This is a genomic window from Kitasatospora sp. NPDC057015 (assembly GCF_042673745.1).
Taxonomy (GTDB): domain Bacteria; phylum Actinomycetota; class Actinomycetes; order Streptomycetales; family Streptomycetaceae; genus Kitasatospora.
Genome location: NZ_JBHUSG010000060.1, coordinates 1 through 56,101, shown reverse-complemented (window position 1 = coordinate 56,101; position 56,101 = coordinate 1). Strand labels below are relative to the sequence as shown.

The following is a 56,101-nucleotide window of genomic DNA, read 5'->3' as shown; positions in this document are numbered from 1 at the left end:
CACCACGTCCTCGCCGAGGATCGCGCGGGCCGCCGCCACCGGCAGGTCGTCCTGCCCGAGGTGCAGCACGTCGGGGCCGGCCGCGTGCGCGACGTCGGCCCGGTCGTTCACCGAGAGCAGCTTGCCGTGGCGGCGGCAGGCGTCGGCGAAGACCTCCAGGTACTCCAGCTCCTGCCGGGCCTCCAGGCCCTTGTCGCGGAGCTGGACGATGTCCACGCCGCCGCCCAGCGCGGCGTCCAGGAACTGCTCCAGGTCGCCCTGCTCGCGGCGGGCGTCGGTGCACAGGTAGAGGCGGGCGTCGGCCAGCTGCGCACGGGCGCCGGCCGCCGCCGTGGTGCCGGCCGCCATCAGATCAGCATCGCCTGGGCGCGGCGCTTCACCTCGGTGCCGCGGTTCTCCTGCAGCGCCTGGATGGGGCTGCCGGGCAGCGACGGGTCCTCGGTGAACAGCCATTCGAGGATCTCCGCGTCGTTGTACCCGCAGTCGCGGAGCACGGTCAGCGTGCCGGACAGGTGCTTGACCAGGCCGGGGCCGTCGATGAAGGCGGCCGGCACCTGCAGCGACTTGTTCGGGCCGCGGCGGACGGCGATCAGGCCGCCGTTCTTGACCAGGTCGCGCACCTCGGTGACGCGGACACCCCACTGCTCCGAGATGTCGGGCAGGTACATCCACTCGGGGACAAGGTCTTCAATCTTCGCTTCGATCTCGCTCACGTCACCAGACTGCCACCTCGCCGGGCCGCCGCGCACCACACGCTCCCGCGCCGGCCCGCCCGGTGACGGAACATGACCGGCCGTGACCTTCCGTGACGGCGCGTTCCTCAGGCGAGGGCGGACTTCAGCGGGACGGCCGGGTCGGCGGCCAGCGCCCGGTCCAGCACGGCGCCGCGTTCCAGCAGGCGCCGGCCCTGGGTGAGGTCCCGGGGGCGGTCGACCGCCAGCAGGGCGCGCAGCTCGCCGCCGCGCAACCAGAGCACCGCCCAGGTCGGGTCGCCCGGCGCCCCGCGCCACAGCAGCTCGTCGCCCTCGGCGTGCCGGCCGGCGTACTGCACCATCCGTCCGAACTGCTCGGACCAGAAGTACGGCACCGGGTCGTACGGGGTGTCCGCCCCCAGCAGCGAGGCGGCCGCGGCCGCACCGGACTGCAGCGCGTGGTCCCAGTGCTGCACGCTGAGCCGGCCGCCGGCCCGGGCCGAGGGGTACGAGACGCAGTCGCCGGCCGCCAGCACGCCCGGCACCGAGGTGCGCAGCCGCTCGTCCACCAGGACGGCGCCGGAGGCGTCCAGCTCCACCGCCGAACCGGCCAGCCAGCCGGTCGCCGGCCGGGCGCCGACCCCGACCACCACCTCGTCGGCGGCCAGCCGGGCGCCGTCCGCCAGCAGCACCTCGTGCGGGCCGACCGAGGCCACCACCGCGCCGCAGCGCAGGTCGACGCCGGCCGCCCGGTACCAGTCGGCCATCGCCCCGCCGACCGCCGCGGGCAGCGCGCCCGGCACCGGGGCGGGACCGGCCTCGACCACGGTGACCTCGCAGCCCAGCGCCCGGGCCACGGTGGCGGTCTCGGCACCGATCCAGCCGGCCCCGACCAGCACGATCCTGGCGCCGGGACGCAGCAGCGCGCGCAGCGCCAGCGCGTCGTCCACGGTGCGCAGCAGGTGCGCGCGGTCGGCACCGGGCAGCGCGGTCGGAGCCGCGCCGGTGGCGATCACCAGGCTCCCGTAGGGCAGTTCGCCCGCGTCGGTGTGCAGCACGCCCGGCTCCAGGCCGGTGGCCCGGCGGCCGGTGACCAGGTCGACGCCGAGCCGGGCGTAGTCGAGGTCGAGGGTGGTGGCGTCGGCCTTGCCGAGCAGTACGTCCTTGGAGAGCGGCGGCCGGTCGTAGGGCGCGTGCGGCTCCTCGCCGAGCAGGGTGACCGGGCCCCGCAGGCCGCCCGCGCGCAGCGCGTTCACGCACTGCGCGCCCGCCAGTCCCGCCCCGACAACGACCACCCGGTCCGTGCTCCGCAGCTCTGCCACGGCGCCACCCTACCGACCGCCCCCGCCGGGGCGTCCACCCTTCGCACGCGCCTTCGGTCCGGAGGGCGGCCGGAGTTATGGTGGGTGCACCTCGACCGGCCGGCGCTCCCGGCGCCGGACGGTCCGTACCACGGGAGCCCGGCGTACCGGGCTGAGAGGCGGGCTGGCACGGCCTGCGACCGTCCGAACCTGATCCGGGTCATTCCGGCGAAGGGAGAGCAGCGACTTTGACACGCTTCAAGAGCGGCGCGAGGACGGACGTCCTGATCGTCGGCGGCGGCATCATCGGCCTCGCGGTGGCCTGGCGGGCCGCCCAGCGCGGCCTGCGGGTGGTCGTGGTCGACCCCGCGCACGGCGGCGGCGCCGCCATGGTGGCGGCCGGCATGCTGGCGCCGGTCACCGAACTGCAGTACGGCGAGGAGCCGCTGCTGAGGCTGGGCATGGCCTCCAACGAGCGGTACGCGGCGTTCGCCGCCGAACTGGAGGAGGCCTCCGGGCTGCCGACCGGGTACCGCGCCTGCGGCACCCTGGCCGTCGCCCTGGACTCCGACGACCGCGAGGAGCTGCGCGAACTCCACGCCTTCCACCGGCGCCTGGGCCTGGACTCGACCTGGCTCACCGGCCGCGAGTGCCGCCGGCTCGAACCGATGCTGGCGCCGGGCGTGCGCGGCGGACTGCACGTCGCCGACGACCACCAGGTGGACGGCCGGCGGCTGGCCGCCGCCCTGGTCGCCGCCTGCGAGCGGGCCGGTGCGGTGCTGCACCGGGCCGAGGTCGCCGAACTGCTGGTCACCGCCGACCGCGCCACCGGCGCCCGGCTGAGCACCGGCGAACGGCTGGACGCCGAGCGGGTGGTGCTCGCCGCCGGCCCGCACAGCCACCTGCTGCCCGGCCTGCCGGCGGGCGTGCTGCCCCCCGTCCGCCCGGTGAAGGGCCAGATCCTGCGGCTGCGGGTGCCCGCGGCCTACCGGCCGTTCCTGTCCCGCAACGTCCGTGCGGTGGTGCGCGGCCAGCACCTGTACCTGGTGCCCCGCGAGGACGGCGAGCTGGTGATCGGCGCGACCAGCGAGGAGCAGGGGTACGACACCACCGTGACCGCCGGCGGCGTGTACGAGCTGCTGCGCGACGCCCACGACCTGGTCCCCGGGATCACCGAGCTCCCCCTGGTGGAGACCTCCGCCGGGCTGCGGCCCGGCTCCCCCGACAACGCGCCGCTGCTCGGCCCGACCGCGCTGCCCGGCCTGGTCGCGGCGACCGGCCACTACCGCAACGGCGTCCTGCTCACGCCGGTGACGGCGGACCTGCTCGCCGACTACCTGGCCACCGGCGTGCTGCCGGACCTGGCCGCGCCGTTCTCCCCCGGCCGGTTCTCCACCGGCCCCACCTCCTTCGAACCCTCCCCTCCCGCAAAGGCCCTGGCATGACCGACATCTCACTCTCCGTCAACGGCGAGCCCCGGCGGGTGCCCGCCGGGAGCACCCTCGCCGAGGTGGTGGCCGGCGTGAGCGGCGCGCCGTCCGGCGTCGCCGCCGCGGTCAACGAGGCCGTGGTGCCCCGCGGCGCCTGGGCCGGGACGGCGCTCGCCGCCGGCGACCGGGTCGAGATCCTCACCGCCGTCCAGGGCGGCTGAGCGCCATGGCCGACCTGCGCCCCGACGAGGAAAAAGACGTCCTGACCATCGCCGGCACCGCCTTCGCCTCCCGCCTGATCATGGGCACCGGCGGGGCGCCGAGCCTGGAGGTCCTGGAGCAGGCGCTGCGGGTCTCGGGCACCGAGCTGACCACGGTGGCGATGCGCCGGGTCAGCACCTCCACCCAGGGCTCGGTGCTGGACGTGCTGACCCGCAACGGCATCCGGGTCCTGCCCAACACCGCGGGCTGCTTCACCGCGGGCGAGGCCGTCCTGACGGCCCGCCTGGCCCGCGAGGCGCTCGGCATCGACTGGGTCAAGCTGGAGGTCATCGCGGACGAGCGGACCCTGCTGCCCGACCCGATCGAACTGCTGGACGCGGCCGAAACCCTGGTCGACGACGGCTTCACCGTGCTGCCGTACACCAACGACGACCCGGTGCTGGCCCGCAAGCTGGAGGACGTGGGCTGCGCGGCGATCATGCCGCTGGGTTCGCCGATCGGCTCCGGACTCGGCATCCGCAACCCGCACAACTTCCAGCTGATCGTGGAGAGCGCGAACGTCCCGGTGATCCTGGACGCCGGCGCGGGCACTGCCTCGGACGTGGCCCTGGCGATGGAACTCGGCTGCGCCGCGGTGATGCTGGCCTCCGCCGTGACCCGCGCCCAGGACCCGGTGCTGATGGCCGAGGCGATGCGGCACGCCGCGGAGGCCGGTCGGCTCGCCCACCGCGCCGGGCGCATCCCCCGCCGCTTCCACGCCGAGGCCTCCTCCGCGATGGCCGGCCGGGCCGACCTCGACCACCGGGAGCGGCCGGCGTTCTGAGCGCCCCGGGCGGCCGGCGCTCCGAGCGGCGGGAGCGGCGGGAGCGGCAGGAGCGGCCGGCCGCGGAGCGCGACGGCGCGGGCGTGATCCGGTGCCGCCCGGCGCGGCCGCCCCGGTGACGGAACTGTCCCAAGCTCGGCACAAGCCGCCCCGGGCGCGGTGTCCGCCCGGGGCCGCCGGCGTGGGCGCCCCTACACTTCCCTGGTGGACATGGCACTGCACGACCCCCTGATCGGTACCCTGCTGGACGGCCGGTACCGGGTCGAGCAGCGCATCGCGACCGGCGGGATGGCCACCGTCTACCGCGGGACGGACACCCGGCTGGACCGGGTGCTGGCGCTCAAGGTGATGCACCCCTCGCTCGCCGGGGACGCCGACTTCACCGGGCGCTTCATCCGCGAGGCGAAGGCCGTGGCCAGGCTCTCGCACCCCAACGTGGTCAACGTCTTCGACCAGGGCGCCGACGGCGGGACGGTCTTCCTCGCCATGGAGTACGTCCCCGGCCGGACCCTGCGCGACGTCCTGCGCGACCGGGGCGCGCTGTCCATCCGGGCCGCCCTGGACATCCTGGAGCCGGTCCTGGCGGCGCTCGGCTCCGCGCACCGGGCCGGGCTCGTGCACCGGGACGTCAAGCCGGAGAACGTGCTGATCACCGACGACGGGCTGGTCAAGGTCGCCGACTTCGGCCTGGTCCGGCTGCTGAACGGCACCGACGGCGCGGTCACCGCCACCACCACGCCGACGGCCGGCGTGCTCGGCACGGTCGCCTACCTGGCGCCCGAGCAGATCCGGCCGGGCACGCCCACCGACCAGCGGGTGGACGTCTACGCGGCGGGCATCGTGCTCTACGAGATGCTCACCGGCGCCCGCCCGTACACCGGCGAGAACCCCGTCCAGGTGATCTACCGGCACCTGCACGAGGACGTCCCCGCGCCCTCCCTGGCCGTCCCCGGCGTCGGGCCCGGGCTGGACGCCATAGTGGCCGCGGCCGCGGCCCGCGATCCCGGCGCACGCCCGTTCGACGCGGTGGAGCTGCTCGCCGCGCTGCAGCGGGTGCGCCGCACCCTGACGCCGGCCGAACTGGACGCCGAGCCGCCCGCCTCCACCCGGCCGACGCCGGCGTACCCGACCACCGAGTCGACCTCGGTCATCCAGCCGGCCGTGCTGCACACCAGCGTGCTGGAGGTGCCCGCGGAGCTGATGGACGAACTGCTGGCCGCGCCGCGCCCGTACGACGAACCGGCCCCCGCCGGCGGGCGGGCGGACCGGCGGACCGGCGGCCCGCGCCGCCGTCGCGGGCCCCGCCTGCCCCGCCGCTCGCGGGCCGCGCTGGTCTGGGGCGCCGTGCTGGTCGTGGTGCTGCTGCTGGTCGGCGGGGCGACGTACGCACTGTCCGGCGCGGTGTACACGACGGTGCCCGGCGTGCTGGGCAAGAGCCGGGCGGAGGCGGTCTCCGTGCTGGACGGGGCCGGGCTCCGCGGCAGTTTCACCGAGGTGTACAGCGAGACCGTCCCGGCCGGCACGGTGGTCGACACCGACCCGGGGGTCGGGCGGCGCACCCGCAAGAGCGACCCGGTGGCGGTGACCGTCTCGCGCGGGCCCAAGCGGATCGCCGTACCCGAGCTCGCCGGCAGGACCCTGGACCAGGCGCGGCAGGCACTGGTCTCCGCGCAGCTGGCACCCGGCACCAGCAGCGAGCGGTACGACGACGCCGTCCCGCAGGGCTCGGTGATCAGCAGCTCGCCGGCGGCCGGCGAGCGGCTGCCGGAGAACACTCCGGTGTCGCTGGTGGTCAGCAAGGGCATGGTGCCCGTCCCCGACGTGGGCGGCATGACCAAGGACGAGGCGACGAAGGCGCTGACCGACGCCGGTTTCCAGGTGCAGAGCAACGGCCTGAACCTGTTCGGCACCGGCAAGGTCTCGGGCCAGAACCCGGCCGCGGGCCAGCGCCGCCCGCAGGGCAGCACGGTGGTCATCAGCTTCCCGCTGATCTGAGTGGCCCGGCGGCGTCCCGCGCCGCACGTACCGGCGGCGCGGCGCCGCGGCCCGGGTTGAGCCTTCACCCGAACGGCGTAGCGTGAATGGAGGGCCCCGGACGGGGCTTCGCACAGGCCGGTACCCCCGAGGAGTGGTCACCATGGCCGGGATCACCATCGACGACTTAAGAGAACGTACCCGGGGTGCCGTGATCACCCCCGGCGACAGCGACTACGACGAGGCCCGCAAGGTCTACAACGCCACGGCCGACCGACGGCCCGCAGCCGTCGTCCGGTGCGCCAACGCCGGCGACGTGATGGCCGTGGTCAACCACGCGCGGGAGAGCGGGCTGGAGCTCGCCGTCCGCGGCGGCGGGCACAGCGCGCCGGGCTTCGGCACCTGTGACGACGGCCTGGTGGCCGACCTCTCCGGCCTGCGCGGGGTGCGGGTCGACCCGGCGAACCTGACGGCCCGCGCCGACCCGGGGGCGACCTGGGGGGACTTCAACGCCGCGACCCACGCCTTCGGCCTGGCGACCACCGGCGGGATCATCTCCACCACCGGCATCGCCGGGCTGACGCTCGGCGGCGGCTTCGGGTACCTGTGCCGGTCCATGGGCATGACCTGCGACAACCTGCTGTCCGCCGACGTGGTGACCGCCGACGGCCGGTTCCTGACCACCGACGCGCAGCAGCACCCGGACCTGTTCTGGGCCCTGCGCGGGGGCGGGGGCAACTTCGGGGTGGTGACCTCCTTCGAGTACCGGCTCGCCCCGGTCGACACGGTGGTGGCCGGCCCGATGCTGTTCGAGCTCGACCAGATGGAGGGCATCCTGCGGTTCTACCGGGAGTTCGCCGAGGACGCTCCCGAGCAGCTCTTCCTGTTCCCCGGGTTCCAGACCGCGCCGCCGCTGCCGTTCATCCCCGAGGACCGGCACGGCGACGTCCTCGGCATCGTCGTGGTCTGCTGGTCCGGGCCGGCCGAGCAGGCCGACGCGGTGCTCCGGCCGCTGCGCGACCTGGCCCCCCGGGTCGCCGAGGCGGTCGGCCCGATGCCGTACCCGGCGATCAACGCCGCCTTCGACGCGCTGCTGCCGCCGGGCCTGCGGGAGTACTGGAAGGGCAGCTTCGCGACCGAGCTCACCGACGGGGTGATCGCGGCGCACCTGGAGCACGGGCCCAAGGTGCCCTCGCTCAGCTCCACCGTGCACATCTACCCGGTCACCGGCGCGCCGCAGCGGGTGGCGCCGGACGCGACCGCCTACGCGTACCGGGAGGCGTCGTTCTCGACCGTCATCCTGGGCGTGTGCGACGACCCCTCCGACGACGCGGCCAGCACCGCGTGGGTCCGGGACTACTACGCGGCCGTGTCGCCGCACTCCGAGCCCGGCGGGTACGTCAACTTCATGAGTGCCGACGACGGGGACCGCGTCGAGGTCAACTACCGGGGCAACTACGACCGGCTGGCCGCGGTGAAGCGCACCTACGACCCGGACAACCTGTTCCACCTCAACCAGAACATCCGGCCCGCGGCGGCCTGACCCGCCGGGCCGGCCACCGCCGGGGGCACGGGCTAGCGCAGCGGCCCGTCGCCGGGCTCCTCCTGGTAGGAGAACCGCTTCTCCTGCCAGGGGTCGGCGCGGTTGTGGTAGCCGCGCTCCTCCCAGAAGCCCCGGCGGTCGGCGCGCATGTACTCCACCGCGCGCACCCACTTGGGCCCCTTCCAGGCGTACAGCCCGGGCACCACCAGCCGGACCGGGAAGCCGTGCTCCACGGTCAGCGGCTCGCTGTTGTGGTGGGTGGCGAAGACCGTGCGGGCGTCGGCGAAGTCCTCCAGCCGGAGGTTGGCGCTGTAGCCGTACTCGGCCCAGACCATCACATGGGTGACGCCGGGCGCGGGGGGCACCTGTTCGAGGACGGTGGCGGCCGGCACGCCGGTCCATTCGTTGTCCAGCATCGAGAACCGGGTCACGCAGTGGAAGTCGGCGTGCACGGTGATCCGGGGCAGGGCGTTGAAGCCGGCGAAGTCCCAGCTGTGCTTCTCGGCCGAGGCGGTCGCCCCGAACACCTGGAAGTCCCAGGTCAGCGGCTTGAAACGGGGTACGGGTCCGTAGTGCAGCACGGGCCAGCCCCGTTGCGTGCGCTGGCCCGGGGGGAGTCTCGGGTCAGACGGCGGAAGTGGTTCTTGTTCGGACTGACCCATGACTCCATGGTGACAGACGGCGCGCTATGCCAGACGCACGCCCCCATCGGGCGCCCTACGCCGCTCGCACGGCGCAATGGTCGGCAAATCAGACAATCCGACACATGTCCGAGTGAGTGTGAACTTACTGGAAATACCGCCCACCGCGGTGCCAGGATGCGAGCAGCCGTGGTTCCCGGATGTACAGCAGGAAGGCAGCGCCATGAAGGGTGACCCCGAGGTCATCGAGTTCCTCAACGAGCAGCTCACCGCCGAACTGACCGCGATCAACCAGTACTTCCTGCACGCCAAGATGCAGGAGAACTTCGGCTGGACGAAGCTCGCCAAGTACACGCGGCACGAGTCCTTCGACGAGATGAAGCACGCCGAGACCCTCACCGACCGGATCCTCTTCCTGGACGGGCTGCCGAACTACCAGCGGCTGTTCCACGTCCGGGTCGGCCAGACGGTCAAGGAGATGTTCGAGGCGGACCGGCAGGTCGAGGTGGAGGCGATCGACCGCCTGCGGCGCGGAATCGTGGTGATGCGCGCCAAGAACGACGTCACCTCGGCGAACATCTTCGAGTCGATCCTCGCCGACGAGGAGCACCACATCGACTACCTGGACACCCAGCTGGAGCTGCTGGAGCGACTCGGCGAGCCGCTCTACCTGGCCCAGCTGATCGAGCAGCCGGAGTCCTAGACCCCGCCGCCGGAGGACCCGGCCGCCGAAGGACCCCACCGCAGGAGCCGGGAACCGCAGGCCACCGCAGACGCGGACCGGGGACGGAAAGCCGCAGGCCGAGGAGGCCCGGCCCGACGGGTCAGGCCGCGCGCAGCGGGGCCGGCTCCAGGGCGCGGACGGTCGACAACGGCGCCGGCCCGACCGGAACCGGCGCGGCGGACGGCTGCCCGGCTGCGCCGTCGGCCTCCGAGAGGCCGAGCTTGGCGGCCAGCCGCGCCGTCGGGCACGGCCGGGCGCCGTGCTCGCCGAGCAGGGCCTGGATGCGGCGCACGCACGAGCCGCAGTCGGTGCCGGCCTTGCAGCCCCGGGCTATCTGGCGGGGGCTGTTCGCGCCGGCGTCGATGGCCTTCTTCACCTGGTCCTCGGTGACCGCATGGCACATGCACACGTACATCGCGGTCGCTCCCAGATGGTTCGGGTCGGATCTCGGAACGAGTCCCGGATCGGGGCCCGTAAACGATCAACCAAGGCTTGCCTTAGCTCACTAAGCCTTACCTTACCCGCGGATCGGGGAAGGAAAAAGCCCCTCCGGGCTCGGGAATCCCGAATCCGGAGGGGCCTTCGTCACATCAGGGGCGCGCACCGCGGGTGCCGCGTCTCGCGGCGGCACCGTCACCGGCGCCGACGGGGGACGGGTCCACGGTCAGTGGCCGCCCCGGTACATCTCCGCCACCAGGAAGGCGAGGTCCAGCGACTGGCTGCGGTTGAGCCGCGGGTCGCAGGCCGTCTCGTAGCGCTGGTGCAGGTCGTCGACCAGCACCTCGTCGCCGCCGCCCACGCACTCGGTGACGTCGTCGCCGGTCAGCTCCACGTGGATGCCGCCCGGGTGGGTGCCGAGCGCGCGGTGCACCTCGAAGAAGCCCTTGACCTCGTCGAGCACGTCGTCGAAGCGCCGGGTCTTGTGGCCGCTGGAGGCCTCGAAGGTGTTGCCGTGCATCGGGTCGCAGATCCACACCGGCTGGGCGCCGGAGGCGGTGACCTTCTCCACCAGGGTGGGCAGGTGATCGCGGACCTTGCCCGCGCCCATCCGGGTGATGAACGTGAGCCGGCCGGGCTCGCGCTCGGGGTCGAGCCGCTCGATCAGGGTGAGCGCCTCCTCGACCGTGGTGGTCGGGCCGAGCTTGACGCCGATCGGGTTGCGGATCTTCGAGGCGAACTCGATGTGCGCCCCGTCCAGCTGCCGGGTCCGCTCGCCGATCCAGACCATGTGGCCGGACACGTCGTAGAGGTCACCGGTACGCGAGTCCACGCGGGTCAGCGCGGTCTCGTAGTCGAGCACCAGCGCCTCGTGCGAGGAGTAGAACTCGACGGTCTTGAACTCCTCGGGAGCGACCCCGCAGGCCTGCATGAAGGCCAGCGCGTTGTCGATCTCCTTGGCCAGCTTCTCGTACCGCTGGCCGGACGGGGAGTTGCGCACGAAGTCCTGGTTCCAGGCGTGCACCTGGCGCAGGTCCGCGTAGCCACCGGTGGTGAAGGCGCGGACCAGGTTGAGCGTCGCGGCGGACGCGTTGTACATCCGCTTGAGGCGCTCGGGGTCGGGGATGCGGGATTCGGGGGTGAACTCGAAGCCGTTCACCGAGTCACCCCGGTAGACGGGCAGGGTCACGCCGTCGCGGGTCTCGGTCGACTTGGAGCGGGGCTTGGAGTACTGGCCAGCGATCCGGCCGACCTTGACCACCGGCACGGAGGCGGCGTACGTCAGCACGGCGGCCATCTGCAGCAGGGTCTTGAGCTTGTTGCGGATCTGCTCGGCCGACACGCCGTCGAAGGCCTCGGCGCAGTCGCCGCCCTGCAGCAGGAACGCCTCACCACGCGCGACGGCACCGAGCCGGGCGCGCAGCTGGTCGCACTCGCCTGCGAAGACGAGCGGCGGATACGAGGCGAGGTCCGCAAGAGACTTGCGCAGCGCCTCAGGATCCGGCCATTCAGGCTGCTGCGCCGCGGGCAGGGACTGCCAGGTGTGGAGATTTGTCACGGTCACGTTGCCCAGGCTACGGGGTGTGACAACAGAATTGTGCGCGCTGCCCGATGGATGAGACGCGTCGTGGACATCGGCGTGACCGGCCTCACGTCCGCGGCGCATCCGCTACGCTCTGCACCATGAACGCGCCGCACACCTTCTCCTGGTGGTGGACCATCCCCGAGGTGGCCCACCGATAGCGCGTCCCTGACGACACGACGGCCGCCCCTCGGGGCGGCCTTCTGCGTATCCCGAGCAGTCGGCCCTCCCGGTAAGCGGAACCCAGCACCGCATCCCGAGCCTTCCCGGAAGGAAGCCGCACCGTGACCAGTCCCACAGAGCTGCTCGCCCGTCTCACCGCCCCCGGCGCCCCCGCCTTCGCGCTGCTGCACCGCCGCGCGCCCCGGCTCGCACCGGACACGGTGGAGGTGCTGCTCGGCACCGCGGGCTCCTACGAGCAGCTCGCCGACCTGCCGGTGCCCGCCGGCGCCCCGGCGGACGGGCCCCGGCACGACCTGCTGGCCCTCGTCCCGTACCGCCAGATCCGCGAGCGCGGCTTCGACGCGCACGACGACGGCACCCCGCTGCAGGCGATCTCGGTGACCGAGCAGTACGCGTTCCCGCTGGCCGAGCTGCTGCCGGCGCTGCCGCAGCTGCCGGTCTCGCTCTCCGGCGGCGGCTTCGACATCGACGACGAGAGCTACGCGGAGATCGTCCGACGGGTGATCCGGGACGAGATCGGTCGCGGCGAGGGCGCCAACTTCGTCATCCGGCGGGACTTCACCGCCACCCTGGACGGCTTCGGCCCGGCCCTGGCGCTGTCGCTCTTCCGCCGACTGCTGGAGCAGGAGCGCGGCGCGTACTGGACCTTCCTGGTGCACACCGGGGAGAGGATCCTGGTCGGCGCCTCCCCCGAGGTGCACGTGCGGCAGTCCGGCGGCACGGTCGTGATGAACCCGATCTCCGGCACCTACCGCTATCCGGCGGCCGGCCCCGACATCGACTCGCTGCTGGACTTCCTCCGGGACCCGAAGGAGCTGGAGGAGCTCACCATGGTGGTCGACGAGGAACTCAAGATGATGTGCACCGTCGGCTCCCTCGGCGGCCAGGTGCTCGGCCCGCGCCTCAAGGAGATGGCCCACCTCGCGCACACCGAGTACGAACTGCGCGGACGCACCTCGATGGACGTCCGCGAGGTGCTCAGGGAGACCATGTTCGCCGCGACCGTCACCGGCAGCCCGGTGCAGAACGCCACCCGGGTGATCAAGCGGTACGAGGGCGCCGGGCGCGGCTACTACTCCGGCGCGCTCGCCCTGATCGGCCGCTCCGCCAGCGGCGGACAGCTCCTCGACTCCCCCATCTGCATCCGCACCGCCGACATCGACCCGGCCACCGGCCGCCTCGTCGTCCGGGTCGGCGCCACGCTGGTCCGGCACTCCGACCCGCACTCGGAGGTCGCCGAGACGCACGCCAAGGCCGCCGGGGTGCTCACCGCGATCGGCGCCCGGCCGGCCCCCGCCCACCGGCTGCCGCGCCCCGGCGGGCCCCGGCTCTCCGACGACCACCGGGTGCAGGCCGCATTGGACGCGCGGCGCGCCGACCTGGCGCCGTTCTGGCTGCGGATGCAGGAGCCGGCCGTGACCTCCGAGCCGCTGCCGACCCTGGTCGTCGACGGCGAGGACACCTTCACCTCGATGCTCGCCCACCTGCTGACCTCGCTCGGCCACCAGGTCACCGTGCGGCGCTACGACACCCCCGGACTGCGCGAGCTGGTCGCCGCCCACCGCGGCCCGCTGGTGCTCGGCCCCGGCCCCGGGGACCCGGCCGACGCCGCCGACCCCAAGATGGCCCTGCTGCGCACGGTGGTCGCGGAGGCCCTCGCCGCCGTCCGGGCCGGCACCCGCACCGCGCCGCTGCTCGCCGTCTGCCTCAGCCACCAGCTGCTCTCGGCCGCCCTGGGCCTGCCGCTGGCCCGCAAGGCCGTCCCGTACCAGGGCGCCCAGGAGAGCGTCGACCTGTTCGGCGAGCGCCGGACGGTCGGCTTCTACAACACCTTCACCGCGCGCTGCTCGGACGCGGACGCGGCCCGGCTCGCCGCGGAAGGGGTCGAGGTGGCCCGTGACCCGGCCACCGGGGACGTGCACGCGCTGCGCGGCCCCGGCTTCGCCGGCCTGCAGTTCCACCCCGAGTCGGTGCTGACCCGGGACGGCATCGAGATCGTCGCCGGGCTGCTGGGCGGGGCGGGGGTGCGCAGCGAGGCCGGCGCCGTCATCGCCTGAGCCGGGGCACCGAAGCCGGGTCCGGGTCCGGGTCCGGGAGCCGCCGGACAGGAGCGGCGGGGGCGCGGGGACCGGGGGCGCGGACGGCCCCGCCCCCGCCCCGGCCGTCCGCGGGCGGAGCCGGACGCCCGCCGGACCGCGGAACGGGCCGTCAGACCTCGTCGTCCAGGCCCTGCTCGATCGCGTAGCGGACCAGCTCGACCCGGTTGTGCAGCTGGAGCTTGCCCAGTGTGTTCTGCACGTGGTTCTGCACGGTGCGGTGCGAAAGCACCAGCCGGTCGGCGATCTGACGGTACGACAGGCCCTTGGCGACCAGCCGCAGCACCTCCGTCTCCCGGGAGGTGAGCTGCGGTGCGGCCGGCGCGGAGACCGGGCCCGGCTCGGCCGCCAGCCGGCGGAACTCGCCCAGCACCAGACCGGCCAGCCCCGGTGTGAAGACGGCGTCGCCGACGGCCGTCCGGCGCACGGCGTCCAGCAGCTCCTCCCGGCCCGCCGACTTCACCAGGTAGCCGGTCGCACCGGACTTCACGGCCTCCAGCACGTCCGCGTGCTCGCCGCTCGCGGACAGCACCAGGACCCGCACCGACGGGTCCTGCCCGACCACCTGACGGCACACCTCCACGCCCGGCAGGCCGGGCAGGTTGAGGTCGAGCACCACCACCTGCGGACTGCACGCGCGGGCCCGGCGGACCGCCTCCTCGCCGTCCCCGGCGGTCGCGACCACGTCCAGGCCCGCCTCGGCCAGGTCCCGGGACACCGCCTCGCGCCACATCGGGTGGTCGTCCACCACCATCACCCGCAGCGCCGCCGCCTGCTCCACCGTCATGCTCCCTCCCTGGGGACCCGCAGTTCGACCTCGACGCCCTCGCCCGGCACCGAGTACAGCTCGGCGGTGCCGCCGAGGTCCAGCAGGCGGCCCCGGATCGACTGGGAGACGCCGAGGCGCCCGCTGCGCTCGGCCTCGCCGAGGCGCCCGGCCGCGAAGCCGGGCCCGTCGTCCCGGATGCTGACCGTGACGGCCTGCGGCTCGTCCTCGACCAGGATCCAGGCCCGGGCGGCGGGGCCCGCGTGCCGGTGCACGTTGTCCACGGCCGCGCCCACCGCTGCGGCCAGCTCCGCGGCGACCGGCCCCGGCAGCAGCACCGGCGTGCCGGGCGCGGAGACGGTGACCCGCTCGCCGGCGTACGGGGTCACCAGCGCGCGCAGGTCCTCCTGCTCGGCCCCGCCGCGCTGCCGCGGCAGCGGCCCGCCGGCCATCAGCGCGCGCAGCGCCCGCTCCTGTTCGCCGGCCAGCCGGCCGAGTTCGGCGAGCTGGCCGCCCGGCCCGGCCGCCTCCGGCTCGCTGCCCCGGCGCTGGACCAGCGCCAGCACCTGCAGCACGCCGTCGTGGATGTCGCGGGAGAGGCGCTCGCGCTCGCGGGTGGCCGACTCCACCTGCAGGGCCCGGGTGAGGGCGGCCTCGCTGGCCCGGGCGAGTTCGATGACGTACCCGATGGCGCAGCCCGCCACCATCAGCAGCACGATGTTGTGGACGTTGTCGCCGGTGAAACCGCCGTGCCCGAAGATGTTGGCGACGCCGATCAGGGTGCCCGCGAAGGCCGCCGGGCGCCAGCCGCCCTTGGCGGCGAAGCCGAGCACCGTGCCGGCCGCCCAGATCGTCGGCAGGGTCGGTGCCCCGGCCTGGATCCGGGCCGGCGCGTCGACCAGGCCGCTCATCACCACGCCGGTCATGGTCAGCGTCAGGTCCGTGCCGAGCACGGGCCAGGTGCACCGCTGCGGGCCGGCGAAGGAGCGGATCGTGGCGAGGGTCCAGAGCGTCAGCGCGCCCAGGTAGATCCAGCCCGCCACGGGGTGCAGGAAGTCGTGGAAGGAGTTGAGGTAGCGCAGCAGCGCGTAGCCGAGCGCGAGGACGCGGAAGTAGCTGATCGCGCGCCAGAGCGGCAGCTCGACGGACATCCCGCCGGCGGCCACGGCGCCGCCCAGGCCGGTGGGACCGCCCGGGCCCGCGCCGGTGGCGGGCCGCGCCGGTGGCGGGCCGGCGGCGGGCCGCGCGAGTGCTCTGCCGGTCCCGGCGTCGCCGGTCCCCCTGCCGTCCGTCATTAGCCCTCCCCTGGCGGTGGCCAGGGCTCGTCCGACGACGCGCGCGCGGCGGGAATCGTCGGACAGGCCCTAGGCCGTGCCGCTGTCCTTCCGGTCCTCGGCCTGCGCCGCCTTCTCGGCCTCCGCCTTCTCGGCCCGGGCCTTCTCCGCGGCGGCCTGCTCGGCCTCGACCCGCTCGGCCTCGGCCTTCTCCGCCTTCAGCGCGGCCTGCTCGGCCTTCTGGGCGGCCTTGCGCTCCGCGTCGGTGCGCTTCTTCTCGTCGGCGATCTGCCGCTTGGCGGCGGTCGCGTAGATGTCCACGTACTCCTGGCCGGAGAGGCGCATGATCTCGTACATCACCTCGTCCGTCACCGAACGCAGGATGAACCGGTCGTTCTCCATCCCGTGGTAGCGGGAGAAGTCGAGCGGGCGGCCGATCCGGATGCCGGGGCGGATGCCGAAGTTCGGGACCACCTGGCCGGGCGGCTGCACCTTCTCGGTGTCGATCATCGCGACCGGGATCACCGGCGCGCCGGTCGCCAGCGCGACGCGGGCCAGACCGCCGACCTTGCCCCGGTACAGCTTGCCGTCGGGCGAGCGGGTGCCCTCGGGGTAGACGCCGAACAGCTCGCCCCGCTCGATCACCGCGACGGCGCTGCGGATCGCCGCCTCGCCGGCGCCGCGGACGCCGGAGCGGTCCACCGGGAGCTGGCCGACGCCCTTGAAGAAGGCGGCGGTGAGCTTGCCCTTCAGCCCGGGGGTGTTGAAGTACTCCGCCTTGGCGATGAACGTCACCCGGCGCTTCATCAGGGCGGGCAGGAAGAAGGAGTCCGAGAAGGAGAGGTGGTTGCTCGCGATGATCGCGGCACCCTCTTCGGGGATGTTCTCCGCCCCCTCCATCCACGGCCGGAAGAAGATCCGTAGCAATGGCGCGACGATCATCTTCATCAGTCGGTAGAACAACGCCGGGCCTCCTGTTTAGCGGACCGGTCGATCCTAATGCCCAGCGGCCCTCCGCAGTGCCGCGCCCCGCCTCCGCGTGCTGCCCGGCGACTCCCGGCGGGGTGTACGAGCCGCCCCGACGCGTGGGACGATGCGGCTCCGGCGCTCCCGCCCGGGCCACCCGCGCGGTCCCACCCGCCGCGCGCACGCGAAGGAGCCACCGCTGATGCCGCTGCTGCCCGGCGCCGAACCGTACCGCCACCAGGGCGGCTCCGTCGGCGTGCTGCTCTGCCACGGCTTCACCGGCTCGCCCCAGTCGCTGCGCCCCTGGGCCGAGCACCTGGCCGGGGCCGGTCTGACGGTCTCGGTGCCGCTGCTGCCCGGCCACGGCACCCGCTGGCAGGACATGCAGCTCACCCGCTGGGAGGACTGGTACGCCGAGGTCGAGCGGGAGTTCCTGGCGCTGAGCGAGAGCTGCGAACAGGTCTTCGTGTTCGCCCTGTCGATGGGCGGCTCGCTGGCCCTGCGGCTGGCGGCCGTGCACGGGCCCGCGGTGGCCGGCCTGGTGCTGGTCAACCCGTCGGTGCGCTCGGACAATCCGGCGAGCGTGCTGCTGCCGCTGCTGCGGCACCTGGTGCCGAGCCTGCCCGGGGTGGCCAACGACATCGCCCTGGAGGGCTCCCGGGAGACCGGCTACGACCGCACCCCGCTGCACGCGGCCTGGTCGCTGTCCCTGCTCTGGAAGGACGTGCAGGCCAGGCTGCCGCAGGTGCGCCAGCCGGTGCTGCTCTTCCACAGCCCGCAGGACCACGTGGTCTCGCCGGCCAACTCGGAACTGGTGCTCGCCCGGATATCCTCGACCGACGTGGCGGAGCGGCTGTGCGAGCGCAGTTTCCACGTCGCGACGCTGGACCACGACGCGGCGGAAATATTCGGGGCGAGTCTGGACTTCATCCGACGACTGGCCCCCTCGTACGCGGCGGGTGCCACCCGGGTCGAATCCGACGATCACCAAGGCTGAAGGGCCGGAAGTGCACGAGAGCAGCACGGCGGGCAGTGGGGACGAGCCACCCCGCGAGGACGGTCTGAAGGAAGCCACCGAGAAGCCGGCGGACGAGCGCCCCGACGCCGGTGAGGCGGACCCGGGCACGGCCGGGGCCGGCTCCGGCCAGGACGGCGCCGCCCAGGGCGGCACCACCACCGGGACGGGCACCGGCGCCACCTCCGGCCCGGGTGCCGGCTCCACCGACGGGACGAGCGGCACCGACGGGACGGGCGGCACCGAACCCGGCGCCGCGCCCCCGGCCCGGCGGATGCCCGAGCGCACCCAGGCCGAGCAGGACGAGATCTTCGCCGCGCTGGTCGCGCAGTTCGACGAGCCGGCGGCCGGCGGCCTGAACAGCCCCGACTGGCCCGAGGGCGAGAACCTCCGGGGCAGACGCGACGTCAAGGGCGGCGCCGGGCCGACCTCGGCCGACCTCGCCGACCTGGCCCCCCAGCCGCGCCCCCGCCCGTCCCAGCCGGTCGTCCCGGCGGCCGGCCCGCGCGACTACGAGGCCGCGGAGGACCCGGACGAGGGCCACTTCGTCCCGCCGGAGCCCCCGCCGCTCCCCGAGGCCGACGTCACCGCCAAGTTCGCCTGGCTCGCCGTCCTGGGCGGGCCGGCCCTGCTGCTCTTCGACGCGGTGTTCTGGCAGGAGGTCGCCGGCTGGCCGGCCTGGGTCGGCGTCACCGCCTTCCTCGGCGGCTTCGTCACCCTGGTCGTCCGGATGAAGGACCGCGACGAGGACGAGCCCGAGGATCCGCACGGCGGCGCGGTCGTCTGACCGTCGGCTGCTCCCCCGGTGGACGTCGGCCACCGACCGCCACCCACCGGCCACCGACCACCAGCCACCGACCGCCGACCACCGCCCTCATCGGCGCGGCCCCCGCGGACTACGGCGCCGGGATCTCCAGCACGGCGAGGACGGGCAGGTGGTCGGTGGCGGCCCGCAGGTCGGCCTCGGTCACCCCGGGCAGGCCGTGCGGGACGCCGCAGGCGAGGACGCGCACGCCGGGCGTCGCGAAGACCGCGTCGATGCGCTGGTAGGGGTTGTCGGGGACGGACGTGAAGGTGCCGCCCCAGGGCGCGGTCGGGTGGGCGTCCTGGAGCCGCCCGGCGAGCAGTCGCCAACCCGGGCCGTCGGGGTGCTCGTTGAAGTCCCCGGCGATCACGCCGTGCTCGCCCGGCGCGAGCTGGCCGGTGAGCGCCTCGAACTGGGTGCGGCGCTCCGTCTCGTCCAGGCTGAGGTGGCAGCTGGTGACCGAGAAGGGCGCGCAGCCGCCGATCCGGACGACCGCGGTGGCGAAGCCGCGGGCGTGCAGGCCGCGGGTCTTGGGCAGCAGCCGGTCCCGGACGGCGAGGACCTCGACGCCCGGACGGCCGAGCAGCAGCGGACCGGCGGCGGCGCGCCCGCCGCCGGAGAGGACCACCGTGCCGGTGTCCCGGGCGAGCCGCTCCGCCTGGCCGCGCGGGCGCCAGTAGCGGGGGGACTCCTGGACGCAGACCAGGTCCGGCTCGCAGGCCCGGACGACGCGGGCGAGGGCCCGGCGGTCGTCGCGCAGGGAGCGGATGTTGTAGCCGAGCACGCGCACCCGACGGCCGCCGTCCGGCCCGGGGCCCGAGGGTGGCAGGGCGGGGAGCGCCTGGCGCGGCGCCGGGCCGGGGGGTCCGGGCTGGTCGGTCACGCTGGGGTCCCTCCTTCGCCGCGGGCGGTCCGCACGGCGGGCGGTCCGCCCGACACGATAGGCCCGTACCGCGCCGCCGGGGGCGTGAAACGCCGCGACGGCGGGGCGGGGACCCTCTCCCGGCCCAGGGCTGGGGAGGGTCCCCGCCCCGCCGTCGGCGGAGCGGGGGGCCGCCCGGCCGGGTGGGGCCGGGCGACCGTCCAGGTGCTGCGTCAGACCGTGCGGGCCAGGTCGGCCGCGCCGGCGATGCCGGCGGCCGAGCCCATCGAGGCCAGGACGACCTCGGCGCGCGGGCGGTGGACGCCGCCGGTGAGGTAGCGCTGGAAGGCCTTGGAGACCGGGTCGAGCAGCAGCCGGCCGGAGTCGGAGACGCCGCCGCCGAGCACGAAGACGCCCGGGTCGAAGAGGGCGGCGAGGTCGGCCATGCCGCGGCCGAGCCAGTCGGCCAGCTCGTCGTAGCACTCCAGCGCCAGCGGGTCGCCGTCCTCGGCCGCCTCGGTGATGTGGATGCCCCGGATGGTCTCGGCGACGCCGTCGTTGAGCTCCAGCATCCGCTTGCCGCGCACCGGGTCGGCGGCGGCCTTCTCGCGGCCGTAGCGGCGCAGCGCGCGGCCCGAGCCGTACTGCTCCCAACAACCCTTGCCGCCGCAGCCGCAGAGCAGGCCGTCGGGGACCATGTTGAGGTGGCCGATCTCGCCGGCCACGCCGAAGCGGCCGCGGTGCAGGCGCCCGTCCAGGACGATGCCGCCGCCGATGCCGGTGCCGACGGTGATCAGCACCATGTCGCTGTGGGCGGCCGCGGCACCGAAGCGGAACTCGGCCCAGGCCGCGCAGTTGGCGTCGTTCTCGACGACGGTCTCCAGACCGGCGAGCTCCTCGATCCGGGCCTTGAGCGGCTCGTTCTCCCAGTCGATGTTGGGCGCGAAGATCACCGTGGAGCGGTCCCGGTCGACGAAGCCGGGGGCCCCCACGCCCACCGCAGCCACGTCCGGGTGCTGCTCCTTGAGCTCGCGTACTGCCTGCGCGATTGCGTCGACCGCCCACTGGGGGTCGGCCGGGGTGGGTACCCGGGTCCGGGCCAGGATCTCGCCTGCCTCGTCGACCACGCCGGCCGCAATCTTGGTACCGCCGACATCGACGCCGATGGTCAGAGCCATGTGTCCCTCAGCTATTCATCTCGTTCCCGCTGGACGGAAAGGTACCGTCCAAACCTGCTCCCGTACACACCGGCGCCTACATTATCCGAAAGCAATCCCGCGGGAACATGGCTGTTCGCTTTCAAAAGTCGTACGTTTCGAATCGCTCCGTCAGCTCTCGTCCGCCCTGAGTAACCATGCCTGACCTGGCGATTCACTCCTTGACGGACGGTCCGTCAGGCGTGTCGAGGTCGATGCGCTCACTGCGGGCGCTGTCCCCGGCCGACCACCGGCGCTCGTGGCCGGCGACGGCGGCGCGGTAGGCCGCGAGCAGCTCGCCACCGGCGGTGGAGAGGTGTCCGTAGACCTCGGGGTGCTTCTCGCGCAGCGCGCCCGGGAGGTCGGACAGCGCGCCCAGCGCGCCGCCGGAGGCGAGCGAGCCGAGCGATCCGAGGGCCGCGGCGGCGAACTGCGGCACCCCGGCCTCCTCCGCCTTCTCGCCGACGGCCTTGGCGAACCGGCGGACCTCGTCCACCAGGGGGCCGAATTCGGATCCGAAGGGATGCTCCTTCCCGGCGGCGCCCTCGCCGCTCCCGGCGTCCCGGCCGCGGCCCTCGCCCTCGGGGGCCGCGCCCCGGCCCGTACCCGCACCGGCGGCGCTCTCCTCGGCGGGCCGGTCCGTCCGGTCGTCGGCAGTGGTCATCGCGGGCGCCTCCTCAGCTGCGGCCGCACCCGCGGCCGCCTCCCCTCCGACGCTACCGGAAAGGGCCGCTCAGCCCCGGGGCCAGAGCGCCGGATCAGGCGCGAAGCGCACCGCGAGCTCCCCGTCGCACAGCGCGGCCCCGGTGACGGTGCAGCGGCGCAGGGCCGACGGCAGCGCCAGGATCCGACGGTACGCACCGATGCCGACCACCAGCTCGTCGCCGCGCCGGACCAGGTCCAGATCGGCCCGGTCCGCGCCGGGCAGGGCCAGCCGCCAGACCAGCAGGCCCTCCTCGGCCCGGCGGTCCTCGACGGTCCAGGCGGCCGGGGCGGCGGGGGCGGGCCCCGGGCCGTCGCCGTACAGCTCGTCGGCCACGCCCTCCAGCGCCACCTCGGGGAGGGTGCCGACCAGCAGCGGCACGTCCAGTTCGGCGGCGAGGGCGGCCAGCAGGCCCTGCTGGCGGCCGGCCAGGGCGGCCAGCCACGGGTCCGGCGAGCCGGCCGCGGCGGCCGGCAGCGCGCGGTGGGCGACCACGGCGTCGGGCCGCAGGCCGTGCAGGGCGAGGCCGGCCCGGATCCGCCGGAGCTCCTCGAAGGGGTGCGACTCGGCCGCGACCACGAGGCGTACCGAGGTGCCGGGCGCGGTGACGGCGGCGCGGGCCTCGGCGAGGGCGGCGGTGGCCCTGGAGCGGGCCTCGTAGAGCCACTCGGCGGGCATCGGGACGCCGGCGACGGCGGCCAGCAGCGGGCGCAGCGCGCGGGCGGCCTGGCGCTGCTCGGGGACCAGCCGGGCGAGGTAGCGCTCCAGCTGCTCGGGCAGCGCGAGGGTGGCGATCAGCTCGGCGGGCGGCGGGGCGGCGACCACCAGCACCTCGGCGTCGCTGCTGTGCAGGGCCCGCAGCAGGGCGAGCCGGGAGGTGCCGGGGAGGGCGGTGAGCTCCTCCGGGTCCAGCGGGTCGGCGCCGAGCAGGTCGAGGGCGGGCTTCAGCCGGCCGCCGACCGCGTCCAGGGCGTGCCGGAAGGCCGCCTGCTCGTCGATCCGGGCGACGGTCAGCCCGGGGGCGTAGTCGGCCGGTTCGGCGCCCAGGCGGGTGCCGAGCACCTCGTCCACCCGGCGGTGCGGGTCGTCGGCGGCGAGCAGCAGGGTGCGGTGGCCCTGCCGGGCGGCGTGCAGGGCGGTGGCGGCGGCGACGGTGGCCGCCCCGCCGTCCCCGCTGACCAGGACGGTGCGGGCCGGGGCCGTGCGGCCGGCCGGGGTGGGGTCGGGGCTGCTCGCCGTCATGGCCGGTGGTCCTCCGTCAGCCCTCGACGCGCTTCTTCAGACCGGCGAGCGCGCGGTCGATGATGACCTTCTCGGCCTTGCGCTTGATCATGCCGAGCATCGGGATCTTGACGTCGACGGCGAGCTGGTAGGTGACCTCGGTGGCGTCACCGAGCGGGGCCAGGGTGTAGGAGCCGTCGAGGGTGCGCAGCATCTGGCTCTTGACGAGGGTCCAGCCGACCTCGCGGTCGCCGTCCCAGGTGTAGGCGAGCACGTGCTCGTCGCGGATGGCGCCGGCGTCGAGCAGCAGGCGCACCTCGGCGGCCCGGCCGTCGTCGCCGGTCGCCAGCACCTCGATCTCCTTGACCTCGCCGGTCCAGGCCGGGTAGGCCGCGAAGTCGGCGATCACGGCCATGACCTCGGCCGGGGTCGCCTCGATGGTGATGCTCGCCCTGGTGTGCTCCGCCATTGGAATGGCCCTCCGCGTGGTCCCGTGTGCGCCGGTCGGCCGTGCGCGCCCAGGGCAGGCTACCGCGATCGGCGAACCGCTCGGCCCACGGCCCGTCAGCCGGCCACGGGGGCTACCGGCAGGTCACCGGGACGCTGCCGTAGGGTGCCATTCGAACGACCCGGCCCCGGCCGGGCCGGGTGCGGCGCGGGTGTGACACTTCGAACACCGGGGCCGACCCCCCTGGTCGAACCCACCTACCGGGCAGTAACGTCCTGGCGTCCCGCAGCGTCGCGAACGAGGAGCAGTCTTGCTCGACTTCAGCCTTCCGGCCCTCTACCAGGTACCGAGCGGCGGTAACCTCTCCGACCTGGTGCACCAGAACGCCGAGCAGCACCCGGGTGTCGCGGTGCTCAGCCGCAAGGCCGACGGGCAGTGGAGCGACCTGACCGCCGCACAGTTCCTGGCCGAGGTGCACTCCGCGGCCAAGGGCCTGATCGCCGCCGGCATCGCCCCCGGCGACCGGGTGGGCGTGATGTCGCGCACCCGCTACGAGTGGACCCTCCTCGACTTCGCGATCTGGTCGGCCGGCGCGATCACCGTGCCGGTGTACGAGACCTCGTCCGCCGAGCAGGTCGAGTGGATCCTCGGCGACTCCGGGGCCGTCGCCGTGGTGACCGAGACCGACTCCCACGCCGCCGTGGTCGAGCAGGTCCGCGAGCGGCTGCCCGCACTGCGGCAGACCTGGCAGATCGAGCGGGGCGCGCTGGCCGCACTGGCCGAGGCCGGGGCCCAGGTCGCCGACGCCACGGTGACCGAGCGCCGCTCGGTGCCGACCGCCGACTCGATCGCCACCATCGTCTACACCTCGGGCACCACCGGACGCCCCAAGGGCTGCCAGCTCACCCACGGCAACTTCCTGGCCGAGCTGGGCAATGTGACGGCCCGCCTGGAGCCGCTGTTCCGGACGGGCGAGAGCTCCGTCCTGCTCTTCCTGCCGCTCGCCCACGTGCTCGGCCGGATCGCCGAGATCGCCGCCGCGATCGCCCCGATCAAGCTCGGCCACGTGTCGGACATCAAGGACGTCACGGCGGAGCTGGCCTCGTTCCGTCCGACCCTGATCCTGGGCGTGCCCCGGGTCTTCGAGAAGGTCTTCAACACCGCGCGGGCCAAGGCCCAGGCGGACGGCAAGGGCAGGATCTTCGACCGGGCGGCCGACACCGCCATCGCGTACAGCCGGGCGCTGGACCAGGGCGGCGCGGGCCTGGGCCTGAGACTGAAGCACGCGCTCTTCGACAAGCTGGTCTACAGCAAGCTGCGGGCGGCCCTGGGCGGCCGGGCCACCCACGCGATCTCCGGCGGGGCCCCGCTCGGCGAGCGGCTGGGCCACTTCTACCGCGGCATCGGCTTCACCGTCCTGGAGGGCTACGGCCTGACCGAGACCTGCGCGGCCACCGCCTTCAACCCGCACGACAAGCCGAAGATCGGCACCGTCGGGCAGCCGCTGCCGGGCTCCGCCGTGCGGATCGCCGAGGACGGCGAGGTGCTGCTCAAGGGCCCGCAGATCTTCACCGGGTACTGGAACAACCCCGCGGCCACCGCCGACGCCCTGCGGGACGGCTGGTTCGCCACCGGCGACCTGGGCACCCTGGACGACGAGGGCTACCTGTCGATCACCGGGCGCAAGAAGGAGATCATCGTCACCGCCGGCGGCAAGAACGTCGCCCCCGCGGTGATCGAGGACCGGATCCGGGCGCACGCGCTGGTCGGCGAGGTCATGGTGGTCGGCGACCGCAAGCCGTTCATCGCCTGTCTGGTCACGGTGGACGAGGAGTTCTTCCCGAGGTGGAAGGCGGCCAACGGCAAGCCCGCCACCGCCACCGTCGCCGAGCTGCGCGAGGACGCGGACCTGCTGGCCGCCCTGCAGTCGGCCGTGGACGACGGCAACGCCGCCGTCTCGCACGCCGAGGCGGTGAAGAAGTTCCGCGTGCTGGACACCGTCTTCTCCGAGGCCAGCGGGCACCTGACGCCCTCGCTCAAGCTCAAGCGCAACCTGGTGCTGAAGGACTTCGCGGCGGACGTGGAGGCGCTCTACCGGCGCTGACGGCTCCCCGCAGCGGGTACGCGTACGGCCCGCCCGGTCACCAGGACCGGGCGGGCCGTACGCGTACCCGCGGGGGCCGGCTCAGGCGGACAGCAGCGAGGTCAGCCGCCCGGCGAGCAGGTCCCAGCGCCAGGAGCGGTCGACCCAGCGCCGCCCGGCCTCGCCCATCCGCCGGCGCAGCGCCTCGTCGTTCAGCAGCCGCACGATCCGCTCGGCCGTCTCCGGCACCGAGCGGCCCGGCACCACGTACCCGGTCTCGCCCTCCAGCACCGCGTCCGGCGCGCCGCCCGAGTCGCCCGCCACCACCGGCAGGCCGGTCGCCGAGGCCTCCAGGTAGACGATCCCGAGCCCCTCGACGTCCAGGCCGCCGCGGCGGGTGCGGCAGGGCATCGCGAAGACGTCCCCCGCGCCGTAGTGCGCGGGCAGCCGGGCCCACGGCACCGCGCCGGTGAAGCGCACCGAGGCGCGCAGGCCCCGGGCGTCGACCAGCTTCTCCAGGTCGGCGCGGTAGGGGCCGCCGCCGACGATCAGCAGGACGGCGTCCGGCACGGCCGCCAGGATCTGCGGCATCGCCTCGATCAGGGTGTCCTGCCCCTTGCGCGGCACCAGCCGGGAGACGCAGACCACCACCGGGCGGTCGGCGAGGCCCAGCTCGCGGCGCACCTCGGCGCCGCCGGAGTCCGGGTTGAAGCTCCGCTCGTCCACGCCCGGCGGCAGCTGCACCATCCGGGCGGCGGCCTCCGGTCCGACGGCGGCGGCGATCCGGGAGCGGGTGTACTCGCCGAGGAAGGTCAGGGTGTCGGTGGTGGCCCCGATCCGGCGCAGCAGCTGCCGGGAGCCGGGCAGCTGGGCCCAGGCGGCCTCGTGCCCGTGGGTCATCCCCAGCAGGCGCCCGGCGCCGGCGCGGCGCAGCGTCGGCGCCATCAGCCCGAGCGGGGCCGCGGCGCCGAACCAGACCGAGTCGCAGCTCTCGGCGCGGAGGATCTCGGCGGCCCGGCGGGTCACCCGGGGTGTGGGAACCATCACCTTCGTCCGGTCGCGGATCACGGGGAACGGCTGCTCGGCGTCGAACCTCGCGCACTCCTCGCCGTCCCCCCAGGAGGAGGCGTACACCACCACGCTCCCGGCGGGCTGACGCACCGCCATGTTGTGGACGAAGGCCTGGATACCGCCGGGCCGCGGCGGGAAGTCGTTGGTGACGATCAGGGTCTTGTGCATCGGGCCACGGCTCGCTCGGTCGGGGGGGTGCTCGGTGTACCGCTCGGTGATCCGTACGATAGGTCACCACCACGACCGGCCGGGAACGGAACCGCCCACGGCAACCGTTTCCTCCCGGGGTCCGTCCCTCAGTACAGGTGCCGCGGCCGGCTGGTTCCAGCGCCGACCGCAGGTGCTCCCGGCGTCGCGCGACGCCCGGGGCGGGACTCGGAGACGAACGCGAGACGAACGAGGGAGCGCAGTGGAGTTGGCCCCGGCCGGTACGCCCGGCAGATCAGGCAGCGCCGACGGCGCCGAGGCCGCGTCCACAGCACCCGCAGCAGCCCCGGTGCCCGCGCCACCGGCCTCCCGGGCTCCCCGGCCGGCCGGTGGGGCGATGTGGGCGCTCGGCGTGGCGTGGCTGGCCACCAGGGTGCTGCTGCTGCTGATGGTCACCGGCGTGCTGAAGCCCGGTGGGGACATCACCGCGGACGTCTCGGTGATCTACCACGGCTGGTACGGCGTCCTGCAGACCGGGACCTTCCCGCTGGACGACGTCACCTGGCAGTACCCTCCCGGCGCGGCCGTGGTGATCCTGCTCCCCGGCCTGCTGCCCTGGTCGTACCTGGTGTCCTTCTGGGTGCTCTGCGTCGTGGTGGACGCCCTGACGATGGGCCTGCTGATGCGCGCGGGCCTGCGCCCGGGCCGCAGCTACAGCGGGGCCTGGCTCTGGGTCGCCGGGGTGCCGCTGATCGGGCCGATGCTCTACAACCGGTACGACATCATGGTCACCGCGCTGGCCGTGGCCGGGCTGCTGGCCATCCTGCGGCGCCCGGCGATCGGCGGCCTGCTGCTGGGCCTGGGCGGGATCATCAAGGTCTGGCCGCTGCTGGCCCTGATCGGCACCCCCGGCGGCCGCCGCACCCGCCGCTCCTGGACCTCCGCCGCGGCGACCGCGGGCAGTCTGGGCTTCCTGCTGGCCGCCGGGATGAACGGCGCCTTCGAGTTCCTGAAGTTCCAGAAGGACCGCGGCATCGAGGTGGAGTCGCTCGGCGCGATGCCGCTGCACTTCGCCCGGATGGCCGGCACCTGGAACGGCCAGGTGAAGATGAACTACGGCTCGACCGAGATGCTCGGGCCGTGGGTGGACGTCATCTCCAAGGTGATGGTGGCCGGCACCCTGGTCGGCTTCGCCTGGCTGCTGTTCTGGCGGCTGACCGCCAAGCGCCGCACCGCCGCCACCACGTACGACGCCGCGCTCGCCGCGCTGCTGGTCTTCACCGTGACGAGCCGGGTGATCAGCCCGCAGTACATGGTCTGGCTGGTCGGCGTGGCGGCGGTCTGCCTGAGCGTCCGGGCGACCAGCCAGCGGCCGGTGGCGCTGCTGGTCCTGCTGGCCGCCCCGCTGACGCAGCTGGAGTTCCCCCTGCTGTTCGGCCAGGTGGTCGCCAGCCACACCTGGGGCGTGGTCGTGCTGACCCTGCGCAACCTGCTGCTGCTCGTCGCCACCGTGCTCTCCTGCGTCCGCCTGTGGCGCGCCAGCCGTGCTCCGGCCCTGGAGCCCACGGTGGTGCTCGCGGCCCCGCTGGAGCTGCCCGCCAACCCCGCCTACCCGGTGCGTCCGGGCATCGCCTACGAGCAGGACCTGCTGGACGGCATCGACCGGCCGACCGCCGGCGCGGAGCGCTGAGCGCCCACCCCTGCCCCCTGCTCCCCCGGCGCCGGGTGGCGGGTGCCGGGTGGCGGCCTCAGCCGCCGGCGTCCGCGGCGAACAGGGCGCGCATCTCGGCGGTCCACCGCGCGGTGAACTCGCCGAGCCCGGTGCCCAGCTCCGCCCGCAGCACCCGGTCGAGCTGCGCGTCGCGGTCCGTGCCCGGCCCGGCCGCGGCCACCGCCCGGTAGAGGCCGACCAGCCGCTGCGGGCCGTGACTGCGGGCGATCAGGTCGCAGGCCAGCCAGGCGAGCTCGTAGGCCCGGGCGATGCCGGCGGCCCCCGCCGTGAAGTCCGTGTCGGCGGGCAGCGCGGTCGGCAGCCGCCCGGCGGCCACCTCCCGGGCGAGTTCGGGGGCGATCTGCCGGGCGGTGCGGCCCGTCCCCCGGTAGCCCGTCCAGTCGGCGGCGCCCTCCGACAGCCAGAGCGGGGTCCAGGGCCGGGTGTCCGCGCGGGTGGCGACGTGCGTCGCCTCGTGGGTGACGACGACCCGCCGCCCGAGCTCGCTCAGCCTGGCGTACGCCTCCGGGTTGACCAGCACCCGGTCGGCGGGGGTGTGCGAGGGGGCGCCCGCGGCGGCGGTGGTGACCGCCGCCATGTCCGCCCAGTCGGCCGGCGGGACGTCCAGCAGTCGGGCGAACTGCTGCTGCCCGGCCGGCAGCTCCAGCAGCAGCCGGCCCGCCCAGTCCCCGCCCCAGACCGCGCTGACGGCCGGCACCGCCCGGTCGGCCTCGGCGGCCAGCGCCGCGGCGTCGGTGGCGCCGCCACCGGTGGCGAGCACCAGGCAGTGGGCGCCGGCGACGGCCTGCACCACGCCCAGGTCCCAGAGCGGCACCGCGCCGCCGTCCGGCTCCTCGCCGGCGACGCGCCAACCGCCGTCCTCCGGGGCCAGCTCCAGCCGCCGGGAGAACAGCACCGGGTAGTCGTCGTGGCCCCCGATCCGCACCGCCAGCTCGGCCCCGACCCGGATCCGGCCGTCCGGCGCCGGCTCGGGGGCCGAGGTGGTCCGGTAGGCCAGCCCGGCCAGCGGGACGGCGGCGGTCCGGGTGAGGAGCTCCGACACCTGCACCCGGCCGGCGAGCGTGCTGCCGGCGGCGGCCGCCGCCCGGTCCCGGGTGCGCAGCGCGTCGGCGCGGGCGGAGAGCAGGGCCGCCAGTTCGGCGGCGCCGAGGGCCGGCCGGGCGGCCGGGCGGGCCGCGGTGGCGAGCGGCAGCGAGAGCTGGGCCAGGCCGCCGGCGGCGAGCAGCAGCGCACCGCGCCGGGACAGCCCGCGGCGACCGGCCCCGGTGGAGCGGCGGGGCAGGTCGCCGGATTCGTCCGCGTTCGCCGGACGGGGATGCCTCAGAGCCGCACCACCTCGGAGACGGGCATCGCGTTGACGCTCTCGTAGCGGACCCGGGCGCCGGGGTAGGGGGCGTGCACGACGACGCCGCCGCCGGCGTACATGCCGACGTGGTGCCTGTCGCCGTAGAAGATCACCAGGTCTCCCGGTCGTGCGTCGGCCAGCGCCACCCGCGATCCCGCGTGCGCCTGACCCTGCGAGGTCCGCGGCAGGGTCACTCCGGCCTGCCGCCAGCTCCAGTACATCAGACCCGAACAGTCGAAGGCGCCCGGGCCGCTCGCCCCGTACACGTACGGGGAGCCGATCCGGGTGACGGCGGCGGCCAGTGCGGCCGCGGCCCGGTCCGAGGCGGCGGGGGCCGTCCCGAGGTCCAGCCGGTCGGTGCCGCGGGTGGCCCGCTGCTCGGCGTCCCGGGCGTCCTGGGCGGCCAGCCGGGCCCGTCCGGTCACGCCGAGGCTGTTCAGCAGGCGCTGCGCCCTGGTCAGGCGCTGCTGGATCTGCTCCTTGCTGTCGGCCAGCGCCCGGCGGGACTCCTCCAGCTCGGTGAGCTTGGCGCCGGCCTCGCTGCGGCGCTGGTCCAGCCGGCGCTGCCGTTCGGCCACCTCGTGCAGGGTCTCGTTCTGCCGCTCGGCGACCTGGTCGAGGTTGCTGACCCGGGACAGGTAGCCCTCCGGGTCGGCGGCGAGCATCAGCTGGGCGGTGGGCGCGATCCCGCCCGCCCGGTACTGGGCGCCGGCCACGGTGGCGAGCTCGGCGTGCAGCCGGTTGAGCTCGTCCTGGCCGAGCGCCACCTGCTGCTGGAGCGCGCCGGTCTCCCCCAGCAGCCTGCGCTGGTGCTCCAGGGCGGCGTTGTACTTCTCCGAGGCCTGCTCGGCCTCGTCGTAGAGCTGGTCGACCTGCGCCTTGACGTCCTGGCGGTCCGGCGGTCCGTCAGGGGTGCCGGGGCTGGCCAGTGCGCTGCCGCCGGCCGTCACGCCCAGCGCCGTGCCGGCGGCGGCGGTGAGCACCAGCGCGCGGACCAGCGCGTGCACTCCTGGCAGTGGGTGACGGCGGTGCATCGCCATGCGGCGCGGCTCCAATCCTGCGGCGCGGCCACCGCCGCCGCCCGGGGGTGGGCGGCCGTCCGAGCGGAGGTCCGGGGGCAGACGTTAGCGAGTCCGCCCGACCGAGTCCAAACCCCTCTCAACCCGAATATTTGACTCCTAATCGGACACCCGCACGGAACGCGGGAACGCCGCAGGCCCGGCACCCCGGACGAACCGGGGGCCGGGCCTGCGGAGGGAGCCGGAGCGAACCGCGCGGCGGGCCGCGTCAGATGCGCACGATGGCCGAGATCGGCATCACGGTGGCGGACTCGTAGCGGACGTTCGCACCCGTGTGCGGGGCGTGGATGATCTGGCCGCCGCCGACGTACAGACCCACGTGGGTCATGCCGCCGTAGTAGATGATGAGGTCGCCGGGCTGCGCGTTGGCGATGTTGGTGCCGATCCGGGTGCCGGCCGAGGCCTGCGCCTGCGAGGTGCGCGGCAGCGACACGTTCGCCTGGGCGTAGGCCCAGCCGGTGAAGCCCGAGCAGTCGAAGGAGCTCGGGCCGGTGGCGCCGTACTTGTACGGGGCACCGAGCTTGCTCTCGGCGGCGGCGATCGCGGCCGCGGCCCGGCCGCTGGCCGGGACGCTCGCGGGCGGCGGGGTGGCCGCGGCGGTCGAGCTGTCGCCGCTGAGCGGGCTGCGGGAGGTGTCGCGGGAGGCGCGCTCGGTCTGCGCCTTGGCGGCGTCGGCCTTCGCCTTGGCGTCCGCGGCGGCCTTGGCCTCGGCGGCCTTCAGCGCCTCGCGCTCCTGCTCGGTCAGCGTGTTGAGCAGCTGCTGCGCCTTCGCGAGCTTGGCCTGGACCTCGTCCTTGCTGGCCTTGAGCTGCTGGGTGGTGCTGTCCAGCTCGGTGAGCTTGCCCTGCGCCTCGGACTTGTCCTGGTCCAGCTTGCGCTGCTGGGCCTGGAGCTCCTTGAGCGCGTTGCTCTGCGAGTCGCCGGCCTGGTTGATCGAACCGGCCTGGCTCAGGAAGTTGTCCGGGCTGGTGGAGAGCATCAGCTGGACGGTCGGGGAGATCCCGCCGTTGCGGTACTGCTCCGCCGCGATCTCGGCGAGGCCGCCCTGGAGGTCGATCACCTGGGACTGCTGGCGGGCCACGCGGTCCTGGATCTCGCCGACCTGCTTCTGCAGCTCCTGCTGCTTGGCCTGAGCACCGTTGTAGGCCTCGGTGGCGACCTCGGCCTCTTCGTTCAGCTGGTCGACCTGCTCCTTGACCTGGTCCTTGGTCTGCACCGGGTCGGCGTGGGCACCGCCCTGGGCGGACAGGGCCACGGCGGCCGCAGCGGCCGCGGTCATGATCGAGACGCGGGCGCGACTGGCTGGCTTGGGACGACGATGGGACGCCACGAAGGCGGACTCCTTCTTCCTACGTCCGCCTACCGGGTGAGCTGACGGGTTCGGGCTGGAAGAGATGCCCTACGACGCCTCACCGGCTCGCCGTCTCACGACGACCGGCCGACCTGGCGCCGATTCACCCCGAGGAACGTGGTTCCCCGGCTCCGATCGACAGCACCCCCGGAGGGGCTTCCCCGTGGGCAGTTGACTGCCCGGCTGCTTCTCGGACTCGGCGGTAACCACCGCCGCCACCCAGGCTTGGGTGATCGACTGTGCGGTGGTTCGAGTCACGACCCTAGTAACGAAACCGTGATCCGTTCAAATCGTTGTAGGAAAAAAGTTGGAACCCGGCGCAAGTTGTCCGGGGAATATGACCGGATGTGACCAGTCGCCCACCGAGGGCTGATGGTTTTTCACCAGATGGTCGCGGAGCGCCTCCACGGCGTGTGTCCCAGATCACAGCGGGATCCCGTGACGCCCGGGCATGTCGGAGGTGGCGAACAGTCAGGAAATGTCCGAAATGGGGTTGTTGTCACCCATCCTGCGGTTCACTCGCGCCTCCTCGGCACCACCCGCACCGACCGCCTCGTGGCTCCGGCGCGGAGGCCGGCTCCGGCGGTCGGCACCCGGTCGCCCGGCCGGGCGCTCGACTCCCGCCCGGCCCGCGATCCACCGGCCGGCCCGCGATCCGGCCGGCCGGCCCTCCCGGTGCGTCAGACCCGGCGGATGGTGTTGATCGGCATCGCGTCGGCCTTCATCACCTTCACCACGTCACCGGTGTGCGGGGCGTGCACGACGAGCCCGTTGCCGATGTACATCCCGACGTGGTGCCGGTCGCTGCCGTAGACGACCAGGTCGCCCGGCTGCGCCTCGGCCAGCGAGGGCACCCGCACGCCGACGTTGCCCTGGGACTGCGAGGTGCGCGGCAGCGTCACGCCGGCCTGGCCGTACGCCCACACCATCAGGCCGGAGCAGTCGAAGGAGCTCGGCCCGGTGGCGCCCCAGACGTAGGGGGCGCCCTGCTTGCTCATCGCCTTCGCCACCGCCACGCCCGCGTAGCCGGCGGCCTGCGGCAGCGCCGTGAGGTCCACCCGCTCCGAGTCGCGCGAGGCACGGCCGTCGCCCCGGACCACCGAGGCGCGGTCGGCGGCGCTGAGCGTGTTCAGCAGCGCGTTCGCCTCCTGCAGCTTCTTGTTGACGTCGGCCTTGGCCTGGTTCAGGTCCCGGGTGGTCTCGTCGAGCGAGGAGAGGATCGCCGCGGCCTCGATCTTCTGCTGGTCGAGCCGGCGCTGCTGGTCCTGGAGGCCCTTCAGCGCGGTCGCCTGGCTCGTGGTGGCCTGCTCGACGCTGGACGCCTTCTCCAGGTACCCGGACGGGTCCGAGGCGAGCATCAGCTGCACGGAGGGGTCGATGCCGCCGGTGCGGTACTGCTCGCCGGCCACCTCGGCCAGACCGGCCTGAAGGTGGGTCATCTGGTCCTGACCCCGGGCCACCTGGTCCTGGATCTGGTCCGCCTGCTTGCGCAGCTGGTCGGACCGCTCCTTGGCGCCGTTGTAGCGCTCGGCGGCCTGCTCCTGCTCCTCGTTGAGCTTGTCGATCTGCGCCTTCACGTCCTCCTTCTTGGAGGGCGTGGTGGGCGCGGCGTGCGCGCTCATCTGGGCGGAGAGGGCGACCGCGGTCGCTGCGGCAGCGGTGAGCACGGTCACCCGTGCGCGGCTCGGCTGCTTCGGACGGCGGTGGGAGGCCAAGGACCGGCTCCTTCTTCCTGCGGGCTCACCCGGACGAGTGAGTATCCGGAAAATAGGTTTGACGCCAGACCCTAGTGAACATCAGGCCTTTCCGCCACTCCCGCAGGGCCGCCAACCCGAGGCCAGGGCCGGGAATTCACCTGATCCACACACCCGCGCCACCCGACACCCTCCCGAGCCCCTGAACAGCTGTCAAGCAGCACCCCGAAGCCGCCGCCCCGACCCCCGGCCGATCCCCCGCCCCCGGCGCCCGGCCCCTCCGTCCCGACCGCCCGCGGACCCGCCCGCCCACCTGCACGACCGCCGGGAGAGCACCCGGGTCAGGCCCGGGCCAGCCGGTTGAGCAGCAGCACCGAGCCCACCGGGCGCGCGCCCGCGTTGCGCACGCCGTCCGCGACCTCCCGGTCGGTGGAGACCACCACCACCGGCCGCCCCTGCGGCTCCGCCCGCACCAGGCGCCGGATCAGCTCGTCCGCCGTCTCCCCCGTCCGGCTGAACCGCACCCGGACCCCGCGCGGCGGCGCCATCATCACCGGGACGTCGAGGTCCTGGCCGTCGAAGACGCAGGTGACCTCCGCCTGGGTGCGCTGGGCCAGCATCGCCAACCCGCCGAGCAGCCTGATCCGCTGCTGCTCCAGCGGAAGTGCGGGGTAACCGGTCTTGGTCACGTTGTAGCCGTCCACCACCAGGTGGACCTGCGGGATCGCCAGCAGCTGGTCCAGCAGCGCGGGATCGTCCTCCGACAGGGCCCGCCGGGCCACGTCGTGCGGCGAGGCCGAGGCCGGCTCCACCGCCTCCACCAGGTCGGCCGGGTGGATCCGGGCCACCGGCAGGGCCAGCTCCCGCTGCAGCCCCTGCGCCGACTGCAGGACGGTGTCCAGCAGCAGCCGCAGTCGCATGTCCTCCACGCTGCGGCCCTCGCGGGCCGATCGCCTGCCCTGCTCCACCGCGGTCTCCAGTTCGGAGATCCGGTGCCGCAGCCGGCGGGTCTCGCCCTCGGCGGCGCTGCGCTCGGCGCCGGAGGCGGTGCGCAGCGCGTCCAGCTCGGCGGCGAGCTTGCGGGTCTCGGCCTGCGCCCTGCGGGTGTCGCTCTCCAGCGAACGCACCTTCTTGCGCAGCGACTCCGCCTCCCGGCGCACGCTCTCCGACTCGGCGCGCTGGCGCTCCAGGTCCGTCCGCGCGGAGGCCCGCAGCTCGGCCAGCTCCGCCTGCAGCTTCTCGGCCAGCCTCGCCGACTCGGCGGCCGCGTCCTCCGCGCCGGCCCGCTCGGCGAGCTCCCCCGCCTGGGCGACCAGCCGGGCCCAGCCGGGCGGGCGCAGCAGGTACGCGGCGGTGGCGACGTCCATCGGGTCGGCGGCGCCGGGCACGTTGCCGGCCTCCAGCGCCCTGACCAGGTCGGGCTGCCCCAGACGCAGCCGGTCCGCTATCCGCACCCGGAACGCGGGCTCGGACTCCAGCGCCGCGGCCAGCGCGGTGGCGGCGTACTTGGCCCGCCGGGCCGGGGTGAACTTGGCGTACTGGCGCAGCGACAGCGGGAGGTCGGCGATCGGCAGGCCGCCCAGCGCGTCGGCGGCGATGCCGACCACCCGGCGGCGCACGCCCTCCGGCAGCGGGCGGTCCAGTTGCTCGCCCGCGCGCTCGCCGGCGCCGTCCCCGTCAGTGGCGTCCGCGTGGACGTGGGCGTGCGCCTGGGCGGCGTCGTCCCGCTCGCCGGTGCCCGCGTCGTCGATCGCGCCCGGGTCCGCGTCCGCCGAGCCGTCTACCGTGCCCGTGCCCGCCGGGGCGCCCCCGTCCGCGTCCTCGGTGCCGGCCGGGACGCCCTCGACCGCGTCCGGGGGCCGCGCGTCCACAGCGGGCGGCTGCCCCTGCGGTCCGGCGGGCTCCCTCGCTGCGTCCACCACGTCCTCGGCTCCGATCCTGTTCTGCGGGGTGCTCACGGCCCACTGCCGCTGCCCTGAAACTCACCGCTCTCTGCAATTGTCCCTGTACGGTGCCCCGCACCGCGCCACGCCACACTCCGGGCGGGCGGGCGCCGGTCGGGCCCCCCGCCGGGCCCGGGCCGGGGGCGGGGCCGCCGGGGGGGCCCCCCGGCGCGGGCCCAGGGCGGGGCGGCGGGGGCGGCCCCGGGGCGCCGGCGGGGCCCGGGCAGGGTGCCGGGGCCGCGGGCGGGCCGACCGGCCGCTGCCTCAGGCCTGCTCGGCGGCCTCGGCCTCGGCGCCCGGACGGTCCACCAGCTCGACCTGGTCGACCGCGTTGCACCAGCGGCAGCGCACCGACTCGACGGTCTCGGCCAGCACCTCGGTCTCCTCGACCTTGGACTCGCCCGCCAGGTCGAAGTGCAGGTACTCGACCACCCTCGCGGTCCGGGTCACGTCGAAGCGGGTCAGGTTGCCGCACAGCGTGCAGCGCCAGCGGGTCTCTGCGGTCAGGGCGGGGACGGTCATCGGGGGGTCCTCTCGGCGGTTCCCTGGTCTGGGCGGGAGGCGCTCCCCCCGGAGCCCGGCGTCGGCGGCGGGAGGCGGGGAATGCCCGCCCCCCAGCCTATTGCCTGGGGCCTGCGCACCCGCCACCGGTCCGGATCATGCTCCGCGGTCACCCACACGCAGTACGGGCCGGTGTCGCCGCCGCACGGCCGAGGAATGCTCACCCTCATGGCGATCCCGGTCCTCGACCCCACCGGCGCGCGGGACGGGCGCCCGGCCGTCCCCGTCCCCGTGGTCACGTACGCCCTGATCGCCCTCAACACGCTGGTGTTCCTGCTCGGCCCGGCAGCCGGTCTGAACCCGCTGTACGGCTCCGGCCAGGCCCGGGTCTGCGCCGAGCAGCGCTACGAGCAGCGGTGGGGGGTGATCCCGGCCGAACTGCTGGAACACCGCCCGCTGGAGGCCGGGCGGATCGTCCAGCCCGAGTCCTGCGTGCTCGCGCCCACCCCGGGCAAGTCCCCGGTGCTCTCGGTGCTCAGTTCGCTGTTCGTGCACGCGAGCTGGCTGCACCTGGTGGGCAACATGCTCTTCCTCTACGTCTTCGGCGCCGGCGTGGAGGAACGGCTCGGGCGGGCCCGCTTCGTCCTCTTCTACCTGACGGTCGGCGCCCTGGCGACGTACGGCTACGCGATCGCGGAGGTGCACTCGGCCGACTCGACCCGGGTGCTGGTCGGCGCGTCGGGGGCGATCGCGGGCGTCCTCGGCGGCTACCTGCGGCTGTACCCGAAGGCCAGGGTGACCACGCTGGTGCCGCTGCTCCTCTTCCTGCCGCTGCGCTTCCCGGCCTGGCTGGTGCTCGGTCTCTGGTTCGCGCTGCAGTGGTGGTCGGTGCGCTCGGCCGGGTTCGCGGGCACCGAGCGGCCGCCGGGCTGGACGAGCGTCGCGTACCTGGTGCACGTGATCGGCTTCGCCGCGGGCTTCCTCTTCACCTGGGCCGCGCGGGCCGCCGCCCGCCGGGGCCCGGTGGGCCCGCCCGCCACGGGCTGAGGACGCGGGCCGCCAGGGCGCCGGTCGGCGGCGCGCTGACGCCGGGCGGGGCGGCGGCTACGCTGACGACACCCCACAAAGGAGCAGCAGAGTGATCACCGCCATCGTCCTGATCAAGACCAGCGTCGACCGCATCCCGGAGATCGCCGAGGCGATCACGGCCATCGAGGGTGTCAGCGAGGTCTACTCGGTGACCGGCGGCTACGACCTGGTGGCGATGGTCCGGGTGCGCAGGCACGACGATCTGGCCGACGTGATCCCCGGTCAGCTCAACAAGGTGCCGGGAGTGGCGCACACCGAGACCCAGATCGCCTTCCGCACGTACTCCCAGCACGACCTGGAGGCGGCGTTCGCCCTCGGCCTCGACGAGTAGCCGGGCCGGCCGGTGCCGGCGCCAGGGCCGGCACCGGTGCCGCGGGCGCCTGGTCAGCCGGCCCGGCGGGTGTCCGCGACGCAGCGCCCGCCCTCGCTGCGGTAGTTCCAGGCCGCGCCCTCGGTGACGAGCTCGCGGACCGCGGTCAGGAACCGGTCCACGTGCTCGTCCGGGGTGCCGGCGCCGAAGCTGACCCGGATCGCGTTCAGGCTGCGCTCGCCGGGCAGCGAGGCCTCCGGCGCGCCGCACTCCGACGGCGGGGCCTCCTCGCCGCCGAGCAGGGTGCGCACCAGCGGGTGGGCGCAGAACAGGCCATCGCGCACGCCGATGCCGTACTCGGCGGAGAGCGCCGCCGAGAAGTGCGAGCTGTTCCAGCCCTGGACGACGAAGGAGAGCACGCCCACCCGGGCGACGTCGGTGAGCAGCGGGGTGTCACCGAACAGGCTGAGCACCCGGACCTCGGGGATCTCGGCCAGGCCGGCCTTGAGACGGGCGATCAGCTGCTGCTCGCGGGCCTCCAGCGCGTCGAAGCCGGCCTCGGTCAGCGCCCGGCAGGCGGAGGCCACCGCGTAGGCGCCGATCACGTTCGGGGAGCCGGCCTCGTGCCGCGCCGGGCCGGAGTGCCACTCGACGGCGACCGAGCCGTCCACCTCGCGTGCGACGGTGCGGGTGGCACCGCCACCGGCCAGGTACGGCTCGGCGGCGTCCAGCCAGTCGCTGCGGCCGGCCAGCACCCCGGAGCCGAACGGCGCGTACAGCTTGTGTCCGGAGAAGGCGACCCAGTCGACCCCGAGCTCGCGGACCGAGACCCGGTGGTGCGGGGCGAGCTGCGCGGCGTCCAGGACGACCCGGGCGCCGTGGCGGTGGGCGGTCTCGGTGAGCTCGGCGACCGGCCACAGCTCGCCGGTGACGTTGGAGGCGCCGGTGACGCAGAACAGCTTCGGGCCCTCGCCGGCGCCGGCCAGCGCCTCGTCCAGCGCGGCGACGGCGTCGGCGTGCGAGCGGGGGGCGCGCAGGTAGCCGACCTCCAGGCCGTCCCGGCGCCAGGGCAGCAGCGACGCGTGGTGCTCGGTCTCGAAGACGAAGACCCGGGTGCCGGCCGGCAGGGCGCCCGCCAGCAGGTTCAGCGAGTCGGTGGTGGCGCGGGTGAAGACCACCTGGTCGCCGTCCCGCAGGTCGAGGAACTCCTCGACGGTGCGGCGGCTCTGCTCGAACAGGTCGGTGGAGAGCTGCGAGAGGTAGCCGGCGCCGCGGTGCACGCTGCCGTAGTAGGGGGCGTACGCGGCGACGTCGTCCCAGACCCGCTGGAGCGCCGGGGAGCTGGCGGCGTAGTCGAGCGCGGCGTAGCCGACCTTCTCGCCGTTGGCCAGCGGGACCTGGACGTCCTGGCCGAGGACGGCGAGCGGGGCGCAGAGTTCGGTGGTGGTCACGGACATGTTGATGCACTCCTCTGAGGTAAGGACCCCGGGAGTGCGACTGTGCCGGTGGTCCGCGCTTGCCACGCGGACGGTCTGCCGCGCGGCCCGGTCCTCACCCAGGGCACCCCGCCACGGACGGAGGGTTGCCGGACAGCAAGCTGGGGCTTGTCGCTGTCACTCATGACCTGGCGAAAACTCTAGGCGGCGCCCGCCTGGTGGTCAAACAACAGTCCGCCATGTGGACAGGCCCGCCCGGCGCGGGGGCACGGCGAAGGCCCGCGGAGCACGGCTCCGCGGGCCCGGTGCGGTGATCGCCGCCGGCCGCCCGGCGGCACGCGCGGCTCCGGAGCCCGGCCGGCGCCGGACACCCGCTCAGCGGCGGGCGGTGGCCTCGGCCCAGTGCTTCAGCACCGACTGGGCCGCGCCCGAGTCGACGGCCGCGGCGGCGCGGACCATGCCGGCCGCGAGCTGCTCGGCGAGCGGGGCCTCGGTGAGGTCCAGGGCGACCAGCGCGGCCGCGGTGTTCAACAGGACGGCGTCCCGTACGGGCCCGCGCTCGCCGGCCAGCAGCCGGCGGGCGACCTCGGCGTTGTGGGCGGCGTCGGCCCCGCGCAGGGCCTCGATGCCGACCAGCTCGATGCCGACGTCGCGCGGGTCGAAGGAGGTCTCGGTGACGACCCCGCCCTTCACCAGCCAGACCCGCGAGGTGGTGGAGATGGTCAGCTCGTCCAGGCCGTCGTCACCCCGGAAGACCAGGGCGGTGGCACCCCGGCGGGCCAGCACGCCGGCGATCAGCCCGGCCAGCCGGGTGTCGAAGCAGCCGATGGCGTGCGCGTCCACCCGGGCCGGGTTGGTGAGCGGGCCCAGGATGTTGAAGGCCGTCGGCACCCCGAGGTCACCGCGGGCGGTGGCGGCGTGCCGCATGGCGGGGTGGAACCTGGCGGCGAAACAGAAGGTGAGGCCGACCTCCTCGGCGATCTCGGCGACCCGTCTGGCACTGAGGTCCAGGTTGATGCCGAGCTTCTCCAGCACGTCCGAGGAGCCGCTGGAGGAGGAGGCGGCGCGGTTGCCGTGCTTGACCACCTTGGCGCCGGCGGCCGCGGCGACGATGGCCGACATGGTGGAGATGTTGACCGTCTTCGCGCGGTCCCCGCCGGTGCCGACGATGTCGACGGCCGGGCCGGGGATGTGCAGCGGCTCGGCGTGCTCGTACATCGCGGCCACCAGGCCGGTGATCTCGTCGACCGTCTCACCCTTGGCCCGCAGGGCCACCATGAAACCGGCCACCTGCGCGGGGCTGGCCGCGCCGCTCATGATCTGGTCCATCGCCCAGGCGGTGTCGTCCTGGGTGAGGTCCTCGCCCCTCAGGAGTGCCGACAGGAGGTCCGGCCAGGTGCGGACCACCTGCACGGGGTCGTTGCCGCCGTTCGCAGGGTGCGCGTTCACCATGGCCGACTCCAGCTCTCGTCAGTGTCACCGGAAGGGCTCCGGAAACAAGGAGGCCAGCCTATCCAGCGGCGCACCGGGCCCGCCCCCGTCGCCGCTCCCCTTCTCTAGTACTGAGACGAGCCACCGGTGCCGCGACGACGCACCGGCACCGGGACGGGCCGCTCCCACCGGGAGGGGCCCCGGCCCCGACCTGAGCGCACGGGAGCGGGCGACGGCCGGGCGGGCGCCCCGGGCTCCCGCCCGGAGCGCCCGGGGTGCCGGGCCGCCGGGGCCGTCAGCGGGCGGCCGGGGTCCGGCCCGCGATCCGGTTGCGGAGCAGGGTGGCGGCGGCCTCGGCCAGCGCCACCGGGTCCACCGGGTGGGAGATGGCGGCGTCGGCCCGGCTCCAGGCGGCGAGCCAGGAGTCCTGCGGCCGGCCGATCAGCACCAGCACGGGCGGGCAGCCGTAGATCTCGTCCTTGAGCTGGCGCCCCAGGCCCAGCCCGCCGGCCGGGACGGCCTCGCCGTCCAGCACGCAGAGGTCCACGCCGCCCTTCTCCAGTGCGCGGAGCACCGCGGGCGTGGTCGCGCACTCCAGGTAGTCGAGTTCGGGGAGGTCCGCGGCCGGGCGCCGGCCGAGGGCCGTCCGCACCTGCTCGCGGGTGTTGCGGTCATCGCTGTAGACGAGGACGGTGAGCGTCTCGTCGGTCGTGTGCGCCATGGGGCCCTGCTCCCTCAGATGTGATCCGGACCACGTCCACCTCTTCCGGATGCTACTCCCGATCACCCGCCGTGGAGCCCCTCCCGCGCGATCCGGTGGCGGAGCGCTCCGCGTCCGGTTGCGGACGGACCCGGCCCCCTCCCTTCCAAGGCGACGCGCTGGACCGTCATCCGCCTGGACGCGCCGCGTCACCCTCGCGCGCACAGACCACCCGTACGGCGGACCCGCTAGCCGACCCCACGGGCCCGCGGGGTCGGCGACACGCAGGGCAAAGGAGTGCTCGACCCCCTTCAGGGGGCGCCGGACGGCCCGAACAACCGTCAGAAAACGGACATAGTCGCGCCGACCGGGCTGGCCGGGGCCCTGTCGGCCCCCAACGGGGCATATCGCACGCACCGGACACTCCGAGGGACACCCCCCGGCGTGAAGACGGAATAAGGGACCGACATAATGTCCGTCGTGGCGACAGCAACAGCAGTAGAAACCGGGCACGCGCACGGATCGGTCAACCGGCCGAACATGGTCAGCGTCGGAACGATCGTCTGGCTGAGTTCCGAGTTGATGTTCTTCGCGGCCCTCTTCGCGATGTACTTCACTCTCCGCTCCGTGAAGGGGGCGGAGTTCTGGAGCGAGAAGGCGCACGCGCTCAACGTGCCCTTCTCCTCCGTCAACACCACGATCCTGGTGCTCTCCTCGCTGACCTGCCAGCTCGGCGTCTTCGCCGCCGAGCGCGGTGACGTGAAGAAGCTCCGGTCGTGGTTCGTCATCACCTTCGTGATGGGCGCGATCTTCATCGGCGGCCAGATCTTCGAGTACACCGAGCTGGTCACGAAGGACGGCCTGTCGCTGTCCTCCGACCCGTACGGCACGGTGTTCTACCTGACCACCGGCTTCCACGGTATGCACGTGACGGGCGGTCTGATCGCCTTCCTGCTGGTCCTGGGGCGCACGTACGCTGCCAAGCGCTTCACGCACGAGCAGGCCACGGCCGCCATCGTGGTGTCGTACTACTGGCACTTCGTCGACGTCGTGTGGATCGGCCTGTTCGCGACCATCTACCTGATCAAGTAACCAGCTGATCAGGTCGCTGGCCGCCGGCCGCGAGGGCGCCCTCACCGGCGACGACCCCTGCTGGCCGGTGAACGACGCACCCACCGACCGACCGCGCGCGCAGCCCTAGACAGGCAGCCTGCCGTGCCGGCCAGACCGGCCGCCGGGCGCACCCACCAGTCGACCAGATCCTGACACCGGGGTTATTCCGTGAAAAAGCTCTCCGCACGACGGCGCCACCCACTGGCGGCGCTGGTCGTTCTACTTCTCGCCCTGGCGGCCACCGGGGGGCTGTACGCCGCGTTCGCGCCCGCCGAGAAGGCGCAGGCCGACACCGCCGCGCAGTCGCTCGCGATCGACGAGGGCAAGAAGCTCTTCGCGGTCGGCTGCTCCTCATGCCACGGCCTCAACGGCGAGGGCAGCAGTGACGGTCCGAGCCTGGTAGGCGTCGGTTCCGCCGCGGTCGACTTCCAGGTCGCCACGGGCCGCATGCCGGCCCAGCAGCCCGGCGCGCAGGTGCCGAAGAAGAAGAACATCTACTCCCAGCACGAGATCGACCAGCTCGCGGCGTTCGTCGCGTCGCTCGGCCCCGGCCCGGTGGCGCCGACCGAGGAGCAGTACAAGTCGACCAACCCGGATGACGTGGCGGCGGGTGGCGAGCTCTTCCGCACCAACTGCGCGCAGTGCCACAACTTCGCGGGCAAGGGCGGTGCCCTGACCCAGGGCAAGTACGCGCCCATCCTGGAGAACGTGGACCCGAAGCACATCTACGAGGCCATGCAGACCGGCCCGCAGAACATGCCCTCCTTCCCGGACACGACCATGCCCGAGGAGCAGAAGCGCCAGATCGTGGCCTTCGTCAACCACCTCGACAGCGAGCCGAACCCCGGCGGTCTCACCCTGGGCAGCCTCGGTCCGGTGACCGAGGGTCTGTTCGGCTGGATCTTCGGACTCGGCATCCTCATCGCGATCGCGATCTGGGTCGCCGCCCACACCACCAAGGCCAAGAAGTCATGAGCCACGACATGTCAGAAGACAAGCTGCCGGAGTCGCACGGCTCCGCCGAACCGCACGGTGACGTGGCCGCCCACGGCGACCCGTTCGCCGACCCGGGCCTGCCCGCCCACGAGCCGCGCCGCACCGACATCGACGAGCGGGCCGCCAAGCGCGCCGAGCACCAGGTGTCGCTGATGTTCGTGGTGTCGATGCTCGCCACGGTGGGCTTCATCGCCTCCTACGTGGCGATCGACCCGGACAAGATCGTCTACATCTTCCCGCTGGGCCACGTCAGCGCGCTGAACTTCGCGCTCGGCCTGACCCTCGGGGTGGCGCTCTTCTGCATCGGCGCGGGCGCGGTCCACTGGGCCCGCACGCTGATGTCGGACCACGAGCTCCCGGCCGAGCGGCACGCGATCGAGGCTGACGACGAGGTCCGCGCGGACGTCATCGAGCAGTTCAAGACCGGCGCCGCGGAGTCCGGCTTCGGCCGCCGCAAGATGCTCCGCAACACCCTGATCGGCTCGATGGCGCTCGTGCCGCTGTCGGGCGTGGTGCTGCTGCGCGACCTGGGCCCGCTGCCCGAGGACAAGCTGCAGCACACCGGCTGGGAGGTGGCGACGCCCGAGAAGCCGCTGCCGCTGATCAACATGAACACGAACAAGCCGATGAAGGCCGAGGACATCCTCGTCGGCTCGCTCACCTTCGCCAAGCCCGAGGGCCTGGAGGAGGACGCCGAGGACTTCCAGGTGCAGATCGCCAAGGACGCGCTGATGCTCGTCCGGATCGCCCCGGAGAACATCAAGGACAAGGACTCCCGCGAGCTCGGCTTCGAGGGCATCCTGGCCTACTCCAAGATCTGCACGCACGTCGGCTGCCCGATCAGCCTCTACGAGCAGCAGACGCACCACGCGCTGTGCCCCTGCCACCAGTCGACCTTCGACCTGGCGGACGGCGCTCGCGTGATCTTCGGCCCGGCCGGGCACCCGCTGCCGCAGCTGAAGATCACCACCAACGAAGAGGGCTTCCTGGTCGCCACCGGCGACTTCGCCGAGCCCGTCGGCCCGAGTTTCTGGGAGCGCTCATGAGTGCCGCGAACAGCGCCACCCGTGGCGCGTCCAAGCCGGCCAGTACCCGCGAGAAGCCCGCCAACAAGTGGGAGTCCGCGGCGGACTGGACGGACGGCCGGCTGGGGATCTACTCCCTCGCCAAGGCCAACCTGCGCAAGATCTTCCCGGACCACTGGTCCTTCATGCTCGGTGAGATCTGCCTCTACACCTTCATCATCATCATCCTGACCGGCGTCTACCTGACGCTGTTCTTCAACCCGAGCATGGGCGAGGTCGTCTACCACGGCTCCTACGCCCCGCTGAACGGCATCAGGATGTCGGAGGCCTACGCCTCCACGATGGACATCAGCTTCGATGTCCGCGGCGGTCTGCTGATCCGCCAGATCCACCACTGGGCCGCGATCGTGTTCGTCGCCGCGATGCTCGTGCACATGATGCGCGTGTTCTTCACCGGCGCGTTCCGCAAGCCCCGCGAGGTCAACTGGATCTTCGGGTTCCTGCTGCTCTTCCTCGGCATGTTCGACGGCTTCATGGGCTACTCCCTCCCGGACGACCTGCTCTCCGGTACGGGCATCCGCTTCATGGAGGGCGCGATCCTGGCCGTGCCGCTGGTGGGCACCTACATCCAGTTCTTCCTGTTCGGCGGCCAGTTCCCGGGCACCGACATCATCCCGCGGTTCTTCACGATCCACATCCTGCTGATCCCGGGCGTCATGGTCGGCCTGCTGGTCGCGCACCTGATCCTGGTCTTCTACCACAAGCACACCCAGTGGGCGGGCCCCGGCCGCACCGAGAAGAACGTCGTCGGCATGCCGCTGATGCCGGTCTACATGGCCAAGGCCGGTGGCTTCTTCTTCCTGGTGTTCGGCATCATCGCGGCGATGTCCGCGATCGCGACCGTCAACCCGATCTGGGCGTACGGCCCGTACCGCCCCGACCAGGTGTCGACCGACGCCCAGCCGGACTGGTACATGGGCTTCTCCGAGGGCCTGATCCGCATCATGCCGGGCTGGGAGATCCGCGCCTGGGGCCACACCCTGAACATGGGTGTGTTCGTGCCGCTGATGGTCTTCCCGCTGGTGCTGGCCGTCATCGCGGTCTACCCCTTCATCGAGTCGTGGGTCACCGGCGACAAGCGCGAGCACCACATCCTGGACCGCCCGCGCAACGCGCCCGTCCGCACCGGCCTCGGCGCCGCGTGGATCAGCCTCTACCTGGTGCTGCTGATCGGTGGCGGCAACGACCTGATCGCGACCCACCTGCACCTGTCGATCAACGACATCACGTACTTCGTACGGATCGGCTTCTTCGTCATCCCGGTGATCACCTTCGTGGTCACCAAGCGCTGGTGCCTCGGCCTCCAGCGCCGTGACAAGGACAAGGTGCTGCACGGCCGCGAGACCGGCGTCATCAAGCGCCTGCCGCACGGCGAGTTCGTCGAGGTGCACGCGCAGCTGCCGCAGGACAAGCTGCACAAGCTCACCGCGCACGAGCAGCTCCAGCCGCTGGAGCTGCCCGCCGAGGTGGACGAGAACGGTGTGGCCGCCAAGACCGGCATCCTCACCCGCACCCGTGCGAAGCTCTCCCGCGGCTACTTCGGCGAGAGCGGGCAGATCCCCAAGCCCACCGCCGAGGAGCACCACGAGATCACCAGCGGCCACGGCCACCACTGATCCCGTACGCACCCCGCGCCACACCCGAGGGCCGCTGACCAGACTTCATCTGGTCGGCGGCCCTCGGCCATTCCCGGAAGACACCGCCCGCCCCGCCACCCCCCGTTGTCAGGAGCCCCCGTGCAGCTGTCCGTCGACCACGACGCCGCCACTCCCCCGTACGAGCAGATCCGGATCCAGATCGCCGACGGGGCGCACAGCGGCGAGCTGCCCACCGGTCTGAAGCTGCCGACCGTCCGGGCGCTGGCCGAGCAGCTCGGGCTGGCCGCCAACACCGTGGCCCGCGCCTACCGGGAGCTGGAGGCCGACGGCGTGGTCGAGACGCACGGCCGGCGCGGCACCCTGATCGCCGCCGCCGGGGACACCGCCCACCGGCTGGCGGCCGCCGCGGCCACCGAGTACGCGGAGCGGGCCCGACGCCTCGGCGTCCCCCGGGCGGACGCCGAGGCCGCCGTGGCGACCGCGTTGCGGGTGGCCTACGAGACGCCGTAGGCCACCGGGGACGGCCGCTCCCGGGGTCGTCCGGGCCGGGGAGCGGCCGTCGGCCGGCCGGCGCGGGACGGGGCCCCCGCCGGCTACGGCTGAGGGAGGATCACCGCGGCGGCCCGGCCCTGGCCCTGCGGGCCGTCGGTGCTGACCGGCTTTCCGGTGGCGCTGTGCTTCACCCAGTCCTCCCAGGTGAGGTTCCAGTCGCCGAAGCCGTTGCCGAAGGGCTCCATGCCGGCGCCCTTGCTGTTGACCACCTGGACGAGGTCGCCGACCCGGGTCTGCTCGTAGAACCACTTGGCGTTCTCGGTGCTCATGCCGGTACAGCCGTGGCTGACGTTGTCCACGCCCTGCGAGGCCACCGACCAGGGGGCGGCGTGGACGTACTCGCCGCTCCAGGTGACCCGGGTCGCCCACTGCACCTGCAGGTCGTACGACTCCGAGCTGCCGGCGGCTATCCCGATGGACTCCCCGCTCATCCGGACCTCGCGCTCCTGACCCAGCACCACCTTGATGCCGTTGCGGGTGGAGAAGCCCGGCTTGCCGGTGGTGACGGGGATGGTGCGCACCAGCTGGCCGTTGCGGGTCAGGGTCAGCTCGTGGGTGCCGGCGTCGACCACGCTCTCGACCCGGTCGCCGGTCTTCAGGGCCAGCGTCGCCGGCGCTCCGCCGTAGAGGCCGTCGGAGATCCGGACGCCCTCGCCGTCGAAGCTCAGGGCCACCGACGCGTTGGCCGGCCAGTAGTCCTTGGGGCGGAAGTGCAGGTTCTGGTCGTCGACCCAGTACCAGGCACCCACCACGGCGGGCTGCGAGACCACCCGCAGCGCCCCCTCGACCTCCTGGCGGGCCGCCTGGTCCTTGACCGGCTCGGAGAGCTTGACGGTGAGCGGCTGGCCCACGCCGTAGACGCCGCTGCCGGAGGAGTCCGGGCCCAGTTGGGCGGTGAGCAGCCGCTGCGCCGCCACGGTGCTGAAGCTGGAGGTGGTCTCGCCGCGGCCGCCCTTGCCGTCGTCGGCGGCGATCCGCACGGTGTAGCCGGTGGCGGCCTTGAGGTGGCCGGTGCTCTGCCAGCTGCGCTGGTCCTCGGACAGTTCGCCGGCGACCAGCCGCCCGTCCGGCCCGCTGACGGTGACGTCGGTGAGCCGGGTGCCGGGCTCGGCCGTGACGGTGAGGGGCTTGGACGGGTCCACCTGCCCGGTGGCCGAGGTGTGCACCAGCGGGGCCGCGTCGACCGTCCGGGAGGGCTCGGTGCCCTGGTCGCGGCCGCCGCCCGAGGAGCAGGCCGCCAGGGGTGTCATGCATATGAGTGCGAGGGAGATGCTGCGTATACCTGCGGTTCCGCGCCTGCCGGTCATGACCGCCTCCGAGGGGTCGCACGATTGTTCAGATCGTAGGAACACCGCAGGGGATAGCGACATCCGGCGGACCCCGCGCTGCGCCGGAGGGGTGAGGCCGCCACCCGGCGGACGCAGCAGGGCCGGGCACCCCTTGCGGGAAGCCCGGCCCTGTGGATGAGCGGGAGGAACCTACTGGTTCTGGTCCTCGCCCCGGTAGAACTCGAAGACCCAGCCGTACAGGCCGATCAGGATGATCGGCAGCGACCACCAGAGCAGCCACCAGCCGAAGATCACGCCGCAGAAGGCCAGCGCGCCGCCGATCGCCAGCGCGAGCGGCTGCCAGCTGTGCGGGGCGAAGAAGCCCTGCTCGCCGGCGTCGTCCGCGACCTCGGCCTCGGGGTTGTCACCCGCGCCGCTGTCCACCCGGCGGGCGGTGAAGGCGAGGTAGTACCCGATCATGGCGCAGAGGCCGGTGGCCAGGACCAGCGCGGTGGTGCCGGCCGCCTCGAAGCCGATGTCGCTCTTCGAGGTCCAGATGCCGTACGTGACCGCCATCGCGAGGATGAAGACCGCGAAGCCCAGGAAGATCTTGCCCTGTTCCTTCATCAGGCGTCGCCGTCCTTCTTGCCCTTGCCCAGCTGCGGGTTGTCGTACTTGGCCGGGGTCACGCCGGCGAAGTGCTTGGCCGGCTCACCGTGCGCCTCCAGGTAGTCCAGCGCGGCGATCTCCGGGTGGTGCAGGTCGAACGCCGGGGATTCCGAGCGGATGCGCGGGAGGGTGAGGAAGTTGTGCCGCGGCGGCGGGCAGGAGGTCGCCCACTCCAGCGAACGGCCGTAGCCCCACGGGTCGTCGACCTCGATCTTCTCCCCGTACTTGGCGGTCTTCCAGACGTTGTAGAGGAACGGCAGGATCGACAGGCCGAGCAGGAAGGAGCCGATGGTGGAGACGGTGTTCAGGGTGGTGAAGCCGTCCGAGACCAGGTAGTCGGCGTAGCGGCGGGGCATGCCCTCGGCGCCGAGCCAGTGCTGGACCAGGAAGGTCGCGTGGAAGCCGATGAACAGCGTCCAGAAGGTGATCTTGCCGAGGCGCTCGTCGAGCATCTTGCCGGTCATCTTCGGCCACCAGAAGTGGAAGCCGGCGAACATCGCGAAGACGACGGTGCCGAAGACCACGTAGTGGAAGTGGGCGACGACGAAGTACGAGTCCGAGACGTGGAAGTCGATCGGCGGGGAGGCCAGCAGGACGCCGGTGAGGCCGCCGAAGAGGAAGGTGACCAGGAAGCCGACCGTCCAGAGCATCGGGGTCTCGAAGCTCAGCGAGCCCTTCCACATGGTGCCGACCCAGTTGAAGAACTTCACACCGGTCGGGACCGCGATCAGGAAGGTCATGAAGGAGAAGAACGGCAGCAGCACCTGCCCGGTGACGTACATGTGGTGCGCCCACACCGTCACGGACAGACCGGCGATCGCGATGGTGGCCGCGATCAGGCCGGAGTAGCCGAACATCGGCTTGCGGCTGAAGACCGGGATGATCTCCGACACGATGCCGAAGAACGGCAGCGCGATGATGTACACCTCGGGGTGGCCGAAGAACCAGAACAGGTGCTGCCAGAGCAGCGCCCCGCCGTTCGCCGGGTCGAAGACGTGCGCCCCGAATTTTCGGTCGGCCTCCAGCGCGAAGAGCGCGGCGGCGAGGACCGGGAAGGCCAGCAGGACCAGCACGGCGGTCAGCAGGACGTTCCAGACGAAGATCGACATCCGGAACATCGTCATGCCGGGCGCGCGCATGCAGATGATCGTGGTGATGAAGTTGACCGCGCCGAGGATGGTGCCGAAGCCGGAGAAGGCCAGACCCATGATCCACATGTCGGCACCGACACCCGGCGAGCGGACGGCGTCGGACAGCGGCGAGTAGGCGAACCAGCCGAAGTCGGCCGCACCCTGCGGGGTGACGAAGCCGGCCACCGCGATCGTCGAGCCGAACAGGTAGAGCCAGTAGGCGAACATGTTCAGCCGCGGGAACGCCACGTCGGGCGCGCCGATCTGCAGCGGCATGATCCAGTTCGCGAACCCGGCGAAGAGCGGGGTCGCGAACATCAGCAGCATGATCGTGCCGTGCATCGTGAACGCCTGGTTGAACTGCTCGTTCGACAGGATCTGGGTCCCGGGACGAGCCAGCTCGGCGCGCATGACCAGGGCGAGGATGCCACCGATCAGGAAGAACGCGAACGACGTCCCCAGGTACAGGGTGCCGATCGTCTTGTGGTCGGTGGTGGTCAACCACTTGATGACGGTGGAACCCGGCTTGCGGGTGCGCTGGCCCCCGCCGACCGTGACGGCCCCGGCGCCCCCGCCGGCCGCGGCGGGCTCGTTGAGGATGGTCACTATTCTTCACTTCCCATGGTCGTGATGCCGGAGGGCACCGCGCCGGTCTGGCCCTTGGCCCGGAGGTCCGCCAGGTGCTTGTCGTAGTCCGCGCGGGACACGACCTTCACGTTGAAGAGCATCCGCGAGTGGTCGACGCCGCAGAGCTCGGCGCACTTGCCCTTGTACTCGCCGATCTGGTTCGGCGTGACCTCGAACTTGTTCACCACGCCCGGCACGACGTCCATCTTCATCAGGAAGTTGATGGGCCAGAAGTCGTGGATGACGTCCCGCGAGGTGAGGACGAACTTGACCGACTCGTTGACCGGCAGGTACAGCGTCGGCGGCTCGGCGGGCGTGCCCACCTCGTACGCCGCCGTGGTGCTGGTCGGGTCGGGCTTCTCGGTGTTCTCGTAGTTGAACGCCCAGCTCCACTGGAAGCCCACCACGTTGACCGTGTGCGCGGGCTTGGCGGAGGTGGAGATCAGCTCCGACTCGTCGCGCGCGACGAAGTAGAAGAGCACCGACACGATGACGATGGGGACCGCGGTGTAGAGCGCCTCGATGGGCACGTTGTACCGGGTCTGCGGAGGGATCTGGATGCCGGTGCGACTGCGCCGGTGGAAGATCACGCTCCAGATGATCAGACCCCACATCAGTGCGCCCACTGCCAGAGCCGCGATCCAGGAGCCCTGCCACATGTGAAGGACCAGGGGCCCTTGCTCGGTGACGGGACTCGGGAGGCCAAGCCTGGGGAGGTCGTTGGCCGAGCAGCCGGTAGCGGTCGCGATGACGAGGCCCAGTGCCAGCGCCTGAGGCAGCTTCCGCCGCATCGTGCGCCGCGGCGAGCGGTCGGAGCCGTTGGGACTCACGTAGCGCCTTCCCGAAGTCTCGCCCGCCTTCGCGTCGCTCCGGGGAGGATGGTGAACCTCCCCGGCGACCCGTCCACGGGCACGGTTTGAATGCTTATGCGGGCCAAACCCTACTCCAGCCTTATGCGCTGCTGACGGGCAGGTCCCGGTAACGCGCCGCCCGGTCGCCCGATCAGGCCCGGCCGGGGCGGATTCGCAGGTCACAGCAGACTTTCGAGGGCCGTACGCCCGATCGGGGGACGGCGGCGCACCGGGTGGATGACGACCCGTCGGGTGCGGACGAAAGGGACAAACCGGGTGATCGACTGACGGACGGTGAGACGGTGGGGCCGCCCCCGGTCTGTAGTTGAATGTCACCGTGTATTTCGACGCGGCCTCCACCGCCCCGCTCCACCCGGTCGCCCGGCAGGCGCTGACCGCCGCACTGGACGAGGGGTGGGCCGACCCCGCCCGGCTCTACCGCTCCGGCCGGCAGGCCAGGATGCTGCTCGACGCCGCGCGCGAGACGGTCGCCGAGGTGCTCGGCGCCCGGGCCGACGAGGTGTCGTTCACCGCCAGCGGCACCCAGGCCCTCCAGCTGGGCATGCTCGGCGCGCTGGCCGGCAACCGCCGCCGCGGCGCCCACCTGGTGCACTCCGCCGTCGAGCACTCCGCCGTGCTGCACACCGCCGAACGGTGGGAGCTGACACCGGCGGGGAGCGGGACGGGCGAGGTCACCGTCGTCCCGGTGGACCGGCTCGGGCGGGCCGCCCCCGAGGGCTTCGCCGCCGCGCTGCGGCCCGACACCGCGCTGGCCGTCCTGCAGTCCGCCAACCACGAGGTCGGCACGGTCCAGCCGGTCGGCGAGGTCGCCCGGATCTGCGGGGACGTGCCGCTGCTGGTGGACGCCGCGCAGAGCGCCGGCCGGACCGACGTACCCGCCGGCTGGTCGCTGCTGACGGCCAGTGCCCACAAGTGGGGCGGCCCGGCCGGGGTCGGGGTGCTCGCCGTCCGCAAGGGCGTCCGGTACGTCTCGCCGCTGCCGGCCGACGAACGCGAGTCGGGCCGGGTGCCCGGGTACGTCAACGTGCCGGCGATCGTGGCGGCCGCCGCCTCGCTGCGCGCCGTCCGGGCCGAGGCCGACCGCGAGAACGCCCGGCTGCACGCGCTGGTCGAACGGATCAGGACCCGGGTCCCGCAGCTGGTGCCCGAGGTGGAGGTGGTCGGCGACCCGGTCGGGCGGCTGCCGCACCTGGTCACCTTCTCCTGCCTGTACGTGGACGGCGAGGTGCTGCTGACCGAGCTGGACCGGGCCGGCTTCGCGGTCTCCTCCGGCTCCTCCTGCACCTCCTCCACCCTGACCCCGAGCCACGTGCTCGCCGCGATGGGCGTGCTGACCGAGGGCAACGTCCGGGTCTCGCTGCCGTACGGTGCCGCCGGGGCGGACGTCGAACGCTTCCTGGCCGTCCTGCCGGAGGTCGTCGGACGGGTCCGGGCTCCGCTCGGGCTGGACCTGCCGGCGCCCGGAGCCGTGCTCGCGGGCGGAGCGGCCGTCGAGCCCGCGCGCGGAACCGGGGCGGCGGCGGGGGAAGCGGCCGCGGCGGAGGCGAAGGCCGGAGGGGCGGAGGGCGGTGCCGGGCCGGTGGCCGCCGCACTGGTCGTCGACGCCCTGGGCAAGCGCTGCCCGCTGCCGGTGATCGAGCTGGCCCGACGGATCGGCGAGGTGCCGCCGGGCGGCACGGTCGCGGTGCTGGCCGACGACGAGGCGGCCCGGCTGGACATCCCGGCCTGGTGCGGGATGCGGGAGCAGGAGTACCTGGGCGAGGCCCCGGCCGCCGGGTACGGCGGCGACCGGGGCTCGGCCTACCTGGTCCGCCGCACCCGGTAGGGCACCCGGAGGAGCGGGCCGCACCGGGCGGGCGCGGGCCTCGCGGCCCGGCGGTGCTACCTGCCCAGGTGCGCGCGGATGTCGGCCGCCGCCTCGGCGCCGTACGCGTTCTCGAAGCGCTTGAGGAAGGCCGCGGGGCGCAGCTCGTACTCCTGGGTGCCGACGGTCTCGATCACCAGGGTGGCGAGCATGCAGCCGAGCTGGGCCGAGCGCTCCAGCTCCAGCTCCCAGGACAGGCCGGCGAGGAAGCCGGCCCGGAAGGCGTCGCCGACGCCGGTCGGGTCGGTCTTGCGCTCCTCGGGGGCGCAGCCGACCGTGATGGGCGCCTCGCCCTTGCGGTCGATCCGCACGCCCTTGCTGCCCAGGGTGGTGACGCGGGTGCCGACGCGGGTGAGGATCTCCTCCGCGTCCCAGCCGGTCTTGCTCTCGATGAGCGCGGCCTCGTATTCGTTGGTGAACAGGTACGCGGCGCCGTCCACGATCTCGCGGATGTCGTCGCCCTCCAGGCGGGCCAGCTGCTGGGAGGGGTCGGCGGCGAAGGCGTAGCCCCGGGTGCGGCACTCCTGGGTGTGGCGGACCATCGCCTGCGGGTCGTCCGCGCCGATCAGGACGAGGTCCAGGTTGCCGACCCGGTCGGCGATCGGCTTGAGCTCGATGTAGCGGGCCTCGGCCATCGCCCCGGTGTAGAAGGAGGCGATCTGGTTGTGGTCCTCGTCCGTGGTGCACATGAAGCGGGCGGTGTGCCGGGTCTCGGAGATGTGCACCGACTCGGTGTCCACGTTGTGGCGCTGCAGCCAGCTGCGGTACTCGGCGAAGTCCGCGCCGGTGGCACCGACCAGGATCGGGCGCAGGCCGAGGACGCCCATGCCGAACGAGATGTTCGCGGCGACGCCGCCACGGCGGATGTCGAGGGTGTCGATCAGGAAGGACAGCGACACCGTGTGCAGCTGCTCGGCGACCAGCTGATCGGCGAAACGGCCGGGGAAGGTCATCAGGTGGTCGGTGGCGATCGAGCCGGCGACGGCGATACGCACAGGGTCTCCTCGGGGTGGCGGCGAGGCCAGGGGAAGCGGATGAACCTCCCCACGGTACCGGGCCCGGCGGCCGGGGCCGCAAGACCGCCCCGGCCCGGTCGAACGGGTACTACCTCCGGGTAGCTCTGGCAGCGCCCCCGCGGGCGTCCTAGGGTCACAGGAAGAGGGGCCCGTCAGCGGCCCCCGTCCACGTCCGTGGCACCGTCGCCACGGCACGGTGATCGGAGCGATGGCCGATGATGTCCAGTTCCCACCCCCGGAACCCCTCCCCCGCCCTGCGGGCCGACGCGGACCCGGACACCCTTGACGCGCTGGTGAGTTCGTCCCGGCGCCTGGGCCGCTTCTGGCCGCCGGCCGCCCTCGGCGAGGAGCCCGTACGGGTTGCCGGTCCGGGCTTCGCGGTGCCGTCGGGAGCGCAGCGGCTGGTCGCCGGGATGGCCGAGTACGGCGTGTAGCGGGCGCCCGGGGCTGGGCGGCGGCGCGGGCCGGGGCCGGCGATGGAACCGGACTCCTCCGGACCACGTCAAACCGGCGCGGTGTCGCCGGGGAGGCGGCGCCGCCCAGCCCTCGGGAGGAATTCAGTGATGGATCAGGAGACGAAGGCCCGGCCCGTGCGGCGCCGGGGTGCCGGACGCCCCGGCGGACGGCGGGCGGTGGCCCTGACCGGCGTGGTCCTGGCGGTCGCCGTCGCGGCCGGCTGCGGCTCGGGCGGCTCCGGTGCCTCCGACGGCGCGGCGCCGACGGCGCCCGCGGCACCGTCGGTGTCGGCGCCCGCGGAGCCCGGTTCGACCTCGCCCTCGCCCGCCCCCTCGGCGCCGGACCCGCGCCCGATGAGCCCGTCCGCGAGCCCCGTGGCGCCGGCCCCGCCGACCCCCGGCACGGGCGCCACGCCGGGCATCGGCCCGGACGGGCCGCAGCCGACCGGCCCCGGCATCGCCCCCGGTGAGCCCGCGCCCGTCCCGGGCGGCCGGCAGACCATCGGCTACCAGCTGAGCGGCAACCGGCTGACCGTCTGGTTCTACGGCGGCATCTGCGAGAAGTACGGGCTGAAGACGGACGAGAGCCGGCCCGGCCGGGTGGACGTCCGGATCGTGGTGGCCACCCCGATCGCCCCCGGGACGTCCTGCGCGGCGGTCGCCAAGCGGCAGTCCGTGACGGCGGACCTGAAGGGCCCGCTGATGGGCCGGGCCGTGATGGACGCCGCCAACGGCGCCGAGGTGCCGCTGGAGGCCGAGGTGGCGGGCGGGCCGCCGGCGCCGGCGGACAAGTAGCACCACGTTCCCCCCGGCCCCTCACTCCGGTCACTCCGGTCACTCCGGTCACTCCGGGGGGAACGACGAAGGCGGCCCCCGGGATCACCCGGGGGCCGCCTTCGCGGTACTGCTAGCTGAACGAGTCGCCGCAGGCGCAGGAGCCGGTGGCGTTCGGGTTGTCGATCGTGAAGCCCTGCTTCTCGATGGTGTCCACGAAGTCGACGGTGGCGCCGCCGAGGTACGGGGCGCTCATCCGGTCGGTGACGACCTTCACGCCGTCGAAGTCCTTGAGAACGTCGCCGTCGAGCGAACGCTCGTCGAAGAAGAGCTGGTAGCGCAGGCCCGAGCAACCGCCGGGCTGGACGGCGACACGCAGCGCCAGGTCCTCGCGGCCTTCCTGCTCGAGCAGGCCCTTGACCTTGGCCGCGGCGGCATCGGTAAGGAGCAGACCACTCTCGACGGTGGTCTCGTCCTGGACGGTCATCTGCTTACTCCCGGTCGTTGACGACGATCTGCCGCCAGTACCAACCAGCGGCCACCCGGATTCAATTCCCGGGCGGTGGTTCTTTCGGAGGACGGGATTCGCGGCCCGTTCCCCACATTCCCCATGCTCGCACACCACAGGGGTGTGGTCACCGCCCGATCCGCGCGAACGGGTCACTCCGGGCGCCCCCGATTGCCAGGATGGGAGCCATGATCCTGCGCCAGGTGCAAGACACCGCCGCTGACGCCGAAGCCGTGCGGCTGATCGCCGAAGCCGCCTTCGAGGGCCTGTCGGACGGCGCCGGTGCGGCGCGGCGGCCGGAGGAGCCCGACCGGGCGAACGCCCGCGCCGTCCAGCAGGCGGCCAGGACCAGGCACCTGGCGCGCACCGATCCGCAGGGGTGCTGGATCGCGGAGCACGAGGGCGAGGCGGTCGGCGCGGCACTGTCGCTGCGCCGCGAGGGCGTGTGGATCCTGGCCCTGTTCGTGGTGCGGCCCGGCGCCCAGGGGCAGGGGGTGGGGCGGTTGCTGCTGGAGCGGGCCGCGGCGCACGGCCGCGGCTGCCTGCGCGGGCTGCTCTGCGCCTCGCCCTCCCCCGCGGCGGCCCGGCGCTACCGGCGGGCGGGGTTCACGCTGCACCCGACGATGACTCTGAGCGGCCCGGTGGACCGCGCCGGCCTGCTGGATCCGGGGGACATCCCGGTCCACCGGGGCGGCGCCGTGCACAGGCACCTGCTGGACTCGGTGGACCGCGGCGCGCGGGGCGCCGCCCACGGCCC

Annotated in this window: 52 protein-coding genes and 3 riboswitches (1 of these 55 cut by a window edge); of the genes, 22 read left to right on the top strand and 30 right to left on the bottom strand. The window is 73.7% G+C overall.

The genetic code is table 11. The features are described 5' to 3' along the window. The 3 genes from thiE to ACFTWP_RS36470 all read right to left on the bottom strand — a co-directional run. A protein-coding gene (thiE, locus tag ACFTWP_RS36480; protein WP_380269374.1) for a thiamine phosphate synthase crosses the window boundary here: on the bottom strand, positions 1-348 show its 5' portion. The gene continues 321 nt to the left of window position 1, outside the view; 348 of the gene's 669 nt are visible here — the first part of the coding sequence; it begins with the start codon at positions 346-348; its stop codon lies beyond the left edge, outside the window. Then, positions 348-713 (bottom strand): Rv2175c family DNA-binding protein, encoded by a 366-nt coding sequence (locus ACFTWP_RS36475; RefSeq protein WP_073923314.1) that lies wholly within the window; start codon positions 711-713, stop codon positions 348-350. Before ACFTWP_RS36475 ends, thiE begins: the two co-directional genes overlap by 1 nt. Positions 714-820: 107 nt before the next feature. After that, positions 821-2,014, bottom strand: coding sequence for an NAD(P)/FAD-dependent oxidoreductase (locus ACFTWP_RS36470; protein WP_380269372.1), 1,194 nt, complete (start codon positions 2,012-2,014; stop codon positions 821-823). Positions 2,015-2,134: 120 nt separating this feature from the next. Continuing rightward, positions 2,135-2,248: riboswitch (TPP riboswitch) on the top strand. On the opposite strand from ACFTWP_RS36470, the gene thiO reads away from it, so the two are divergent. The 5 genes from thiO (at position 2,242) to ACFTWP_RS36445 (ending at position 7,985) form a co-directional block, all read left to right on the top strand. Beyond that, the gene (thiO, locus tag ACFTWP_RS36465) at positions 2,242-3,438 is read left to right on the top strand and encodes a glycine oxidase ThiO (protein ID WP_380269371.1); all 1,197 of its coding nucleotides are present in this window, start codon (positions 2,242-2,244) and stop codon (positions 3,436-3,438) included. (Overlaps the previous riboswitch by 7 nt.) Beyond that, complete coding sequence (thiS, locus tag ACFTWP_RS36460) at positions 3,435-3,644, top strand: sulfur carrier protein ThiS (protein WP_380269369.1); 210 nt, start codon at positions 3,435-3,437, stop codon at positions 3,642-3,644. Before thiO ends, thiS begins: the two co-directional genes overlap by 4 nt. 5 nt (positions 3,645-3,649) lie before the next feature. Further along, on the top strand, positions 3,650-4,468 hold the full coding sequence (locus tag ACFTWP_RS36455) for a thiazole synthase (RefSeq protein ID WP_380269368.1): 819 nt from the start codon (positions 3,650-3,652) through the stop codon (positions 4,466-4,468). Positions 4,469-4,678: 210 nt separating this feature from the next. Beyond that, a complete protein-coding gene (gene pknB, locus ACFTWP_RS36450; RefSeq protein WP_380269378.1) occupies positions 4,679-6,463 on the top strand; it encodes a Stk1 family PASTA domain-containing Ser/Thr kinase in 1,785 nt (594 codons plus the stop codon). Positions 6,464-6,605: 142 nt separating this feature from the next. Beyond that, on the top strand, positions 6,606-7,985 hold the full coding sequence (locus ACFTWP_RS36445) for an FAD-binding oxidoreductase (protein WP_380269367.1): 1,380 nt from the start codon (positions 6,606-6,608) through the stop codon (positions 7,983-7,985). A 32-nt stretch (positions 7,986-8,017) separates the two neighbouring features. Here the strand turns inward: ACFTWP_RS36445 and ACFTWP_RS36440 are convergent, their stop codons facing one another. Next, positions 8,018-8,647: a sulfite oxidase-like oxidoreductase gene (locus ACFTWP_RS36440; protein ID WP_380269366.1), complete on the bottom strand. Its 630-nt coding sequence runs from the start codon at positions 8,645-8,647 to the stop codon at positions 8,018-8,020. A gap of 202 nt (positions 8,648-8,849) precedes the next feature. Here ACFTWP_RS36440 and bfr point away from each other — a divergent pair, with 202 nt between their 5' ends. Beyond that, a complete protein-coding gene (gene bfr / locus ACFTWP_RS36435) occupies positions 8,850-9,329 on the top strand; it encodes a bacterioferritin (protein WP_380269365.1) in 480 nt (159 codons plus the stop codon). Between the two features lie 121 nt (positions 9,330-9,450). On the opposite strand, the gene ACFTWP_RS36430 is transcribed toward bfr, so the two are convergent. Both ACFTWP_RS36430 and ACFTWP_RS36425 read right to left on the bottom strand, forming a co-directional pair. Continuing rightward, on the bottom strand, positions 9,451-9,765 hold the full coding sequence (locus ACFTWP_RS36430) for a bacterioferritin-associated ferredoxin (RefSeq protein ID WP_380269364.1): 315 nt from the start codon (positions 9,763-9,765) through the stop codon (positions 9,451-9,453). 249 nt (positions 9,766-10,014) lie between these two features. Next, entirely contained in the window at positions 10,015-11,361 is a 1,347-nt protein-coding gene (locus ACFTWP_RS36425) for a class II 3-deoxy-7-phosphoheptulonate synthase (RefSeq protein ID WP_380269377.1), read from the bottom strand. 293 nt (positions 11,362-11,654) lie between these two features. Here ACFTWP_RS36425 and ACFTWP_RS36420 point away from each other — a divergent pair, with 293 nt between their 5' ends. Continuing rightward, on the top strand, positions 11,655-13,610 hold the full coding sequence (locus ACFTWP_RS36420; RefSeq protein WP_380269363.1) for an anthranilate synthase family protein: 1,956 nt from the start codon (positions 11,655-11,657) through the stop codon (positions 13,608-13,610). 151 nt (positions 13,611-13,761) lie between these two features. Here ACFTWP_RS36420 and ACFTWP_RS36415 read toward each other — a convergent pair whose 3' ends face one another. From ACFTWP_RS36415 to ACFTWP_RS36405, 3 genes are all read right to left on the bottom strand, one after another. Next, positions 13,762-14,436, bottom strand: a complete 675-nt coding sequence (locus tag ACFTWP_RS36415; protein WP_380269362.1) for a response regulator — start codon at positions 14,434-14,436, stop codon at positions 13,762-13,764. Further along, complete coding sequence (gene macS, locus ACFTWP_RS36410; RefSeq protein ID WP_380269376.1) at positions 14,433-15,593, bottom strand: MacS family sensor histidine kinase; 1,161 nt, start codon at positions 15,591-15,593, stop codon at positions 14,433-14,435. Before macS ends, ACFTWP_RS36415 begins: the two co-directional genes overlap by 4 nt. 186 nt (positions 15,594-15,779) lie before the next feature. Beyond that, positions 15,780-16,637, bottom strand: a complete 858-nt coding sequence (locus tag ACFTWP_RS36405) for a lysophospholipid acyltransferase family protein (protein WP_380269375.1) — start codon at positions 16,635-16,637, stop codon at positions 15,780-15,782. 220 nt (positions 16,638-16,857) lie between these two features. Here ACFTWP_RS36405 and ACFTWP_RS36400 point away from each other — a divergent pair, with 220 nt between their 5' ends. Further along, positions 16,858-17,652, top strand: coding sequence for an alpha/beta hydrolase (locus ACFTWP_RS36400; protein ID WP_380269361.1), 795 nt, complete (start codon positions 16,858-16,860; stop codon positions 17,650-17,652). A gap of 10 nt (positions 17,653-17,662) precedes the next feature. Continuing rightward, complete coding sequence (locus ACFTWP_RS36395) at positions 17,663-18,457, top strand: hypothetical protein (protein ID WP_380269360.1); 795 nt, start codon at positions 17,663-17,665, stop codon at positions 18,455-18,457. A gap of 109 nt (positions 18,458-18,566) precedes the next feature. Here ACFTWP_RS36395 and ACFTWP_RS36390 read toward each other — a convergent pair whose 3' ends face one another. The 5 genes from ACFTWP_RS36390 to ACFTWP_RS36370 form a co-directional block, all read right to left on the bottom strand. Beyond that, positions 18,567-19,358, bottom strand: a complete 792-nt coding sequence (locus ACFTWP_RS36390) for an endonuclease/exonuclease/phosphatase family protein (RefSeq protein WP_380269359.1) — start codon at positions 19,356-19,358, stop codon at positions 18,567-18,569. A gap of 212 nt (positions 19,359-19,570) precedes the next feature. Further along, positions 19,571-20,515, bottom strand: coding sequence for an ROK family glucokinase (locus ACFTWP_RS36385; RefSeq protein ID WP_380269358.1), 945 nt, complete (start codon positions 20,513-20,515; stop codon positions 19,571-19,573). 193 nt (positions 20,516-20,708) lie between these two features. Beyond that, positions 20,709-21,197 (bottom strand): DUF5304 family protein, encoded by a 489-nt coding sequence (locus ACFTWP_RS36380; protein ID WP_380269357.1) that lies wholly within the window; start codon positions 21,195-21,197, stop codon positions 20,709-20,711. Between the two features lie 69 nt (positions 21,198-21,266). Further along, entirely contained in the window at positions 21,267-22,478 is a 1,212-nt protein-coding gene (locus ACFTWP_RS36375) for an ArsA family ATPase (RefSeq protein ID WP_380269356.1), read from the bottom strand. A gap of 16 nt (positions 22,479-22,494) precedes the next feature. Beyond that, on the bottom strand, positions 22,495-22,926 hold the full coding sequence (locus tag ACFTWP_RS36370; RefSeq protein ID WP_380269355.1) for an SRPBCC family protein: 432 nt from the start codon (positions 22,924-22,926) through the stop codon (positions 22,495-22,497). 289 nt (positions 22,927-23,215) lie between these two features. Between ACFTWP_RS36370 and ACFTWP_RS36365 the strand changes: the two genes are divergently transcribed. Then, the gene (locus ACFTWP_RS36365; RefSeq protein WP_380269354.1) at positions 23,216-25,009 is read left to right on the top strand and encodes an AMP-dependent synthetase/ligase; all 1,794 of its coding nucleotides are present in this window, start codon (positions 23,216-23,218) and stop codon (positions 25,007-25,009) included. Between the two features lie 81 nt (positions 25,010-25,090). On the opposite strand, the gene ACFTWP_RS36360 is transcribed toward ACFTWP_RS36365, so the two are convergent. Further along, positions 25,091-26,227, bottom strand: a complete 1,137-nt coding sequence (locus tag ACFTWP_RS36360; RefSeq protein ID WP_380269353.1) for a glycosyltransferase family 4 protein — start codon at positions 26,225-26,227, stop codon at positions 25,091-25,093. Between the two features lie 328 nt (positions 26,228-26,555). Between ACFTWP_RS36360 and ACFTWP_RS36355 the strand changes: the two genes are divergently transcribed. Further along, complete coding sequence (locus ACFTWP_RS36355) at positions 26,556-27,896, top strand: glycosyltransferase 87 family protein (RefSeq protein WP_380269352.1); 1,341 nt, start codon at positions 26,556-26,558, stop codon at positions 27,894-27,896. Positions 27,897-27,954: 58 nt separating this feature from the next. On the opposite strand, the gene ACFTWP_RS36350 is transcribed toward ACFTWP_RS36355, so the two are convergent. From ACFTWP_RS36350 to ACFTWP_RS36325, 6 genes are all read right to left on the bottom strand, one after another. Then, the gene (locus ACFTWP_RS36350; RefSeq protein ID WP_380269351.1) at positions 27,955-28,986 is read right to left on the bottom strand and encodes a hypothetical protein; all 1,032 of its coding nucleotides are present in this window, start codon (positions 28,984-28,986) and stop codon (positions 27,955-27,957) included. A 272-nt stretch (positions 28,987-29,258) separates the two neighbouring features. Next, entirely contained in the window at positions 29,259-30,323 is a 1,065-nt protein-coding gene (locus ACFTWP_RS36345; protein WP_380269350.1) for an NlpC/P60 family protein, read from the bottom strand. 247 nt (positions 30,324-30,570) lie between these two features. Continuing rightward, a complete protein-coding gene (locus ACFTWP_RS36340) occupies positions 30,571-31,692 on the bottom strand; it encodes an NlpC/P60 family protein (RefSeq protein ID WP_380269349.1) in 1,122 nt (373 codons plus the stop codon). A gap of 10 nt (positions 31,693-31,702) precedes the next feature. After that, positions 31,703-31,867: riboswitch (cyclic di-AMP (ydaO/yuaA leader) on the bottom strand. Positions 31,868-32,393: 526 nt separating this feature from the next. Next, positions 32,394-33,428, bottom strand: coding sequence for an NlpC/P60 family protein (locus ACFTWP_RS36335; RefSeq protein WP_380269347.1), 1,035 nt, complete (start codon positions 33,426-33,428; stop codon positions 32,394-32,396). 320 nt (positions 33,429-33,748) lie between these two features. Continuing rightward, positions 33,749-35,365, bottom strand: a complete 1,617-nt coding sequence (locus ACFTWP_RS36330) for an NYN domain-containing protein (RefSeq protein ID WP_380269346.1) — start codon at positions 35,363-35,365, stop codon at positions 33,749-33,751. Positions 35,366-35,614: 249 nt separating this feature from the next. Further along, positions 35,615-35,872 carry a hypothetical protein gene (locus tag ACFTWP_RS36325; RefSeq protein ID WP_380269345.1) on the bottom strand — a complete coding sequence of 86 codons (258 nt, stop codon included), beginning with the start codon at positions 35,870-35,872 and terminating at the stop codon, positions 35,615-35,617. Between the two features lie 207 nt (positions 35,873-36,079). Here ACFTWP_RS36325 and ACFTWP_RS36320 point away from each other — a divergent pair, with 207 nt between their 5' ends. Both ACFTWP_RS36320 and ACFTWP_RS36315 read left to right on the top strand, forming a co-directional pair. Then, the gene (locus tag ACFTWP_RS36320; protein WP_380269344.1) at positions 36,080-36,898 is read left to right on the top strand and encodes a rhomboid family intramembrane serine protease; all 819 of its coding nucleotides are present in this window, start codon (positions 36,080-36,082) and stop codon (positions 36,896-36,898) included. Positions 36,899-36,989: 91 nt separating this feature from the next. Next, positions 36,990-37,271 carry an Lrp/AsnC family transcriptional regulator gene (locus ACFTWP_RS36315; RefSeq protein WP_380269343.1) on the top strand — a complete coding sequence of 94 codons (282 nt, stop codon included), beginning with the start codon at positions 36,990-36,992 and terminating at the stop codon, positions 37,269-37,271. A gap of 53 nt (positions 37,272-37,324) precedes the next feature. On the opposite strand, the gene ACFTWP_RS36310 is transcribed toward ACFTWP_RS36315, so the two are convergent. The 3 genes from ACFTWP_RS36310 to ACFTWP_RS36300 form a co-directional block, all read right to left on the bottom strand. Beyond that, positions 37,325-38,707 (bottom strand): aminotransferase class V-fold PLP-dependent enzyme, encoded by a 1,383-nt coding sequence (locus tag ACFTWP_RS36310; protein WP_380269342.1) that lies wholly within the window; start codon positions 38,705-38,707, stop codon positions 37,325-37,327. A 50-nt stretch (positions 38,708-38,757) separates the two neighbouring features. Beyond that, positions 38,758-38,875, bottom strand: a riboswitch (SAM riboswitch). 186 nt (positions 38,876-39,061) lie between these two features. Continuing rightward, on the bottom strand, positions 39,062-40,138 hold the full coding sequence (trpD, locus tag ACFTWP_RS36305; RefSeq protein ID WP_380269341.1) for an anthranilate phosphoribosyltransferase: 1,077 nt from the start codon (positions 40,136-40,138) through the stop codon (positions 39,062-39,064). 274 nt (positions 40,139-40,412) lie between these two features. Further along, positions 40,413-40,838: a hypothetical protein gene (locus ACFTWP_RS36300; RefSeq protein ID WP_380269340.1), complete on the bottom strand. Its 426-nt coding sequence runs from the start codon at positions 40,836-40,838 to the stop codon at positions 40,413-40,415. 450 nt (positions 40,839-41,288) lie between these two features. On the opposite strand from ACFTWP_RS36300, the gene ACFTWP_RS36295 reads away from it, so the two are divergent. From ACFTWP_RS36295 to ACFTWP_RS36275, 5 genes are all read left to right on the top strand, one after another. Next, positions 41,289-41,909, top strand: coding sequence for a heme-copper oxidase subunit III (locus ACFTWP_RS36295; protein WP_380269338.1), 621 nt, complete (start codon positions 41,289-41,291; stop codon positions 41,907-41,909). Between the two features lie 189 nt (positions 41,910-42,098). Then, positions 42,099-42,905: a c-type cytochrome gene (locus tag ACFTWP_RS36290; protein WP_380269337.1), complete on the top strand. Its 807-nt coding sequence runs from the start codon at positions 42,099-42,101 to the stop codon at positions 42,903-42,905. Between the two features lie 8 nt (positions 42,906-42,913). Then, on the top strand, positions 42,914-43,972 hold the full coding sequence (locus tag ACFTWP_RS36285) for a Rieske 2Fe-2S domain-containing protein (protein ID WP_380269336.1): 1,059 nt from the start codon (positions 42,914-42,916) through the stop codon (positions 43,970-43,972). Further along, positions 43,969-45,627, top strand: a complete 1,659-nt coding sequence (locus ACFTWP_RS36280) for a cytochrome bc complex cytochrome b subunit (protein ID WP_380269335.1) — start codon at positions 43,969-43,971, stop codon at positions 45,625-45,627. Before ACFTWP_RS36285 ends, ACFTWP_RS36280 begins: the two co-directional genes overlap by 4 nt. Before the next feature lie 120 nt (positions 45,628-45,747). Further along, on the top strand, positions 45,748-46,119 hold the full coding sequence (locus tag ACFTWP_RS36275) for a GntR family transcriptional regulator (protein WP_380269334.1): 372 nt from the start codon (positions 45,748-45,750) through the stop codon (positions 46,117-46,119). Positions 46,120-46,202: 83 nt separating this feature from the next. On the opposite strand, the gene ACFTWP_RS36270 is transcribed toward ACFTWP_RS36275, so the two are convergent. The 4 genes from ACFTWP_RS36270 to coxB form a co-directional block, all read right to left on the bottom strand. Next, entirely contained in the window at positions 46,203-47,411 is a 1,209-nt protein-coding gene (locus ACFTWP_RS36270; RefSeq protein ID WP_380269333.1) for an Ig-like domain-containing protein, read from the bottom strand. Positions 47,412-47,639: 228 nt separating this feature from the next. After that, positions 47,640-48,056 (bottom strand): cytochrome c oxidase subunit 4, encoded by a 417-nt coding sequence (locus ACFTWP_RS36265; RefSeq protein WP_380269332.1) that lies wholly within the window; start codon positions 48,054-48,056, stop codon positions 47,640-47,642. Next, positions 48,056-49,834: a cytochrome c oxidase subunit I gene (gene ctaD, locus ACFTWP_RS36260; protein ID WP_380269331.1), complete on the bottom strand. Its 1,779-nt coding sequence runs from the start codon at positions 49,832-49,834 to the stop codon at positions 48,056-48,058. The genes ACFTWP_RS36265 and ctaD overlap by 1 nt, the downstream gene beginning before the upstream one ends. Beyond that, positions 49,834-50,685 (bottom strand): cytochrome c oxidase subunit II, encoded by an 852-nt coding sequence (coxB, locus tag ACFTWP_RS36255; RefSeq protein ID WP_380269330.1) that lies wholly within the window; start codon positions 50,683-50,685, stop codon positions 49,834-49,836. The genes ctaD and coxB overlap by 1 nt, the downstream gene beginning before the upstream one ends. Before the next feature lie 358 nt (positions 50,686-51,043). Between coxB and ACFTWP_RS36250 the strand changes: the two genes are divergently transcribed. After that, positions 51,044-52,552: a cysteine desulfurase/sulfurtransferase TusA family protein gene (locus tag ACFTWP_RS36250; RefSeq protein ID WP_380269329.1), complete on the top strand. Its 1,509-nt coding sequence runs from the start codon at positions 51,044-51,046 to the stop codon at positions 52,550-52,552. Between the two features lie 56 nt (positions 52,553-52,608). On the opposite strand, the gene ACFTWP_RS36245 is transcribed toward ACFTWP_RS36250, so the two are convergent. Continuing rightward, positions 52,609-53,586, bottom strand: coding sequence for a carbohydrate kinase family protein (locus ACFTWP_RS36245; protein ID WP_380269328.1), 978 nt, complete (start codon positions 53,584-53,586; stop codon positions 52,609-52,611). A gap of 236 nt (positions 53,587-53,822) precedes the next feature. Between ACFTWP_RS36245 and ACFTWP_RS36240 the strand changes: the two genes are divergently transcribed. Together ACFTWP_RS36240 and ACFTWP_RS36235 are read left to right on the top strand one after the other, a co-directional pair. Beyond that, entirely contained in the window at positions 53,823-54,041 is a 219-nt protein-coding gene (locus tag ACFTWP_RS36240) for a hypothetical protein (RefSeq protein ID WP_380269327.1), read from the top strand. 129 nt (positions 54,042-54,170) lie between these two features. Further along, positions 54,171-54,857, top strand: coding sequence for a hypothetical protein (locus ACFTWP_RS36235; RefSeq protein WP_380269326.1), 687 nt, complete (start codon positions 54,171-54,173; stop codon positions 54,855-54,857). Between the two features lie 112 nt (positions 54,858-54,969). On the opposite strand, the gene erpA is transcribed toward ACFTWP_RS36235, so the two are convergent. After that, positions 54,970-55,323 (bottom strand): iron-sulfur cluster insertion protein ErpA, encoded by a 354-nt coding sequence (gene erpA, locus ACFTWP_RS36230; protein ID WP_266323909.1) that lies wholly within the window; start codon positions 55,321-55,323, stop codon positions 54,970-54,972. 209 nt (positions 55,324-55,532) lie between these two features. On the opposite strand from erpA, the gene ACFTWP_RS36225 reads away from it, so the two are divergent. After that, positions 55,533-56,101 (top strand): GNAT family N-acetyltransferase (locus ACFTWP_RS36225; RefSeq protein WP_380269325.1); only part of this gene is annotated, 569 nt, incomplete at its 3' end.

What these genes read in the sequence shown, in the direction of transcription:
- thiS (WP_380269369.1), top strand. Translation starts at nt 3,435, where the DNA reads ATGACCGACATCTCACTCTCCGTCAACGGCGAGCCCCGGCGGGTGCCC.
- ACFTWP_RS36455 (WP_380269368.1), top strand. Translation starts at nt 3,650, where the DNA reads ATGGCCGACCTGCGCCCCGACGAGGAAAAAGACGTCCTGACCATCGCC.
- pknB (WP_380269378.1), top strand. Translation starts at nt 4,679, where the DNA reads ATGGCACTGCACGACCCCCTGATCGGTACCCTGCTGGACGGCCGGTAC.
- ACFTWP_RS36445 (WP_380269367.1), top strand. Translation starts at nt 6,606, where the DNA reads ATGGCCGGGATCACCATCGACGACTTAAGAGAACGTACCCGGGGTGCC.
- ACFTWP_RS36440 (WP_380269366.1), bottom strand. Translation starts at nt 8,647, where the DNA reads ATGGGTCAGTCCGAACAAGAACCACTTCCGCCGTCTGACCCGAGACTC.
- bfr (WP_380269365.1), top strand. Translation starts at nt 8,850, where the DNA reads ATGAAGGGTGACCCCGAGGTCATCGAGTTCCTCAACGAGCAGCTCACC.
- ACFTWP_RS36430 (WP_380269364.1), bottom strand. Translation starts at nt 9,765, where the DNA reads ATGTACGTGTGCATGTGCCATGCGGTCACCGAGGACCAGGTGAAGAAG.
- ACFTWP_RS36415 (WP_380269362.1), bottom strand. Translation starts at nt 14,436, where the DNA reads ATGACGGTGGAGCAGGCGGCGGCGCTGCGGGTGATGGTGGTGGACGAC.
- ACFTWP_RS36405 (WP_380269375.1), bottom strand. Translation starts at nt 16,637, where the DNA reads ATGAAGATGATCGTCGCGCCATTGCTACGGATCTTCTTCCGGCCGTGG.
- ACFTWP_RS36400 (WP_380269361.1), top strand. Translation starts at nt 16,858, where the DNA reads ATGCCGCTGCTGCCCGGCGCCGAACCGTACCGCCACCAGGGCGGCTCC.
- ACFTWP_RS36385 (WP_380269358.1), bottom strand. Translation starts at nt 20,515, where the DNA reads ATGGCTCTGACCATCGGCGTCGATGTCGGCGGTACCAAGATTGCGGCC.
- ACFTWP_RS36380 (WP_380269357.1), bottom strand. Translation starts at nt 21,197, where the DNA reads ATGACCACTGCCGACGACCGGACGGACCGGCCCGCCGAGGAGAGCGCC.
- ACFTWP_RS36375 (WP_380269356.1), bottom strand. Translation starts at nt 22,478, where the DNA reads ATGACGGCGAGCAGCCCCGACCCCACCCCGGCCGGCCGCACGGCCCCG.
- ACFTWP_RS36370 (WP_380269355.1), bottom strand. Translation starts at nt 22,926, where the DNA reads ATGGCGGAGCACACCAGGGCGAGCATCACCATCGAGGCGACCCCGGCC.
- ACFTWP_RS36360 (WP_380269353.1), bottom strand. Translation starts at nt 26,227, where the DNA reads ATGCACAAGACCCTGATCGTCACCAACGACTTCCCGCCGCGGCCCGGC.
- ACFTWP_RS36345 (WP_380269350.1), bottom strand. Translation starts at nt 30,323, where the DNA reads ATGGCGATGCACCGCCGTCACCCACTGCCAGGAGTGCACGCGCTGGTC.
- ACFTWP_RS36325 (WP_380269345.1), bottom strand. Translation starts at nt 35,872, where the DNA reads ATGACCGTCCCCGCCCTGACCGCAGAGACCCGCTGGCGCTGCACGCTG.
- ACFTWP_RS36320 (WP_380269344.1), top strand. Translation starts at nt 36,080, where the DNA reads ATGGCGATCCCGGTCCTCGACCCCACCGGCGCGCGGGACGGGCGCCCG.
- ACFTWP_RS36310 (WP_380269342.1), bottom strand. Translation starts at nt 38,707, where the DNA reads ATGTCCGTGACCACCACCGAACTCTGCGCCCCGCTCGCCGTCCTCGGC.
- trpD (WP_380269341.1), bottom strand. Translation starts at nt 40,138, where the DNA reads ATGGTGAACGCGCACCCTGCGAACGGCGGCAACGACCCCGTGCAGGTG.
- ACFTWP_RS36300 (WP_380269340.1), bottom strand. Translation starts at nt 40,838, where the DNA reads ATGGCGCACACGACCGACGAGACGCTCACCGTCCTCGTCTACAGCGAT.
- ACFTWP_RS36295 (WP_380269338.1), top strand. Translation starts at nt 41,289, where the DNA reads ATGTCCGTCGTGGCGACAGCAACAGCAGTAGAAACCGGGCACGCGCAC.
- ACFTWP_RS36285 (WP_380269336.1), top strand. Translation starts at nt 42,914, where the DNA reads ATGTCAGAAGACAAGCTGCCGGAGTCGCACGGCTCCGCCGAACCGCAC.
- ACFTWP_RS36280 (WP_380269335.1), top strand. Translation starts at nt 43,969, where the DNA reads ATGAGTGCCGCGAACAGCGCCACCCGTGGCGCGTCCAAGCCGGCCAGT.
- ACFTWP_RS36270 (WP_380269333.1), bottom strand. Translation starts at nt 47,411, where the DNA reads ATGACACCCCTGGCGGCCTGCTCCTCGGGCGGCGGCCGCGACCAGGGC.
- ACFTWP_RS36265 (WP_380269332.1), bottom strand. Translation starts at nt 48,056, where the DNA reads ATGAAGGAACAGGGCAAGATCTTCCTGGGCTTCGCGGTCTTCATCCTC.
- ACFTWP_RS36240 (WP_380269327.1), top strand. Translation starts at nt 53,823, where the DNA reads ATGATGTCCAGTTCCCACCCCCGGAACCCCTCCCCCGCCCTGCGGGCC.
- ACFTWP_RS36235 (WP_380269326.1), top strand. Translation starts at nt 54,171, where the DNA reads ATGGATCAGGAGACGAAGGCCCGGCCCGTGCGGCGCCGGGGTGCCGGA.
- erpA (WP_266323909.1), bottom strand. Translation starts at nt 55,323, where the DNA reads ATGACCGTCCAGGACGAGACCACCGTCGAGAGTGGTCTGCTCCTTACC.